The organism is Marinobacter sp. F4218 (assembly GCF_019443085.1).
GTDB lineage: Bacteria > Pseudomonadota > Gammaproteobacteria > Pseudomonadales > Oleiphilaceae > Marinobacter > Marinobacter albus.
The window spans coordinates 1988986-2046656 of sequence record NZ_JAHZIL010000003.1 but is presented as its reverse complement, the minus strand read 5'-3'; the positions used below and the strand labels follow the sequence as shown (position 1 = coordinate 2046656).

At 61.9% G+C, this 57671-nt stretch carries 54 protein-coding genes (2 of these 54 only partly in view); 26 read left to right on the top strand and 28 right to left on the bottom strand.

Annotated elements, in window-relative coordinates; translation table 11 throughout:
• The 12 genes from K0B93_RS13355 to K0B93_RS13300 form a co-directional block, all read right to left on the bottom strand.
• Positions 1–289: the beginning of an ABC transporter substrate-binding protein gene (locus K0B93_RS13355; RefSeq protein ID WP_219867674.1), read on the bottom strand. 860 nt of this gene lie to the left of the window's left edge; only the first 289 of its 1149 coding nucleotides appear in the window; it begins with the start codon at positions 287–289; its stop codon lies off the left edge, out of view.
• 49 nt (positions 290–338) lie between these two features.
• A complete protein-coding gene (locus K0B93_RS13350) occupies positions 339–1046 on the bottom strand; it encodes an ABC transporter ATP-binding protein (protein ID WP_219867673.1) in 708 nt (235 codons plus the stop codon).
• Positions 1033–1800, bottom strand: coding sequence for an ABC transporter ATP-binding protein (locus tag K0B93_RS13345; protein WP_219867672.1), 768 nt, complete (start codon positions 1798–1800; stop codon positions 1033–1035). The genes K0B93_RS13350 and K0B93_RS13345 overlap by 14 nt, the downstream gene beginning before the upstream one ends.
• Positions 1793–2827: a branched-chain amino acid ABC transporter permease gene (locus K0B93_RS13340; protein ID WP_219867671.1), complete on the bottom strand. Its 1035-nt coding sequence runs from the start codon at positions 2825–2827 to the stop codon at positions 1793–1795. The genes K0B93_RS13345 and K0B93_RS13340 overlap by 8 nt, the downstream gene beginning before the upstream one ends.
• Positions 2828–2829: 2 nt before the next feature.
• Positions 2830–3693 carry a branched-chain amino acid ABC transporter permease gene (locus K0B93_RS13335; RefSeq protein WP_219867670.1) on the bottom strand — a complete coding sequence of 288 codons (864 nt, stop codon included), beginning with the start codon at positions 3691–3693 and terminating at the stop codon, positions 2830–2832.
• A 166-nt stretch (positions 3694–3859) separates the two neighbouring features.
• Positions 3860–5524, bottom strand: a complete 1665-nt coding sequence (locus K0B93_RS13330) for a long-chain fatty acid--CoA ligase (RefSeq protein WP_219868130.1) — start codon at positions 5522–5524, stop codon at positions 3860–3862.
• Between the two features lie 23 nt (positions 5525–5547).
• The gene (gene surE, locus K0B93_RS13325; protein ID WP_219867669.1) at positions 5548–6327 is read right to left on the bottom strand and encodes a 5'/3'-nucleotidase SurE; all 780 of its coding nucleotides are present in this window, start codon (positions 6325–6327) and stop codon (positions 5548–5550) included.
• Positions 6324–7388 (bottom strand): phosphotransferase, encoded by a 1065-nt coding sequence (locus K0B93_RS13320; RefSeq protein ID WP_219867668.1) that lies wholly within the window; start codon positions 7386–7388, stop codon positions 6324–6326. Before K0B93_RS13320 ends, surE begins: the two co-directional genes overlap by 4 nt.
• A gap of 169 nt (positions 7389–7557) precedes the next feature.
• Entirely contained in the window at positions 7558–8325 is a 768-nt protein-coding gene (locus K0B93_RS13315) for an SDR family NAD(P)-dependent oxidoreductase (RefSeq protein ID WP_219867667.1), read from the bottom strand.
• Between the two features lie 57 nt (positions 8326–8382).
• Positions 8383–9585, bottom strand: a complete 1203-nt coding sequence (locus tag K0B93_RS13310) for an acyl-CoA dehydrogenase family protein (RefSeq protein ID WP_219867666.1) — start codon at positions 9583–9585, stop codon at positions 8383–8385.
• Positions 9586–9617: 32 nt separating this feature from the next.
• On the bottom strand, positions 9618–10058 hold the full coding sequence (locus K0B93_RS13305; protein ID WP_219867665.1) for a PaaI family thioesterase: 441 nt from the start codon (positions 10056–10058) through the stop codon (positions 9618–9620).
• Entirely contained in the window at positions 10058–10852 is a 795-nt protein-coding gene (locus tag K0B93_RS13300) for an SDR family NAD(P)-dependent oxidoreductase (RefSeq protein WP_219867664.1), read from the bottom strand. Before K0B93_RS13300 ends, K0B93_RS13305 begins: the two co-directional genes overlap by 1 nt.
• Positions 10853–10997: 145 nt before the next feature.
• On the opposite strand from K0B93_RS13300, the gene K0B93_RS13295 reads away from it, so the two are divergent.
• The gene (locus K0B93_RS13295) at positions 10998–12599 is read left to right on the top strand and encodes a class I adenylate-forming enzyme family protein (protein WP_219867663.1); all 1602 of its coding nucleotides are present in this window, start codon (positions 10998–11000) and stop codon (positions 12597–12599) included.
• 3 nt (positions 12600–12602) lie between these two features.
• Here the strand turns inward: K0B93_RS13295 and K0B93_RS13290 are convergent, their stop codons facing one another.
• On the bottom strand, positions 12603–13343 hold the full coding sequence (locus tag K0B93_RS13290; protein WP_219867662.1) for an enoyl-CoA hydratase/isomerase family protein: 741 nt from the start codon (positions 13341–13343) through the stop codon (positions 12603–12605).
• A 163-nt stretch (positions 13344–13506) separates the two neighbouring features.
• On the opposite strand from K0B93_RS13290, the gene dctP reads away from it, so the two are divergent.
• The 4 genes from dctP (at position 13507) to K0B93_RS13270 (ending at position 17209) form a co-directional block, all read left to right on the top strand.
• Complete coding sequence (gene dctP / locus K0B93_RS13285; RefSeq protein WP_219867661.1) at positions 13507–14553, top strand: TRAP transporter substrate-binding protein DctP; 1047 nt, start codon at positions 13507–13509, stop codon at positions 14551–14553.
• 90 nt (positions 14554–14643) lie between these two features.
• The gene (locus K0B93_RS13280) at positions 14644–15189 is read left to right on the top strand and encodes a TRAP transporter small permease subunit (RefSeq protein WP_219867660.1); all 546 of its coding nucleotides are present in this window, start codon (positions 14644–14646) and stop codon (positions 15187–15189) included.
• Positions 15186–16496 carry a TRAP transporter large permease gene (locus K0B93_RS13275; protein WP_219867659.1) on the top strand — a complete coding sequence of 437 codons (1311 nt, stop codon included), beginning with the start codon at positions 15186–15188 and terminating at the stop codon, positions 16494–16496. Before K0B93_RS13280 ends, K0B93_RS13275 begins: the two co-directional genes overlap by 4 nt.
• 116 nt (positions 16497–16612) lie before the next feature.
• Entirely contained in the window at positions 16613–17209 is a 597-nt protein-coding gene (locus tag K0B93_RS13270; protein ID WP_219867658.1) for a hypothetical protein, read from the top strand.
• A 69-nt stretch (positions 17210–17278) separates the two neighbouring features.
• On the opposite strand, the gene K0B93_RS13265 is transcribed toward K0B93_RS13270, so the two are convergent.
• Entirely contained in the window at positions 17279–18676 is a 1398-nt protein-coding gene (locus K0B93_RS13265; RefSeq protein ID WP_219867657.1) for a sodium-dependent transporter, read from the bottom strand.
• A gap of 377 nt (positions 18677–19053) precedes the next feature.
• A complete protein-coding gene (locus K0B93_RS13260) occupies positions 19054–19926 on the bottom strand; it encodes a carboxylate/amino acid/amine transporter (RefSeq protein WP_219867656.1) in 873 nt (290 codons plus the stop codon).
• 188 nt (positions 19927–20114) lie between these two features.
• Between K0B93_RS13260 and K0B93_RS13255 the strand changes: the two genes are divergently transcribed.
• Positions 20115–21512: an MATE family efflux transporter gene (locus K0B93_RS13255; protein ID WP_219867655.1), complete on the top strand. Its 1398-nt coding sequence runs from the start codon at positions 20115–20117 to the stop codon at positions 21510–21512.
• Here the strand turns inward: K0B93_RS13255 and K0B93_RS13250 are convergent.
• Positions 21442–22470 (bottom strand): GGDEF domain-containing protein, encoded by a 1029-nt coding sequence (locus tag K0B93_RS13250; protein WP_219867654.1) that lies wholly within the window; start codon positions 22468–22470, stop codon positions 21442–21444. The genes K0B93_RS13255 and K0B93_RS13250 overlap by 71 nt on opposite strands.
• A gap of 265 nt (positions 22471–22735) precedes the next feature.
• On the opposite strand from K0B93_RS13250, the gene K0B93_RS13245 reads away from it, so the two are divergent.
• A complete protein-coding gene (locus K0B93_RS13245; protein WP_219867653.1) occupies positions 22736–23860 on the top strand; it encodes an HD-GYP domain-containing protein in 1125 nt (374 codons plus the stop codon).
• 18 nt (positions 23861–23878) lie between these two features.
• Here the strand turns inward: K0B93_RS13245 and fghA are convergent, their stop codons facing one another.
• Positions 23879–24724, bottom strand: a complete 846-nt coding sequence (fghA, locus tag K0B93_RS13240; protein WP_219867652.1) for an S-formylglutathione hydrolase — start codon at positions 24722–24724, stop codon at positions 23879–23881.
• A 28-nt stretch (positions 24725–24752) separates the two neighbouring features.
• The gene (locus K0B93_RS13235; protein ID WP_218636300.1) at positions 24753–25184 is read right to left on the bottom strand and encodes a CBS domain-containing protein; all 432 of its coding nucleotides are present in this window, start codon (positions 25182–25184) and stop codon (positions 24753–24755) included.
• Between the two features lie 189 nt (positions 25185–25373).
• Here K0B93_RS13235 and K0B93_RS13230 point away from each other — a divergent pair, with 189 nt between their 5' ends.
• On the top strand, positions 25374–26738 hold the full coding sequence (locus K0B93_RS13230; RefSeq protein WP_219867651.1) for an alanine/glycine:cation symporter family protein: 1365 nt from the start codon (positions 25374–25376) through the stop codon (positions 26736–26738).
• Positions 26739–26857: 119 nt separating this feature from the next.
• Positions 26858–27511, top strand: coding sequence for a peroxiredoxin (locus K0B93_RS13225; RefSeq protein ID WP_219867650.1), 654 nt, complete (start codon positions 26858–26860; stop codon positions 27509–27511).
• A 101-nt stretch (positions 27512–27612) separates the two neighbouring features.
• On the opposite strand, the gene K0B93_RS13220 is transcribed toward K0B93_RS13225, so the two are convergent.
• Genes K0B93_RS13220 through K0B93_RS13210 form a run of 3 tightly spaced genes read right to left on the bottom strand, consistent with a single transcriptional unit; the run spans position 27613 to position 30100 of the window.
• On the bottom strand, positions 27613–28395 hold the full coding sequence (locus K0B93_RS13220; RefSeq protein ID WP_219867649.1) for a MetQ/NlpA family ABC transporter substrate-binding protein: 783 nt from the start codon (positions 28393–28395) through the stop codon (positions 27613–27615).
• A gap of 20 nt (positions 28396–28415) precedes the next feature.
• Complete coding sequence (locus K0B93_RS13215; protein ID WP_219867648.1) at positions 28416–29093, bottom strand: methionine ABC transporter permease; 678 nt, start codon at positions 29091–29093, stop codon at positions 28416–28418.
• Entirely contained in the window at positions 29093–30100 is a 1008-nt protein-coding gene (locus K0B93_RS13210) for a methionine ABC transporter ATP-binding protein (RefSeq protein ID WP_219867647.1), read from the bottom strand. The genes K0B93_RS13215 and K0B93_RS13210 overlap by 1 nt, the downstream gene beginning before the upstream one ends.
• A gap of 201 nt (positions 30101–30301) precedes the next feature.
• Here K0B93_RS13210 and K0B93_RS13205 point away from each other — a divergent pair, with 201 nt between their 5' ends.
• The gene (locus tag K0B93_RS13205) at positions 30302–31723 is read left to right on the top strand and encodes an HDOD domain-containing protein (protein ID WP_324125086.1); all 1422 of its coding nucleotides are present in this window, start codon (positions 30302–30304) and stop codon (positions 31721–31723) included.
• A gap of 7 nt (positions 31724–31730) precedes the next feature.
• On the opposite strand, the gene K0B93_RS13200 is transcribed toward K0B93_RS13205, so the two are convergent.
• A complete protein-coding gene (locus K0B93_RS13200; RefSeq protein WP_219867646.1) occupies positions 31731–32423 on the bottom strand; it encodes an anti-sigma factor in 693 nt (230 codons plus the stop codon).
• Entirely contained in the window at positions 32420–32977 is a 558-nt protein-coding gene (locus K0B93_RS13195) for a sigma-70 family RNA polymerase sigma factor (protein ID WP_219867645.1), read from the bottom strand. The genes K0B93_RS13200 and K0B93_RS13195 overlap by 4 nt, the downstream gene beginning before the upstream one ends.
• Positions 32978–33136: 159 nt before the next feature.
• Here K0B93_RS13195 and K0B93_RS13190 point away from each other — a divergent pair, with 159 nt between their 5' ends.
• The 4 genes from K0B93_RS13190 (at position 33137) to K0B93_RS13175 (ending at position 37183) form a co-directional block, all read left to right on the top strand.
• Positions 33137–34612 (top strand): DUF4331 domain-containing protein, encoded by a 1476-nt coding sequence (locus K0B93_RS13190; RefSeq protein WP_219867644.1) that lies wholly within the window; start codon positions 33137–33139, stop codon positions 34610–34612.
• A 12-nt stretch (positions 34613–34624) separates the two neighbouring features.
• Positions 34625–34861, top strand: coding sequence for a hypothetical protein (locus K0B93_RS13185; RefSeq protein ID WP_219867643.1), 237 nt, complete (start codon positions 34625–34627; stop codon positions 34859–34861).
• 100 nt (positions 34862–34961) lie between these two features.
• Positions 34962–36059 carry a hypothetical protein gene (locus K0B93_RS13180; protein WP_219868128.1) on the top strand — a complete coding sequence of 366 codons (1098 nt, stop codon included), beginning with the start codon at positions 34962–34964 and terminating at the stop codon, positions 36057–36059.
• A complete protein-coding gene (locus K0B93_RS13175) occupies positions 36056–37183 on the top strand; it encodes a HupE/UreJ family protein (protein ID WP_228743371.1) in 1128 nt (375 codons plus the stop codon). The genes K0B93_RS13180 and K0B93_RS13175 overlap by 4 nt, the downstream gene beginning before the upstream one ends.
• Positions 37184–37242: 59 nt before the next feature.
• Here the strand turns inward: K0B93_RS13175 and K0B93_RS13170 are convergent, their stop codons facing one another.
• Positions 37243–37854, bottom strand: a complete 612-nt coding sequence (locus K0B93_RS13170; RefSeq protein WP_219867642.1) for a hypothetical protein — start codon at positions 37852–37854, stop codon at positions 37243–37245.
• A 123-nt stretch (positions 37855–37977) separates the two neighbouring features.
• A complete protein-coding gene (locus tag K0B93_RS13165) occupies positions 37978–39471 on the bottom strand; it encodes an amidase (RefSeq protein ID WP_219867641.1) in 1494 nt (497 codons plus the stop codon).
• Positions 39472–39538: 67 nt separating this feature from the next.
• Between K0B93_RS13165 and K0B93_RS13160 the strand changes: the two genes are divergently transcribed.
• Both K0B93_RS13160 and K0B93_RS13155 read left to right on the top strand, forming a co-directional pair.
• Complete coding sequence (locus tag K0B93_RS13160) at positions 39539–40651, top strand: hypothetical protein (RefSeq protein ID WP_324125078.1); 1113 nt, start codon at positions 39539–39541, stop codon at positions 40649–40651.
• Positions 40642–41409 carry a sulfite exporter TauE/SafE family protein gene (locus K0B93_RS13155; RefSeq protein WP_219867639.1) on the top strand — a complete coding sequence of 256 codons (768 nt, stop codon included), beginning with the start codon at positions 40642–40644 and terminating at the stop codon, positions 41407–41409. The genes K0B93_RS13160 and K0B93_RS13155 overlap by 10 nt, the downstream gene beginning before the upstream one ends.
• Positions 41410–41413: 4 nt before the next feature.
• On the opposite strand, the gene K0B93_RS13150 is transcribed toward K0B93_RS13155, so the two are convergent.
• Positions 41414–43777, bottom strand: coding sequence for a diguanylate cyclase domain-containing protein (locus K0B93_RS13150; protein WP_219867638.1), 2364 nt, complete (start codon positions 43775–43777; stop codon positions 41414–41416).
• A 221-nt stretch (positions 43778–43998) separates the two neighbouring features.
• On the opposite strand from K0B93_RS13150, the gene K0B93_RS13145 reads away from it, so the two are divergent.
• The 7 genes from K0B93_RS13145 to K0B93_RS13115 all read left to right on the top strand — a co-directional run bounded on the left by K0B93_RS13145 (position 43999) and on the right by K0B93_RS13115 (position 50046).
• Positions 43999–44790 carry a MotA/TolQ/ExbB proton channel family protein gene (locus K0B93_RS13145; protein ID WP_219867637.1) on the top strand — a complete coding sequence of 264 codons (792 nt, stop codon included), beginning with the start codon at positions 43999–44001 and terminating at the stop codon, positions 44788–44790.
• Positions 44756–45172 (top strand): ExbD/TolR family protein, encoded by a 417-nt coding sequence (locus K0B93_RS13140; protein ID WP_324125074.1) that lies wholly within the window; start codon positions 44756–44758, stop codon positions 45170–45172. The genes K0B93_RS13145 and K0B93_RS13140 overlap by 35 nt, the downstream gene beginning before the upstream one ends.
• Positions 45169–45576, top strand: coding sequence for an ExbD/TolR family protein (locus K0B93_RS13135; protein WP_219867636.1), 408 nt, complete (start codon positions 45169–45171; stop codon positions 45574–45576). Before K0B93_RS13140 ends, K0B93_RS13135 begins: the two co-directional genes overlap by 4 nt.
• Positions 45573–46280: an energy transducer TonB gene (locus tag K0B93_RS13130; RefSeq protein ID WP_219867635.1), complete on the top strand. Its 708-nt coding sequence runs from the start codon at positions 45573–45575 to the stop codon at positions 46278–46280. Before K0B93_RS13135 ends, K0B93_RS13130 begins: the two co-directional genes overlap by 4 nt.
• A 306-nt stretch (positions 46281–46586) precedes the next feature.
• Positions 46587–47435 (top strand): formate/nitrite transporter family protein, encoded by an 849-nt coding sequence (locus tag K0B93_RS13125; RefSeq protein ID WP_219867634.1) that lies wholly within the window; start codon positions 46587–46589, stop codon positions 47433–47435.
• Positions 47436–47508: 73 nt separating this feature from the next.
• A complete protein-coding gene (locus tag K0B93_RS13120) occupies positions 47509–49239 on the top strand; it encodes a bifunctional protein-serine/threonine kinase/phosphatase (protein ID WP_219867633.1) in 1731 nt (576 codons plus the stop codon).
• A 114-nt stretch (positions 49240–49353) separates the two neighbouring features.
• Entirely contained in the window at positions 49354–50046 is a 693-nt protein-coding gene (locus K0B93_RS13115; protein WP_228743370.1) for a hypothetical protein, read from the top strand.
• An 8-nt stretch (positions 50047–50054) separates the two neighbouring features.
• Here K0B93_RS13115 and K0B93_RS13110 read toward each other — a convergent pair whose 3' ends face one another.
• The gene (locus tag K0B93_RS13110) at positions 50055–52751 is read right to left on the bottom strand and encodes a molybdopterin-dependent oxidoreductase (RefSeq protein WP_324125066.1); all 2697 of its coding nucleotides are present in this window, start codon (positions 52749–52751) and stop codon (positions 50055–50057) included.
• A 590-nt stretch (positions 52752–53341) separates the two neighbouring features.
• On the opposite strand from K0B93_RS13110, the gene K0B93_RS13105 reads away from it, so the two are divergent.
• The 3 genes from K0B93_RS13105 to K0B93_RS13095 are packed head-to-tail and all read left to right on the top strand — an operon-like array spanning position 53342 to position 56540.
• Positions 53342–54643, top strand: coding sequence for a CmpA/NrtA family ABC transporter substrate-binding protein (locus K0B93_RS13105; RefSeq protein ID WP_228743527.1), 1302 nt, complete (start codon positions 53342–53344; stop codon positions 54641–54643).
• 23 nt (positions 54644–54666) lie between these two features.
• Entirely contained in the window at positions 54667–55662 is a 996-nt protein-coding gene (locus tag K0B93_RS13100; RefSeq protein WP_219867631.1) for an ABC transporter permease, read from the top strand.
• A gap of 11 nt (positions 55663–55673) precedes the next feature.
• The gene (locus K0B93_RS13095; RefSeq protein ID WP_219867630.1) at positions 55674–56540 is read left to right on the top strand and encodes an ABC transporter ATP-binding protein; all 867 of its coding nucleotides are present in this window, start codon (positions 55674–55676) and stop codon (positions 56538–56540) included.
• Between the two features lie 11 nt (positions 56541–56551).
• Here K0B93_RS13095 and K0B93_RS13090 read toward each other — a convergent pair whose 3' ends face one another.
• On the bottom strand, positions 56552–57671 hold the 3' portion of the coding sequence (locus K0B93_RS13090; protein WP_219867629.1) for a nitrate- and nitrite sensing domain-containing protein. 179 nt of this gene lie beyond the right edge of the window; 1120 of the gene's 1299 nt are visible here — the last part of the coding sequence; the start codon falls outside the window, past its right edge — the gene reads right to left on this strand; the stop codon is at positions 56552–56554.

The window sequence follows — 57671 nt, the reverse complement described above, 5'->3', positions numbered from 1 at the left end:
GCTTCAGGCGCTTGGCGTTGGTGGCCGCCTGGGCCGGGGAATAGCGGTCGTCCAGGGAGACCAGATTGATGGTGGTTTTTTCCCCGTTGAGGTCGAAACCGCCGGCGGCGTTGATTTCTTCCGCGGCCATACGCAGACCGGACAGGGTGTTCTCACCGTACAGGGCGGCGCCACCGCTCAGCGGGCCGGTGAATCCAATGTTGACTTCACCCGCCATGGCGCCGGCGGTGAGGCTCATACCAAGGGTCGCCGCTGCAACCGTTTTCCCCAGTGTCTTTGCTGTTTTCATTGTTGTCTCCTGGTTGATTGTGCTCGTCGAAATTCACTTGCCGGAGCCGTCAGGCCCCGATATATGCCTTACGGACCTGCTCGTTGCCTAGCATGGCCTCGCGGTCACCCTCCATGACGAGGTGCCCGTTCTCCATGACGTAGGCCCGGTGGGCGATCTTGAGGGCCGCAAAGGCGTTCTGTTCAGCCAGCAGCACCGTAGTACCCAGGCTGTTGATCTGCCGGATGGTCTCGAACATCTGCTTGACCACCAGCGGCGCCAGACCGAGCGAGGGCTCGTCCAGCATCAAAAGCCGCGGACGACTCATCATGGCGCGGCCAATGGCGACCATCTGTTGCTGCCCCCCGGACAGGGAGCCGGCCGGCTGCTGGGCCTTGTCCTCGAGGATCGGGAACAGCTCAAGCACCTCATTCAGACGCTTCCGGTTGCCCTGCCGGTCACCCCGATGGACATAGGCGCCCATCATCAGGTTCTGCTGGACGGTCATCTGTGGAAACAGCTTGCGACCTTCGGCGCACTGCACCACCCCGCTGGACACAATGGCGCTGGCCTTCATGCCGTTGAGTTTCTTGTCCTCGAACCTGATCTCGCCGGCGGCGGGCTTGACCAGTCCGCTGATGCCGTTGAACAGGGTGGTCTTGCCGGCCCCGTTGGCGCCCAGCAGAACCACCAACTCGCCGGTTTCCACAGTCATGGAGATGTCGGTCAGGGCCTTGAAGCTGCCGTAGCAGACATCCACGTGATTAAGCTGCAGCATCTTCATCCCCTCCCAGGTAGGCCTCGATCACCACCGGATTATTACGGACCTCCTCGGCTGTGCCCTCGGCAATCTTCTCGCCGTGGTCCAGCACCATGATCTTGTCCGCAAGGCTCATGATCATGTCCATCTTGTGTTCGATCAGGCACACGGTCAGGCCGTTATCCACCATCTTGCGCATGAGCGTGGCAAAACCTTCGGTCTCCTCCGGGTTGATCCCGGCGGCCGGCTCATCCAGAAGCACAATCTTCGGGTCGGTAGCCAACGCCAGGGCGAAGGCCACCCGCTTGCGCTCTTCCTGGGTGATGTCCGCGATGAACTTGCCGGCTACGTTGGTCAGCCCGACGAAGTCCAGCGCTTCCATGGCCTTGTCCCGGGCCGCCTTCTCTTCGCGCTGCAGCCGCTGGCTGTTGATCAGCACGTCCCAGAGCCCGGATTTCGTCCGCAGGCGATGGCCAACAATGAGGTTGTCCAGAACAGTTGCCTGTTCGAACAGGTTGGTGGTCTGGAAGGTCCGGCCGACACCGAGCCGCGCGACCTGGTCGCAGGGCATGCGGGTCACATCCTCGCCATCCAGCAGAATCCGGCCGGACGTGGGTTGATGCAGCCCGGAGATCAGATTGAAGAACGTGCTCTTGCCGGCGCCGTTGGGCCCGATGATCGCGTTGATCTTGCCCGCCTCGAATTCCACGGACACATCGTTTACCGCGGCCAGGCCGCCAAACATCTTGGTCAGGTGCTCTACCTTAAGCATTGTTCTCGGCCTCCCGGGTCCGGGTTGTGGTCACCTTGCTCTCGGTGCGCTTCTTCTCCGGCGCAACGCTCTGGGCCTTGCGATGCATCCAGGTCAGGAACGAGCCGGTGATGCCCCGCGGGAAGAAGATCACCAGCAGCACCAGCAGCGGACCGAAGATAATCATCCGGTACTCTTCCAGGAACTGCAGCGACTGGGTGATCCAGACGATACCGACGGTCCCCAGCAGTGGCCCGGTGATGGTGCCGATACCGCCAACCAGCAGGTAGGTGATCATGTCGAAGGTGTGCACGATGTTGGCCTCTTCCGGCCCGATGAACCGGACCATCCCGGCGTAGAGTGCACCGGCCAGACCGGCGTAGGTGGTGGACAACACGAATGCCAGCACCTTGTTGCGCATCAGGTTGATACCCAGGGACTGGGCCAGCTCATCGCCGTTACGGATGGCGATGAAGGTACGCCCCAACAGGGAACGGGAAAGCCGCCCCATGAACCAGATCGCGAACACCAGAAACGCCAGCACCAGGTAATAGAAGGGGGTGGTTTCGGTGAAGTCCACCAAGCCAAAGCCATAGGGTTCGGCAATGTCACGTACCCCGATAGGCCCATGGGTCAACTCCTCCCACTTGTCGATCAGCAGGTAGATGATGAACCCCACACACAGCGTGAAAATGGCGAAGTAATGCTCTTTCAGACGCAGGGACACGATGCCCACGAAAAATCCCAGGACGGCGGTCACCACCAGGGCGGCCACAAAGGCAGGCCAGAAACTCCAGCCGGCATCCGCGGTCAGCAGGCCCAGGGTGTAGGCACCGATGGCGAAGAAGCCACCGTGGGCCAGGTTCAGCTGACCGCAGAAACCGGTAATGATGTTCAGGCCGTATACCGCAATAGCCCAGACGAAGGCCGACGCCATCACATAGACCTGGTACTCGTTACTGGCGAGAAATGGAAACACGATCGCAAAAACCAGCAGTGCCAGTTTCGCGCCCGGTGTCATTAACATGGCTCCAAGCTTGAACAACATGGTCAGTGCGCCCCCTTTGCGAACAGGCCCTGTGGGCGTATGGAGAGAATCAGTACCAGCAGGCCGAAGGCGATAATGTCCTTGTAGGCGGTGGAGATGTAGAAGCCGCCAAACGCCTCGGCAAAACCGATGATCATGCCGCCGACAATGGCGCCGGGAATGCTGCCCATGCCGCCAAGGATGATGATCACGAAGGCTTTCATGATCACCAGATGCCCCATGGCCGGGTACACCAGGTTGATGGGGGCATACAGGGTGGCTGCCACCGCGGCCAGGGCACCGGATATCGCGAACGTCATCATCGCCACCCGGTTGGCGTCGATACCGACCAGGAATGCGCCTTCCCGGCTCTGGGCCATGGCGATAATGGTGGCGCCGGTCATGGTCTTGCGCAGGAACATCTGCAGCGCAAACACCAGCACAAAGGCAGCGACGATGATGAGCAGGCGCTGCTCCGGAATGATCAGACCGTCAAAATTCATGATGCCGGTGAAGGGCGAGCTCATGCGGCGGAAATCGGCGCCCCAGAACATCTGCACCAGCGCCTCCAGGAACAACAGAATGCCGATCGCGGCGATCTTGTCGTGGATTGGTGGCGAGTGCCTCAGGGGGTGGAACACCAGTCGCTCACAGACAATGCCCAGCAAGGCGATGACGGCCGCAGACCCTGCCATGGCAAGCCAGTAATGGACACCGAGGTCGACCATGAAGAAGTAGGACATGAATGCACCGACCATGTAGAGCGCGCCGTGTGCAAAGTTCGGAATGTGGAGTATTCCGTAGACCAGGGTCAGCCCCAGGGCTACGAGACCGTAGATGCTCCCCAGGGTTAACCCGTTGATGACTTGCTGCAGGAAAAGGTTCAATTCTGCCCCTCCGTTGGTTGTTTTTATCGGAAATCTTTGAGGCTAAAGTCTGCAGGGCATGGCGGCCCTGCGGCTTGATTGAAACAATTACATTGATCGTCTCAATTGTCAATTATTTAAAATCATGTTTCGCAGTGCGAATCTTAGGTATCGATTTTAAATATTTCTAGGCATTTTTCTTCCACTCTTCTTCCTGAAGGGCGCGCCACATCAATTTACCGGTGGGCGACTTTGGGAGCGTCTCCACGAACTCGACCAGCGTGGGCACCTTGTAGGCGGCCATCTGCTCCTTGCACCAGCCGGTGATGTCCTCGACCGTGGTCTTGCCGTCCGCTTCCGGGGTCAGCACGATGCAGGCCTTCACGGTCTCGCCCCGCTTGGGATCGGGCGAGGAAATGATGCAGACCTCGTGGATGGCCGGGTGCCGGTACATGAGACCTTCCACCTCGGACGGCCAGACCTTGAAGCCCGAGGCGTTGATCATGCGCTTGACGCGATCGACCATGAAGAAATAGCCATCCTCGTCGTAGTAACCCAGATCTCCGGTGCGGAAGAAGCGTTTGCCGTCGATTTCCACAAAGGCCGCCTCGGTCTCCGCCGGCCGGTTCCAGTAGCCGATCGTGACCTGGGGGCCACAGGAGACAATCTCGCCGGTCTCGCCCGGGGCCTTTTCTTCCAGGGTTTCCACATCGATGATGCGGCTGTCCACGTCGAACACCGGGATTCCCAGACACTGGGGTTTGGGATTGGCGTTCGGATTGATGTGGGTAGCCGCCATGGTCTCGGACAGGCCATAGCCTTCGATGTAGTCCAGCCCGGTCATCGCTTTCAGCTTTTCAGCCACTGCAACCGGCATGGCGGCGCCACCGCCCCCGATCATGTTGAGGCTGGAAAGGTCGTACTTGCCGATGTCCGGATTGGACAGGAAGTCCACCGCCATGGTCACAATGTTGGTCCAGCCAGTGACGCTGTACCGCTCAATGAGTCGCGCCGCCGTGGTGCGCTCCCAGCGGGTCATGATCACGGACGTCGAACCGCTGTAAATGGGACCGTTCATGGAGCCGGTCATGCCCGTCACGTGGAAGAACGGCAGGGTCGCCAGCTGCACGCTGTCCGGGGTGCTCAGATTCCAGAACACCCGATGTACGGCCGTGGCCATCACCGACCGGTGGGTGTGCATGCAGCCCTTGGGCGCACCGGTGGTTCCGGAGCTGTAGGGAATGACCGCCAGGTCATCCGGCGTCGCCGTATGGGGCGCCGGCGTGTGGTGGGCGGCCATGGCCGTTTCCCAGCTCACCATGCCGGGAAGATCTTTGGACCACACCGGCGCCGCCACTTCCGCCGGCAGGTCCAGATCGGTATCCGGCTTGATGTAGGCGCTGTAGGACGCCACCACCACCTGTTCAAGATCGGTTTCCGACAGCAACGGCGAAATAAATCCGGCCAGCTCCTGGCCGGCGAGGCACACGGAAGCCCCCGTATCGGCGATGTAATGCTCCAGTTCAGCAGCCCGGTTCATCGGGTTGACCGGAATCACCACGGCATCCGCACGGAGAATGGCGTAGTAGGAAATGACGTACTGGGGCGAGTTCTGCATGTACAGCAGCACCCGGTCACCCTTCTTGACGCCCTGGGCCTGCAGGTAGCCCGCCATGGCCTCGACCTCATCCAGCAGCCGACGGTAGGTGATCGGTGCATCGTAGAAAATGATCGCCGTGTGGTCCGGAAACCGTTGGGCCGAGATCTCCAGATTGGTGAACACACTGGTCTTCGGAAGGGTCATGGTCTTGGGCAGTTCGTGGGGCCAGACCTTGTAATGGCGCGTGAACATCATTGTTGTTCTCCAGGTTTTAATCAGTCAGCCGCCAATGCGGACAGATCGAATTCGTTGACGCCCCCGGGCAGGGGGTCTTCGTGTCGTAGGGGGGTAATGGCGATGGCCTGGTTCCGCAGCACGGTCACGTCGGCGTCCGGCGCAACGATGTGGCGGGAGTTGCGATCAAAGCCGAGCCACCAGTAGGGCAGGCTCCGGGCGTCCCGTCCGGCCATGAGCCGGGCGCGCTGAATGGAGCCGGTGGACTGGCGGCACCAGTGAGCCCGGGTAATAGCCGTGGCCTCGCAGGCGGGGAAATTGACGTTCCAGGCCCGCACCTGGTCCGGCTGAAAGAGTTTGCGGACAACGGCCTCGCCAAAACGCCGGACCGGGTCCCACTGGATACCCTCGCGGGACAGAAACGCCTGACTCAGGGCGATGGCCGGAATGTCCATGTGCACGGCACTGAGCACCGCACCGACCGTGCCGGAGTACTGCACCGAATCACTGATATTGGCCCCGCAGTTGACGCCGGAAAGCACCAGGTCCGGTGGACTCTCCTCGAACCACTTGGCCAGGGAATAGAGCACACAATCCGCCGGGGTGCCGGACACCGCAAAGCGCCTCGGACCGGTTTCGTAAACCCGCAGCGGATCGTGGATGGAGATGCTCTGGCCGGCGCCACTGCGATCATGCTCCGGCGCCACCACCCAGACCTCTTCGGCCAGGTTGTTGGCAATGGCCTCCAACACCGCCAGCCCGGGGGCGTTGATGCCGTCGTCGTTGGTGATCAGGATGCGTTGAACGATGGGACCCGTCATGACTTTGCTCCTTCGCTGGCGATCTTCCAGCCCACCTGAGCGAGCAGGCTGGCGCGTTTACCGACGTCCAGGGCGTTGGCATTGGCGGCGTTACCATCCAGGGCACGCTTGTAGACACCTTGCAGGATGGCGGCCAGACGGAACAGCGAGAACGCCAGATACACATGCCAGTCATCAATGCCGTCACGTCCGGTCCGGGCGCAGTATCGGGCGATGGTTTCCTGTTCGTTGGGAATCCCCAGCGCCTCCAGGTCCTCCCCTTGCAGCCCTCGCATGCCTTCCAAATCCGATGGCAGGTAATAAGGCAGGCAGTAATAGGCCAGATCCGCCAGTGGATGCCCCAGGGTGGACAGTTCCCAGTCCAGGATCGCGATCACCTCGGGCTTATCCGGCGCCAGCATCAGGTTGCCAAACCGGTAATCCCCATGGGCGATGGCGCACTCGTCGCTGGACGGCAGGTTCTCCGGCAGCCACGCCATCAGTTTGTCCATGGCTGGCATGTCATCGGTCTTGGAGGCCAGGTATTGCTTGGTCCAGCGCGACACCTGCCGGGCCACGTAACCCTCGGGCCGGCCAAAATCACCGAGGCCGACGGCGTTGACATCCACCGAATGCAGCTTTGCCAGAGTGTCGATGGCGGAGAGGTGGGCCGGCAGTCGTTCATGACGGTCCAGCGCCCGAAGGGCCGAATGGCTGACAATCCGGCCTTCCATGTAGTCCATGACGTAGAACGGGGTACCAATGACATCGCTGTTCTCACACAGCACCCGAACCTTTGGCACTGGCACGGTGGTATGCTCCGACAGAGCACGCATTACCTTGTACTCGCGCTCGACCATGTGGGCGGAGGGCAAGGTTTTCCCGGGCGGTTTCTTGCGCAGGACATAACGGCCACTGTCGGTGTCCAGCAGGAACGTGGGGTTGGACTGACCGCCCTGAAATTGTTTGACGTCCAGTCGGTTACCAATCTCTGGCAACTCTTTTTGCAGCCAAACCAACAGCCTGGACTCGTCGAACTTGTGTGCTGGCAGAACGTCCACCAACTCCGGCTCAATACTCATCGTCTCAGCCTTCTTTAACTCTTTGTGTACCGCAGCCCGCAACGGTTTCAGCGGACGACGGGTGGGTTGCCTTTCTGCAGGGAACAAAGGTGTCTGAGCGCAGCGAGTTCTTTTTTCCGGAAGAAAGGCAACCCACTCGCCGGCCCACCGCCACTCACAAGGACCTGCCTCAACAAATGGTTTCCCCACCATCGGCGACGATCACCTGACCAGTGATATAGGCACTGGCCTTGGTGGACAAAAACACCGCCAGCCCGGCGATGTCGACCGGATCGCCGATTCTTCGAAGCGGAGTCTTGTCTTCCGCGCGCTTAACCCGGACAGGGTCTTCCCAGAGCGCCTTGGCGAAGTCGGTCTTGATCAGGCCGGGGGCGATGCTGTTGATGCGGACGCCTTTCGGGCCCCACTCAACCGCAAGGTTCCGGGCCAGCGCCGCTTCCGCGGCCTTGGACACGCCGTAGGTACCGATGGTGGTGTTGCCCCGGATACCGGCGATACTGGACAGCAGTACCACGGCGCCTTCGCCTTTCTCAGCCATCTGCGGCAGCACCATGTTGGTGAGCCAGAAGGTCCCCTTGACGTTGGTGTCCATGATCTTGTCCCAGGCCTCGTCGGTCATTTCGGACGTCGGGCCGTAGACCGGGTTGGTGGCTGCGTTGCACACCAGTACGTCGATGGCACCCCAGGTTGCGTTGGTTTTCTCGACCAGGTTCTGAAGGTCTTCTTTCTTACCGACATGGCAGGGAATGGCGAGAGCCTCGAAGCCCTGCTCCTTCAGCTCGTTGGCCACCTGCTCGCAGGCGTCGGCCTTGCGGCTGGAGATGACGACTTTCGCGCCCAGGCGCGCCATTTCTTCCGCAATGGAACGGCCAATACCCTTGGTGGAGCCGGTAATCAGGGCAACCTTGCCGGTCATGTCAAAAAGCGGGTTGTTCATAACAAGATCCTCATACTCAAAACTCGCGACACACGTGAACAGCGGCCATGATTCAAATCAGCGGTACTGGCGAAGTTCCAGCTTGGCCACCGAATCCAGGTGTACCTCGTCCGGCCCGTCCGCCAGCCGCAACGTCCGCACCTTGGCCCAGGCCGCTGCCAGGAAGGTGTCCTGACTGACACCGGCACCGCCGTGCACCTGGATGGCCCGGTCGATTACCTTCAGCGCCATGCTCGGGGCAATCACCTTGATCATGGCAATCTCCTGGCGGGCCACCTTGTTGCCCACGGTGTCCATCATGTGGGCCGCCTTCAGGGTCATCAGGCGGGCCTGTTCAATCTCGATGCGGCTGCGGGCGATGTCCTTGCGAATGGAATCAAAGCTCGACAGCGGCTTGCCGAAAGCTTCGCGTTCGTTGGCGCGCTTGCACATCAGCTCCAGCGCCCGCTCGGCCACGCCGATGGTGCGCATGCAATGGTGGATGCGGCCCGGCCCGAGACGGCCCTGGGCGATCTCGAAACCCCGCCCTTCTCCCAGCAACATGTTGCTGGCCGGCACGCGGACGTTCTCATAATGGATCTCGGCATGGCCGTGAGGCGCGTGGTCGTAGCCGAACACCGTCAGCGGCCGGATCATCTTCACGCCAGGCGCGTCCAGCGGCACCAGGATCATCGACTGCTGCTTGTGCTTTTCCGCCGTCGGGTCGGTCTTGCCCATGACAATGGCGATCTTGCTGGTGGTCGTCATGGCACCGGAGGACCACCATTTCTTGCCGTTGATCACGTACTCATCGCCCTCGCGGCGGATCTCGCAGGCAACGTTGGTGGCGTCGGAGGACGCGACATCCGGCTCGGTCATGGAGAAACAGGAGCGGATCTCGCCGGCCAGCAGGGGTTTCAGCCACTGTTCCTGCTGCTCGGCGTTGCCATAGCGGGCGATGGTTTCCATGTTGCCGGTGTCCGGCGCTGAGCAGTTGAATACTTCCGGTGCCATTTCCGAACGCCCCATGATTTCGCACAGGTGGGCGTATTCGAAGTTGGTCAGGCCGGCGCCGTACTCGCTCTCCGGCAGGAACAGGTTCCACAGGCCCTCGGCCCTGGCCTTGACCTTCAGTTCCTCGATGATCGGCACCGGCGCCCAGCGGTTCTCGGCCTGCTCGACCTGTTCATGGTGCTTGTGCTCGTTCGGATAGATGTGCGCATCCATGAACTCGTTCAACTGCGCCTGCAGTTTTTTTGCCTTGTCAGACAGCTCAAACATGTCCGCTTCCTCTTGTTGGTCTTGTCAAAAATTCAGATCGGGACGCCTTCCGGCTTGTCGCTGCCAGACCGGATCCGGAAGGTGCCTTCGGCAATGGCCAGCAGGTTGCCCTGGTCATCGTGGACTTCACCGGTGCTGTTGAAAATCCGGGAACCACCGGCACGCTTGCGGCCAGTCACGCGGATGGTTCCGCCCGAACACTGGCCGGTGAACGTGGTGGTCAGAGACAGGGTGATGGCCTTGCGCATTCGACCGGGATAGGGGCAATAGGTGCCGGCCTGTGCCATGGCGATGTCCAGCAGCGAGGTCAGCACGCCACCGTGAATCACACCGGCGAGGTTCAGGTGCCTGGGCTGGAGTTCCAGCGCAATGACCGCCTCGCCCTCGACCCATTCCGCCTGTTGATAACCCAGCAGGCTGTGGAAGCCCGACAGCTCGGCGCCATGGAGGAACTCGGAATCTTGATCGCCCATCAGACTTTCATCCCCGGCAGGTTAAGTGAAGCGGTGTTGCCACCATCCACCGCCAATGCCTGGCCGGTGATGTAACTGGCATCGTCACTGGCCAGAAACAGGATGGCGGCCGCAATTTCCTCGGGGTCGCCGTAGCGACGCAGTTCGCAGCGGGAGCCCAGCTTGTGGGCTTTCTCGTTGGCGCGAGCGTAATCGAATACCGCCCGGGTCATGCCACTTTCGACCAGGCCCGGGCAGACCGCGTTCACCCGGACATTGTCGCTGCCCAAATCGCAGGCCGCGGTCATGGTGAGGTTGATCACACCTGCCTTGGAGGCACTGTAGGCGTTGCCGCCGGCGCCGGAACGAATACCTGCCACCGACGCCGTATTGACGATCGAACCCAGCTTGCGGGCCTGCATGTGCGGCGCCACGTGCTTGATCAGGAGCATGGTACCCACCAGGTTTACCGACAGGACCTTGTCCCACTCCTCGCGCAGGTTACCGGTGACCGGCGGATGCTTGCCTGTGGTGCTGGCGATGCCGGCGATGTTGCACAGGACATCAATCTTGCCGAAGCTCGCCAGGGTTTCCTCGACCAGGGCTTCCACTTCGGCTTCGTTGGCCACGTCCACCACACGGCGCAGGTGCTTCGAGCCCTCGGGCATACTGTTTTCCGTTTCAACCAGTCCCGATTCGGAGGTATCCGCCATCACCACCCGGGCCCCCTCACGGGCCAGGCGCAGGGCCGTCGCCCGGCCGATACCGCTGCCGGCACCGGTTACGATGGCAGTCCGGTTTTCAAAACGCGCCATGCCACTTGCTCCTCATATTTCTGGATTCTTGTTGTCCCGGCGGCTATTACTGTCGCAATAATTTGTCACGCCTTCCGGTTTTGAGTCAATATATTCGAAAGATAGTTTCACTAGTCAAAACACCATAGCACCGGAGCGTCGCAAAATGAAAAACAACATGCAATCGATGCCCGTCTTCGCACCCGTGGAGGCCGGCGAACCCCTGAACCCCATCGGACACCAGATCCAGCAGCACGCCAGTCAACGGGCAGACCAGCCGGCACTCATCGACGAGGAGGGGACCGTCAGCTGGGGCGCCCTGATTGACCGGGTCAACCGGATTGCCAACCGCCTCCGGGAGGCCGGCCTGGAACCGGGCGAGGCCGTCGCTGCCGTGTCCGAAAACAGTGCAGACTACGTCGCGCTGTACCTGGGCACCCTGGTTGCCGGTGGGTGCATGGTGCCGCTGTCCGGCATGGCCAGTGCAAACGCGCTGGCCCTGATGCTGGAGGACTGTGAAGCGCGCTTCCTGTTTGTGTCGCCGAAAAATGCCGAGCTGCTGTCAACGTTGCGGTCGCAACTGACAACCCTGGACGACAGCCGCATCCTCGCGCTCCGGGGAAACGGGGACGGAATCGGTGCCTGTCTGCCGGACTGGCTTGACGGCGTTTCTGCCACCCCCGCACCAGCCGCCGTCACCCTCGATGCCCCCTTCAACATTATTTACAGCTCCGGCACCACCGGCACGCCCAAGGGGATCCTGCACGACTACCGTTTTCGCCAGCGCCAGATCCTGCGCATGAGCCGGTTCGGTCTGGACGGCGATGCCATCAACCTGGTTTCCACCCCGCTGTACTCGAACACCACCCTGGTGTCGGTTTTGCCGACCCTCTTCTACGGCGGCACCCTGGTCCTGATGGCGAAATTCAACGCGCATCGGTTCCTGGAGCTGTCGGAGCAGCACCGGGTCACCCACGCCATGCTGGTCCCGGTCCAGTATCAGCGCATCCTGGCGGAACCGGATTTCGACCGGTTTGACCTGTCCAGCTACAGCTTGAAGCTCTGCACCAGTGCGCCCTTACGGGCCGAGGTAATCGCCGACGCCATGGCGCGCTGGCCCGGTAACATCCGGGAAGTCTATGGCCTGACCGAGGGCGGCATTTCCACCTGTCTGGACTGTGCCGCCCATCCGGACAAGTGGGAGTCGGTAGGAACGCCCACCGAAGGCGCCGAGGTACGAGTGATTGACGAGGCCGGCCGGGAACTGGGGCAGGGCGAGATTGGCGAGATTGTCGGGCGCGCCATCTCGATGATGCGCGGCTATATCAACCGGCCCGAACAGACGGAGGAGATGCTGTGGACCAGCCCGAAAGGCGAGATTTTCTACCGCAGCGGCGACATGGGACGCATTGACGAGGACGGCTTCGTCTACATTCTTGACCGTCGCAAGGACATGATCATTTCCGGGGGGTTCAACATCTACGCGGTGGATCTGGAGAAAGTGCTCCTGGCCCATCCGGCCGTGGCTGATGCCGCAGTAATCGGGATTCCCAGCGAGCACTGGGGCGAGACACCGCTGGGGCTGGTGGTAAGGCGCCCCGGGTACACCGACAGCGTGGCCGACATTCTCGACTGGGCCAATGAACGGCTGGGCAAGTCCCAGCGCCTGGCCACCCTTGAATTCCGGAACGACCTGCCGCGTTCAACCATCGGCAAAGTGCTCAAGCGGGAGCTGCGCGCGCCCTACTGGGACAGGCACGCACACTGACAGTCAGCGCCGGCCCAGTCGGGCCAGTGCCGCCCGGCAGTCGTCCGACCGGAGCCGCTCGGTAAACACCGTCCGCTCCCGCTCCAGCGCTTCCTTGATCTGTTCCCGCCAGGGCGCGCGCATCAGTTGCTTGCTGGCCCGCAAGGCGTCCCGCGGCTTGCCGGCCAGCCGCCGGGCCAGCGCGAGCGCCTCGTGCACGGCGCAGCCATCATCCACCACCTTGCTGACCAGTCCGCACTCCCGGGCCTCGTCACCGTTGAGCACCTCACCGAGCAATAACAGGTCCGCCGCCCGTCGGGCCCCCAGGTGCAGCGGCATGGTCACCGTCGAGGCCGCCTCCGGCACCAGGCCCAGATCGACGAATGCGGTCTTGAAGGTTGCACTCCGGGCCGAGATTACCGAATCGCAATGCAGCAGCATGGTGGTACCGATACCGATGGCCAGGCCTTCAACGGCGGCGATCACCGGGGTATCGCAATTCATCAGGGTTTCGATAAAGGCCAGTCCCGCCGAGGGCCTGGGGTTGTCATCGGTGGCGCGGGCGCGGAAATCATCCAGATCGTTGCCGGCGGTAAACACCGCTCCGGCCCCGGAAACGACAATGGCACTGACCTGCTCATCCTCGTTGGCAACGCTCACCGCGCGGGCCAGGGCCTCGTACATGCTCCGGGTCAGCGCGTTTTTCTTTTCCGGACGGTTAATCACGAGGTGGAGAACACCGTCGGCCTGCTGAACGTCGATCATTGGGCTATCCTTCTGACACAGTTTTCGGTTGTGGTGCCCAAACATCCTATTGCAAACGACCGATCTTGTGATAGATTCAGAGAACACAAATTCACCATGCAGTTAACAGTTCTGCACAGTGAAACACCAAGAGACATCATTACAACAACGAATGAGGCCCCTCATGACTCTTTTTGCACATGCCCGCAAAACCCTGACCGTTTACGCGTCGGCCCTGACCCTGGGGATTTCGGCCGCCCTGAGTGCCGGCCCGGCCGCTGCCCAGGAAACCTACACCTGGAAGGTCCAGTCACACTGGCCGGGTTCCAGCAGCTCCTATACCGACAGCCTCGAACGACTGCAGCGGGTTCTGGACGAGCGCACCGATGGACGTCTGCAGCTGAAGCTCTATGAGGCCGGCGCCCTGTTCAAGGCCAAGGAGACCTTCAACGCCGTCAGCCGTGGCATTCTCGAAATGGGCACCATCTCCCCGGCCTACGCCCAGGACAAGATATCGCTCGCCGGCATTGCCTCCGGCCTGCCGTTCGCATTCCGCAATGTCTGGGAAGCCGCTTACTTCCACCAGAACCTGGGCTTCGAGCAAATGCTTCGGGACGAAGCTGCCGAGCATGGTGTCTACTGGGCCACCGACAAGGTATACCCGACCGAGATGGTGGTGAAGAAGCCGATCACCAGCTGGGACGATTTCACCAGCCTGAAGATCCGTTCTTCCGGCGCACTGCAGACCTTCCTGACCGAAGCAGGTGCGGCCGCTTCCTATATACCGGGCGGTGAGCTCTACACCGCGCTGGATTCCGGCATTGTCGACGGCGCCCATTGGGGTGCGTCCCAGGGTGCCTTCAGCATGGGTCTTTACGAAGTCGCCAAGTACCACGTGCAGCCCGCCCTCAACATCGCCGGCACCGACGCGATCATTGTCAGCCAGAAAGCGCTCGACAAGCTGCCGGAAGACATGCAGAAAATCGTCAAGGACACACTGCAGGAGCAGTTCTGGATCCGCACCAACGAGTACCAGTATAAGGAACGCATCACCCTGGCCAAGGCGATTGCCGAGCAGGGTGTCGAGGTGAATGTCCTGCCGGACGAGGTCCAGAACAAGCTGGTGCAAACCGCCCAGAAAATGTGGGACGAGGAAGCCAAACGCAGCGACAACGCCAAGAAGGCGCTGGCCATGCTGAAAGACTACCTGGCCGAGCTGGGTTACCTGTAAGCCCCGCATACCAGGCACAAACCAGGCCGGAGCATCGCGTCTCCGGCTTTTTTGCCTCCGATAAAAATCACCGTCCTTCTGGAGAAAGCCATGGGTGTGTTGACCGCATTCATGAGAGGGGTCACCCGTCTCAATGATTTCGTCGGGCGATGGATAGCCCTCCTCATTTTCGCCATGTTCGCGTTTCTGTTGCTGGAGGTTGGCTTTCGCTACCTGCTCAACTCGCCCACGGTCTGGACCAACGAGCTGACCCAGATGCTGTTCGGAATCTACGCGGTGATGTCCGGCGGTTACATCATGGCCCATCGCGGGCACGTGAACGTCGACCTGCTGCATTCCCACCTGGCGCCGCGCAAACGGGCGCTCATGGATATGTTCACATCACTGGTGTTCTTCATTTTTACCCTGGCCCTGCTGTGGTTCGGGGTCGACATGGCCCAGGAATCCATGTCCAGCTGGGAAACCTCCTACTCGGCCTGGAATCCGCCGATCTGGCCGGTGAAGCTCGCCATCCCCCTGGGCACCGGCCTGCTGGTCCTGCAGGGGCTGGTCAAGCTGCTGGAAGACATAGCCGTAGCGTTCGACCTGGATTACTACACGCCGGACGCGGGTGATTCCGAAGGAGAACAGCTGTGAGCATTGAAGTCCTAACCCTGCTGTTCTTTGGCGCCCTGCTGTTTTTCCTGCTGCTGGGACTGCCACTGGCATTCGTGCTTGGTGGCGTCTCCGTGGTGTTCCTGTATTTCACCTGGGGCTTTGACTCCTTCTATATGGTGGCCTCCCAGATCTGGGGCACCATGGGCAGCTTTACGCTGGTGGCAATCCCGCTGTTCGTGTTCATGGCCATGGTGCTGGAACGCACTGGGGTAGCCCGGGACCTGTATCGCATGATGCACCTCTGGTGCGGCGGCCTCCGGGGCGGATTGGCGCTGGGTACCCTGATTATCTGCGCGGTGTTTGCCGCCATGGTGGGCATCAGTGGCGCGGCCGTGGTGGCCATGGGCACGATCGCCCTGCCATCGATGCTGGAGCGCGGCTATGACCGCAGCATGGCCCTGGGCGTGATCAACACCGGCGGTGGCTGGGGCATCCTGATACCGCCCAGCATCCTGATGATCCTGTACGCCCTGATCACCGGTGTGTCGGTCGGCCAGATGTTCGCCGCCGGCATCATGCCCGGAATACTGCTGATGGTGCTCACCGCCATCTATATCCTGGTCCGCTGCCACCTGCAGCCGGAACTGGCACCCGCACTGCCGGAAGAGGAACGCGCGAGCTGGCCGGAGAAATTGCGCGCCCTGCGGGCCGTTCTCCTGCCAATCGGCGTGGTGATCATGGTCCTTGGCTCCATCATCGGCGGCATCACCACACCGACCGAAGCGGCTGCCATGGGCGTACTCGGGGCGCTGATTTCCGCCGCGGTTTACCGCCAGTTCAAGTGGAGCGTGATGCAGGAAGCGGCCATCCGCACCTTCAAGCTCACCGGCATGATCATGTGGATTCTGTTCGCCGCCCATGCGTTCAGTGCGGCCTATCAGAGCATGGGCGCGCAGGAACTGATTGAAAGCCTGATGAACATGATTCCTGGCGGGCCCTGGGGGATCATTATCGCGATGATGGTGATCGTGTTCCTGCTGGCCATGGTTCTGGATCCGGTCGGCATCATGCTGATCACCCTGCCGGTGTTCATGCCCATCGTGGAGAACCTGGGCTTCGATCCGATCTGGTTCGGCATCCTGTTCGTGATCAACATGGAAATCGGCTACATGACACCGCCGTTCGGATTCAACCTGTTTTACCTGAAAGGCATCGTGCCGCCCGGCATCACCATGACCGACATCTACAAGTCGATCATTCCGTTCGTCATCGTGGAAATCGTCGGGCTTGGACTGATCATGGTGTTCCCGGAGATCGCGACTTGGTTACCAGATCTGTTCTTCTGACGGTCTGAATCTGCCACCCCGGCCCCCTGTGGGTGGCAGATTTCCGAACTACGCATTACTCTCAGATCACGGCCCCGGACTCAAGGAACCGGGGCCGATCAACAAGGAGAGTACCCATGATTCAACCCTACCCCGACCACCAGAACCCGCTGGCCCACCTGCTGACCCCGTTACTGATTGCTGTTCTGGCCCTGGCTTCCCTGCCTGCCCAGGCCCGCGACCTGACAGAACAGACCATCCGCTCGTTCGTTGACACCATGAAAGCCGCGGAGTCCCTGGAACCCGAGTTCGAAGCACTCGCCGATGAGATGGCCACCGACCAGGAATCCGAGATGCCGGATTTCGCCCACATCTTTTCCGACACCCTGTCCTCGATGGAAGGCCAGCCGGCCTATGGACGCCTGGAAGATATTGCCCAGGACCACGGCTTCAGCGATCTTGAGGAATGGGGCGCCACGGGTGACCGGATCTACCGCGCGTGGATGGCGATTGAACTGGAACGGCAAAACCCGGAGGCCCGGCAGGAAATGGCTTCGGCCCTGGCGGAGATCGAGAACAGCCCCCACCTGACCGAGGCCCAGAAAGCGCAGATGCGGGCCATGATGGAGAACGCCATGAGAGCCATGGAGAGCGCCAAGGATGCGCCTCAGGAAGACGTTGAAGCGGTCCGCCCGCACCTCGATATCCTGAGGTCGTTCTCGCAGCCCGAGTAGGCCTCCCGGCACAAAAAAACCCGGCTCACGAGGAGCCGGGTTTTCGGTCTGACGACAATTGCCGCCGGATCAGGCCATCAGGTTATAGGCAAACACGATGACGACCGCAACCGGGGTGACGAAGCGGATCAGGTTGTACCAGAGGGTGAACGCGCCTCCTTCCAGAGCCAGGTCCAGCTTCAGGGACTCCCTGGCCACAAACCAGCCGACAAAGACCGCGGTCAGCAAGCCTGACAGTGGCAGCATGATATTGGCAGTCACATAGTCGAGCAGATCGAAGATGGTCTTGCCGTCAAACCGCTCAAACATACCCAGCGGTGCAAAGTCCGACCAGACGTTCAGCGAAAGGATCGAGGCGATGCCCAGCGCCCAGCACAACACCCCCACCAGAATGGCACTAGCGGAACGACCCAGGCTGCTTCTCTCTTCCACCCACTCGACCACGGGTTCCAGCAGGGAAATGCCGGACGTCCAGGCGGCGAACAGCAGCAGAACAAAGAACAGGGTGCCGAAGAGACCGCCCAGGGGCATGTTGCCGAATGCCAGCGGCAGGGTCTGGAAAATCAGTCCAGGACCCGCACCGGCTTCCAGGCCGTTGGCAAACACCACCGGGAAAATCGCCAGCCCGGCCAGCAATGCCACCACCGTGTCCATGATCGCCACGCTGATCGCGGTACGGGCGATGGAAACATCCCGGCCCAGGTAGGACCCGTAGGCCATCATGATCGCCATGCCCAGACTCAGGGTGAAAAAGGCATGTCCCAGGGCAATCAGCACACCACTGATCGACAGGGCACCGAAGTCCGGGGTGAACAGGAAGCTGACGGCTTCACCGAAATGGCCGGTGGTGGTGGCGTAACCTACCGCAGCCAGCAGCAGAATGAACAGGGCCGGCATCAGGATCGTGGCGGCTCGTTCCAGGCCACCCTTGAGGCCTCGGGAAACCACCAGAACCACCAGAGCCATGAAGATGGTGTGCCAGATCAGTAACTGGACGGGGCTCGCCAGCAAACCGCCGAACAGATCACCGATGGATTCCGCGGTACCCCCGGTGAAGTCGCCCATGGCCGCGTGCTCAATGTAGGACGCCGACCAGCCACCGATCACCGAATAGAACGACAGAATGACGAACGCGGCGATCATGCCGACAATCGCCGAGGCCCGCCACAGAGGCGATTTCAGGTTGCGCTCGGCCACCAGACGCATGCTGGTGATCGGGTTGTGCCGGCCGTTACGACCAATGAAGACTTCCGCCATCATGATCGGAATACCGATCACGGCGATACACAGCAGGTACACCAGTACGAAGGCACCGCCACCGTTCTCACCGGTTACGTAGGGGAACTTCCAGATATTGCCGAGGCCGACGGCAGAACCGGTCGCGGCCAGGATGAAGGCCAACCGGGATGACCAGAGACCGCGAGAAGCCGCTGCGCCATTGCCCGAAGCCGAAGTGGACTGAGTCATGATTGCTTCCTGTGCGTGTGGCTGAGGAATAGAAAACGACGACGAACGCCCGGGCCATGCCCGGACTGTTGGAGCGCGATTCTGCCAGCACTGGCGGCGCGATTCCAGCGTCGGCACGGCATCGGACGGAAGGTGCCCGACGCCGTGCCGGAGCACGAAAAGCTAACTAGCCGTTTTTGCTGATAAAGCGTGCCACCAGATCTTTCAGGCCCCGGGACATGTCACTGAGGTGGTCGCTGCTCTTTGATTCGGATCTGAAAACGAAACGACGGACCGCAGGTAACCATGCCCATGCTACCCATTGTAGTTATCAGGCACGATCCTGTAATCCGGTCGATATCGGCAAGACCGTCAAAGACCTTAGTACGAGCAAATACCTACGCTGTCGCCACGAGGCGGGCGCGGGGATGGAAGCGGGCGTTGACCCACAGCGAAAAGGCGATCACGCCGCCTCCGATGGCCAGGCGCATCAGATCGGCATCCCGGTTCCAGATCAGCAGGTTGACGAGCAAACCGGCGGGCACCAGCGCGTTGTTCATGATCGCCAGGGTACCGGCGTCCACATAGCAGGCACCCCGGTTCCACAGGAACAGGCCAAGCCCCGAAGCGGCCAGGCCCAGCCAGGCCAGAATGCCCCATTGCAGGGAGGTGGACGGCAGGCGCTCGGCATTGCCGAAAATCAGGAACGACGGCAGCGCAATGAGCAACGCACCGATAAAGAAATAGCCAAAGGTGCGGAACGCGGGCAGCTCCAGGGGATAGTGCCGCATGATGTGCTTGTACCCCACCTGACCGGCAGCAAAGGTGAAGTTCGCGACCTGCAACAACAGGAAACCGGTGATGAAATCCTCGCTGAGCCCGTCGTAACGAATGATGCCCGCGCCCAGGGTCGCGATGCCCGCGGCCACCAGTGCGACCGGTGAAAAGCGCCGGAACAGGGCATCATCAATCAGCGTCACGTAAAGCGGTGTGAAGATGGTAAACAGCAGGACTTCCGGCACCGTCAGATAACCGAACGACCGGTACAGGCAGAGGTAGGTGATTCCGAACTGCAGCATGCCGGTCACCAGGATGCCCAGTTTCATGCCGGAGGGTACACCCCGCCAACGGGTAAATGGCAGGAACACCAAGGCACCCAGCAGGACCCGGCTGAGTACCGCGAAATCACTGTCCACCTGGCCGGCCAGAAACTCGCCGATCAGGCTGAACGAGAATGCCCACAGAACCGTAACAAAAACCAGTAATCCCATCGTGACAGCCACCCTTGAAAACCGAGGCGCGTACTTTACCCGTTTTGCGCGGAATTTTCAGGCGGGGACAGGGCCAGACGCAGAAACCCCGATGCCCGCACCCGGCACGAATGGGTTACCATGCCTGCCCTGCCTGCTCGTGGCAGGGAACGCCAATATCATGAACGGACACCCGGACCTGCCACGCTATGGACGAAACCCACCAGCCCCTACCGGAACCCCGCCAGCCGCTGGTGCACCAGACCTTGGGCGAATGGCGAACCCTGGCGATGCTCGGCGGCCCCATCCTGATTGCCCAGGTTGCGCAGATGGCCAACGGCGTGATCGATACTGTTATGGCCGGCCATGCCAGCGCCGAGGACCTGGCGGCCGTGGGCATTGGCAGCAGCCTGTGGATGCCACTGTTCCTGTTCTTCATGGGGCTGCTCGGAGCCCTGCAGCCGATCATCTCCGGCTACAACGGCGCCCGAACGCTGGACCGGATCATGCCGGCCACCTGGCAGGGGTTGTACCTGGCGGCCGCCGGGTCGGTGGTAATGATCCTCTTGCTGACCCACGTGCACCCGGTGCTGGCCCTGCTGAACCTGGAAGTCCACACCGCCGGCATTACCCAGGGCTACCTGGATGCCTTTGCCTGGGGCGTGCCCGCCATGCTGATGATGACCGCCCTGCGGGGGCTGACCGACGGACTTGGCCATACCCGGGTGATCATGGCCTTCTCCGTCCTGAGCACCCTGATCAACCTGCCGCTCAACTACATTTTCATCTACGGCAAGCTGGGGCTACCGGCAATGGGCGGCATTGGCTGCGGCTGGGCCACCTCCCTGTCCAACGGCGTCGCCGCCGTTGCACTGCTGGTGTACCTCAATCGCAGCGCCGCCTATCGCCGGTTCCACCTGCTCGCCGATTGGGTAAAACCGGAGCTGGCCGGCCTGGTCTATATCCTGAAGCTCGGTGTGCCCATCGGCTTCACGATTTTTGTCGAAGCCAGCATGTTTTCGGTCATTGCCCTGTTTCTGGCACCTCTGGGACCGGTCGTCGTCGCCGGCCACCAGATCGCCCTGAACGTGGTGTCGCTGCTGTTCATGCTGCCCCTGAGCATTGGCATGGCGCTGACCTTGCGAGTGAGTTTTCTCATGGGCGCCGGCACACCCGACACCGCCCGGCTGATTTCCCGCAGCTCTTTGATCCTGGCGGCAGCCACCGCACTGGTCTTCGCCGTGCTGCTCTGGGTATTTACCGAGGGCATCGCGGCGCTATACACCAGCGAAGTCGAGGTGCAACAGGTCACCATCCGGCTGCTCCTGTTTGCCGCCCTGTTCCAGATTGCGGACGTAATCCAGGTGACCTGCATCAGTGCCCTTCGGGGTTACAAGGACACCCGGACCCCCATGTTCATCATGCTGTTTTCGTTCTGGGGCCTGGGGCTGCCGCTGGGCTATCTGCTCACCTTTACCGACGTGATCCGGCCAGCAATGGGAGCTGCCGGCTTCTGGGTGGGGCTGACCGGAGGGCTTACGTCAGCGAGCATTCTTCTTGGCTGGAGGCTGTTTCGCTTTGCTCCGGGTCCGGATCCGCATAAATGATGCAATCGCGACCGGAGGCTTTTGCCTGGTACAGGGCGGCGTCGGCGCGGGCCAGCCAACTATCGACACTCTCTCCGTGCGCGAGCTGGGCGACACCGAACGACGCGGTGACCGGGCCGCCGGGGTGTTTGAGGTGTTTCCGGAGAATCTGTTGCAGATTGTTCAATGCCGTTTTCAGCCCGGCGCCATGGGTACCCGGTAACAACAGCACGAACTCTTCACCGCCGTAGCGAAACAGGTGATCCGTTCGCCGGGTGTTCTGCCGGGTCAGGGCGACCATATCCACAAGCACTTCATCACCGACGCTGTGACCGTACTCGTCGTTGATTTTCTTGAAGTGATCGAGATCCAGCAGGGCCACCGCGTAGGGCAGGCCAGTGCGGTCGGCGCTGGCGACCGCGAGAGCCAGTTCCTGATCCATGGAACGCCGGTTGCGGACACCGGTCAGCGGGTCAATGGTGGCCAGGTGCTCCAGTCGTTCACGCTGGCTTTCATTCCGGTGGGCAAAAACGTAGGCACAGGCACTGACGACCACCGCGCCCGCCGCGAACGACCACATCTGAACCGCCGACCGGAAGATATCGACCTGGACCATCAGGGCAAGGATGGCGCCGATGTTGATGATGATGGCCAGACGCGGACGCGCCAGAAAGAAACTGGTGACCAGACAGGGAAATACCCAGAACAGACCTGGCTCGCCGGTTACTGCCCCCACCACCACAGCACTGGAGGAGGTCATCACCGCCAGGAACAGCCCACTGCGTTCAGTTCGGCCGGTCAGCCAGGCGTAGGTTACGCTGACGATAATCCCCGCCAGGATAGTGACGTCGACCAGCGCGGCCAGAAGATTGCCCTGCACGAATCGAAATACCGCAAACGGTGTGATGCCCAGAATGGCACTGGCACCGAGCAGCGTGATAATCGAGAGGCGGAAATCCGTCTTGAGGCGGTAAAACATCAGGTATGAGAACCGATGATAGGGTTGTTTAGCTCGGTAGCTTAGCTCAAGGCTCGGGAAGGTTCCCTATGCCAGCACGAGATTTTACAAATCGGTGACGCACCGTCACAAAACGTGAACCACTGCTCAGTCCTTAAACCCGCTGCCGCCCTTTGCACTGGCAAATCGGGCAAAAGAAGCCTCCTGCATCAAGGAGATATAGAGGCCGAAGCCCGTTCGGGGGTACACTCGTACACTGTTAACTCTGTCAACAGGACACTCGATCTTGCGCAATCTTGTCCGAATCGCACCCGGCGCTCTTGAGCTGGGCCGCCCCCTGCCGTGGAACGTCTACGACGCCGACGGCAACGTATTGCTGCGCCAGGGCTACGTGATTCAGACCAATTCCCAGCTGGAACAACTGTTCGAGCGAGGCCGGTTCGAGCCGAGGAAGATCGAACGTCCCCACGAGGAGATCTTCGAGGATGCTCGCGAACGAAATCCGTTTGCCGATTATCCCGACCTGCTTCATGCGCTGGAAACCACGCTCAACGCCATAACAGAAGGCGATCCCTCAGCCCAGAAGCAGCTGATGGGACTTTCGCGGATGATTGAACAGACCTGCTCCGAGGCGCCCGATGCCAGCCTTGCACTGGTTCACCTCTATTCCATCGGCCCGAACATCCTCGAACAAACGCTGTTCTATGCCATCCTCAGCCAGTTCGTCGCGCGCCAGTTCGGACTGGAGGAAAAACGCATCAGCGTGCTCACCGCCGCTGCTCTTACCGCCAACCTCGCGCTGGTGCCGGTTGCCGATCAACTGAATGCCTCCAACAAGTTGTTGACCGACGATCAACGCAACGTGATTCAGAAACATCCGCAACGCAGCATCCAGGCCCTCCAGGCTGCCGGCATCAATAACAAGCTGATGAATACCATTATTGCCCAGCATCACGAACAGGCGGATGGCTCCGGCTATCCGCAGGGATTGAGCGGCAGCGACATACGCCCGGAAGCGGAAATTCTGGCACTGTCCGAGCGTTACGTGGCCATGATTACCAAACGGGCCTATCGCGCCCGCATGAACGTGGCGGACGCCCGCCGGCTCATCGCCACGCTCGGCGACGGCAAGTTCCGCCCAGCCATTCCCAGGGCGCTGCTTCAGGTATTGGGGGACTATCCGCCCGGCATCCTGGTGAGGCTCGACAACAATGAAGTGGGAGTGGTTACCAGCCGACCGCTCCGCGCCCGCGGCCCGTTCGTGCAGGCCATCTTCGGCCCCCGTGGCAATCGCTACAACGGCACCTTTGAACGGGACACCAGCCTTCTGGAGTTCAATATTCGGGCTCTCGAAGAGCCCGAAATCATGCCCTCGATGGATTTCAGTCGAATCTGGGGCTTCCGGACCTGAATCCGCGCCGCCCCCCGATCAGCGAAGCCCCAGAGCCTCGGCGTGGTAGACGAGATGATCGTCGATAAACGAGGCGATGAAGAAATAGCTGTGGTCGTAGCCGCGATGCATACGGAGATTGATGTGATGATGGAAGGTCTCGCAGGCCTCCGCGAGGGCATCCGGGTTGAGCTGGGTGTCCAGAAAGTCATCCGCGGTTCCCTGGTCAATCAGCAGCGGTAACCGTTCCCGCGCCGTTGGAATCAGCAGGGTGGCGTCCCACTCCTCCCAGGCTTTCACATCCTCTCCAAGGTACCCCGAAAACGCTTTCCTGCCCCAGGGGCACTCGGTTGGATTGGCAATCGGCGCGAAGGCTGAGACCGAGGCGTAGCGACCCGGGTTTTTCAGGGCCGCAATCAAGGCACCATGCCCGCCCATGGAGTGGCCGCTGACGGATCGCTGGTCGGTCACCGGCAGCTCGTTCTCAACCAGCTGTGGCAGTTCCTTGACCACGTAATCGTACATCCGGTAATGGGGCGCCCAGGGTTGTTGCGTGGCGTTGATGTAAAACCCGGCGCCGGTGCCGAAGTCGTATTCGTCATCCTCTCCGGGGAGATTGAGGCCGCGAGGGCTGGTGTCGGGGCAGACGATGGCAAGGCCCAGCTCCGCCGCCCGTTTCATGGCCCCGGCCTTCTGCATGAAGTTCTGGTCGGTGCAGGTCAGACCTGAAAGCCAGTACAGCACTGGTACTTTGCGCGTTTCCCGAGCCACCGCCCGCGGCGGCAGGAACACCGCAAATTCCATGTCGCATTCCAGCGTCGCTGAGTGGTGCCGGTAACGACGGTGCTCGCCGTCGAAACAGAGATTGGTGGATAGGAGTTCCATAGCATCCTCGGCTTGGAGAAAGTTGGTATCAGTCGTCAGCACTGACGAACTTGGGCAGCTCGATTCCGCAACCCGCCCGCGCCAGTTCCGCCAGAATAGCCGTACGCGTCACAATACCAATCAGTTTGCCATGATCCACAACCGGGAAAACTTTGGGTTTGCCGGCCCCGAGGTTCTGGGCGAGATCCACAACGGCCATCTCCGGCGAGATCGTGACCGGCTCGCGGAACATCACGTCGTCAACAATGGGATCCCCCTCACAGTGGTAACTGCTGACCAACAGGGAATGGATGCAATCCTGTTCCGACACAAAGCCCAGTACGTGCCGCTGATCGTCGACGACGGGCAATCCAGTCACATGGTTCTGGAGAAGGGTTTTCACCACTCGAGTCAACGGCGTGCCACACCGAACGGGTTCAATGTGATTCCACATGACATCAGAGACTTTCAGTGAGCGCATGGACAGGTCTCCTCCCGCTGAATCTGATTGCAGTGGCTCCCAGATGGAGCCCCTTTCTATAACCATAGGCAATGCAACACAGAAAGGAAAACAGAAAAAGCCCTCAACCGTTTACAGATCAAAATTATCACTTAAACTCATTCGGTTAAGCCCCACAAGGGCACCCATTGCTAACTACGGGAGATCCCCATGGAAGCCATATCCTCGCTCGTCGGACAAATCAATTCACTGGTGTGGGGTCCGCCCATGCTGGTTCTCATCCTCGGGGTCGGACTGTTTCTGAGTCTCGGCCTGAAGTTGATGCCCATCCTGAAACTGGGTGCCGGCTTCCGGCTGATGTGGCAGGGCCGCAAAGCCGCCGGTGCCGAAACCGAGGGCGAGATACCGCCGTTTCAGGCATTGATGACTGCCCTCTCAGCCACGGTGGGCACCGGTAACATCGCCGGCGTGGCCACTGCTGTATTCCTGGGCGGTCCCGGCGCCCTGTTCTGGATGTGGCTGACGGCCCTGGTCGGGATGGCGACCAAATACTCGGAGGCCGTCTTGGCCGTGCGTTTCCGTGAGGTGGACGAGCGCGGCGCCCACGTCGGTGGCCCGATGTACTATATCCGCAACGGGTTGGGCGCCAAATGGGCCTGGCTGGGTGTGCTGTTTGCCGTATTCGCGGCCATCGCGGCTTTCGGGATCGGCAATACCGTCCAGGCGAACTCGGTGGCCGACGTGATGGAAGCGAGCTTCGACATACCCCACTGGGTGACCGGTCTGATTCTGATGGTTCTGGTGGGCGCGGTGCTGATCGGCGGTATCCGCCGGATCGGGCACGTTGCCAGTGCCCTGGTGCCGCTGATGGCGCTGTCCTACCTGATCGCCGGGCTGCTGGTGCTGGCCATCAACGCCGCCGACATCCCGGCGGCCCTGGGGCTGATATTTGAACACGCCTTCAGCCCCATCGCAGCCGAAGGCGGCTTTGCCGGCGCCGCCGTCTGGGCCGCCATCCGATTTGGTGTGGCGCGCGGTATTTTCTCCAACGAAGCCGGTCTCGGGTCGGCCCCCATCGCCCACGCGGCCGCCCAGACCAAGAACCCCATCAACCAGGGCATGGTGGCCATGCTGGGCACCTTCATCGATACCATTGTCATCTGCACCATCACCGGGCTGGTGATCATTACCTCCGGCACCTGGACCGCCGGCGTGTCCGGCGCCGAGCTGACCTCCATGGCCTTTGCCGAGGCACTGCCAGGCGTCGGTAACTACCTGGTGGCCATCGCCCTGGCGGTCTTCGCGTTCACCACCATTCTGGGCTGGTCCTTCTATGGTGAACGCTGCATCGAGTTCCTGTTTGGGGTAAAAGCCATTGTCCCGTACCGGGTCGCCTGGATCGCTGCCATACCCGTCGGCGCGACCCTGAAACTGGGCTTTGTCTGGCTGGTCGCGGACACCCTGAATGCCATGATGGCCCTGCCCAACCTGATCGCGCTGCTGTTGCTCAGCCCGGTGGTGTTCAGGCTGACCCGGGAGCACTTTGACCAGCAGAAAACCGTGGGCAACGTCTAGGGCCTTGTTTTCCGGCCCTACACGACCCACGTTTGTTGTATAGACTGAGTAAACATTCCGGCGGATACGCGGCCGGTCAACGAAAACTGCCGAAGCTTGCAGGAAAAGGAGAGTAGCTTATGAGTTTACGTCTTGGAGATACCGCACCGGATTTCGAGCAGGATTCAAGTGAAGGGAAAATCTCGTTCTACGACTGGCTTGGCGATAGCTGGGGCATCCTGTTCTCGCACCCGGCCGACTTCACACCGGTGTGCACCACCGAGCTGGGGCTGACTGCCAAGCTCAAGGACGAATTCGCCAAGCGCAACGTCAAGGCCATTGCCCTGAGCGTGGACCCGGTCGAATCCCACAAGGAGTGGATCCAGGATATCAATGAAACCCAGGGCTGCTCGGTCAACTTTCCGATCATTGCCGACCAGGACCGGAAGGTGTCCGAACTGTACGACATGATCCATCCCAATGCCGACAGCAGCATGACGGTTCGCTCCCTGTTTGTGATTGATCCCAACAAGAAGGTGCGCCTGATCATCACGTACCCGGCCAGCACCGGTCGCAACTTCAATGAGGTTCTGCGGGTAGTCGATTCCCTGCAACTCACCGACGATCACAAGGTTGCCACCCCCGGAAACTGGGAGCGCGGCGGCGATGTGGTGATTGTTCCGTCCCTGCAGGACGAAGACGAAATCAAACAGAGATTCCCGCAGGGCTACAAGGCGGTGAAGTCCTACCTGCGGATGACACCGGATCCCAAGGCCAACTGGAGTGGCGACTGATCACCGCACTCCATCACACCGATGGCCCAAAATAAAAAGGCCGGGCAGTTTCGCTGCCCGGCCTTTTTTTATCCGTCGTTCCGGCCGTGGGCCGGCGCACTTCAGAACGCAGGAACCACAGCGCCCTCGTAATTTTCCTTGATGAACGCCCTGACCGAATCGGACGTCAGGGCGGCAGCCAGCTTCTGCATGGCTTCGCTGTCCTTGTTATCGGGACGGGCAACCAGAATGTTCACGTACGGGGAATCGGACCCTTCAATCACCAGCGCGTCCTCGGTCGGATTCAGACCGGCCTCAAGGGCATAGTTGGTGTTGATCAGCGCAACATCGACCTGGTTCAGGATCCGCGGCAGGGTCGCCGCTTCCAGTTCCTTGAAGTCCAGATTCTTCGGGTTCTCGGCAATGTCACGGGGCGTTGCCGTGATCTTGCTGGCATCATTCAACGTGATCAGGCCGGCTTTCTGGAGCAGCAACAGGGCACGTCCGCCATTGGTGGGATCGTTCGGAATGGCGACAACCGCACCGTCTTCCAGTGCTTCCAGGGAATCGATCTTGCTGGAGTAGGCGCCGAACGGCTCTACGTGAACACCGGTTACTGTCACCAGATTGGTGCCACGCCCGGCATTGAACTCATCCAGATAGGGCTTGTGCTGGAAGAAGTTGGCGTCCATCCGTTTCTGGTCCACCTGGATGTTGGGCTGGATGTAGTCGGTGAATACCTTCACATCCAGTTCCACACCCTGTTCCGCCAGGGTCGGCTTCACAAATTCCAGGATTTCCGCGTGGGGAACCGGCGTCGCCGCTACCGAGAGCTCCTCGGCGGAGGCGGCGGCAGAAACAGTTACAGCGGCAGCCAGCGCCACCAGGGATTTCTTGAGATTCATTCTACGTTCTCCTGTTTGAATTATTTACGGCTGAAATAGAGCACCAGACGGTCACCGGCCATCTGCAGCACCTGAACGAAAATCACCAGCAAGGCCACGGTAATGACCATGACATCGGTCTGGAATCGTTGATATCCGAAGCGGATCGCCAGGTCACCCAGACCGCCACCGCCGATCACACCGGACATGGCGGCGTAGGAAACCAGGGTGATTGCGGTAACGGTAATACCGGCAATGATGCCCGGGAGGGCCTCTGGCAGCAGCGCGCCGAAGATGATCTGCTTGACGCTCGCGCCCATGGCCTGGGTCGCTTCGATGATGCCGCGATCCACCTCACGCAGCGAGGTTTCCACCAGCCGGGCAAAGAACGGCGCGCCGCCCGCCACCAGCGGTGGAATCGCGCCGGCAACGCCGAGGGAGGTGCCGATCAGCATCACCGTGAACGGAATCATCACGATCAGCAGGATGATAAAGGGCACCGACCGCAGCACGTTCACCACAAACGACAACACGGCATAGGCTACCGGCTGCTCCAGCAACTGGCGCTTGCCGAAAAGGAACAGCAACACGCCGACGGGCAGGCCGATCAACACACTGAACAGCAGGGACATGCCCACCATGACCAGAGTGTCCCAGCTGGCCCAGCCGATTTCCGACCAGTCAACGTTGCTCAGTAAACCATCCATCAGGGCGTCCATCAGCGCAGCACCTCCACGTGAACGTCGGCGGCCTTAAGGGCGTTCATGGCGACCTCCAGATCGCCACCGACCAGCGACAGAGTCAGCTGCCCGTAGGGCGTATCCTTGATGTGATCGATCCGGCCGGACAGGATACTGAAATCCACGCCGGACTCCCGGGCCACGCTGCCCAGCAGCGGCTTGTAGGTAGCATCACCCTTGAAGGTGAGGCGCATGATACGGCCATCGGCCTTCTGCAGATCTTCCTGAAGCTCCTCACTGTCGATGCTTTCGCTTTCGAACACGAAATCCCGGGTGGTCGGATGCTGCGGATGCAGAAACACCTCACTGACCGGCCCCATTTCCACCACACGACCGGCGTCCATCACCGCTACCCGGTCGCATACCCGGCGCACCACATCCATTTCATGGGTAATCAGAACAATGGTCAGGCCCAGCTCACGGTTGATGTCCGCCAGCAGTTTCAGCACGGACTGGGTGGTTTGCGGGTCAAGAGCACTGGTGGCCTCGTCGCACAGCAGAATGGTCGGCCGGCAGGCCAGGGCTCGGGCAATCCCGACCCGCTGCTTCTGCCCGCCGGACAGCTGGGACGGGTACTTGTTGGCATGGTCAGTCAGGCTCACCCGGGCGAGCAGCTCCTCTACCCGGTCACGGATCTCGGATTTCGAGTAGATGCCGGCCAGTTTCATGGGAAAGGCGATGTTGTCCGCGACGGTCTTGGACGACAGCAGATTGAAGTGCTGGAAGATCATCCCGACCTTGCGCCGGAAGGCCCGCAACTCGGCGGCGTTATAATGGGTAATGTTTTCGTCGTCGATCAGAATCCGGCCATCGGTGGGCGGTTCCAGCAGGTTGATCAGACGCACCAGCGTGGATTTACCTGCGCCGGAGTGACCGACGATGCCAAACACCTCGCCGGTTTCAATGGTCATATCGGTGGGATGCAGCGCGGGGATCGCCCGGCCGCCTACCTGATACGACTTCTGTACCTGGTCAAATACAATCACGGTAGCGCCTTGTGGGTGCAGCGTTAAAACCGGCGATTATAGCCCATTCACTCGCCAAACCCGAATCCGCAGGCACCGATACCCGTGGGTAAATGCCCTTACACAAACGGTTACCTGACACCGCATCGGGCGGTGAACTAAACTGGAGACCAAACAATAACCTCCGTGTTCCCTGAAGCGCTCTGCCCTGAGACCACCCAAGTGACCAACCAAACCGATACGATGCCCTCACGGATGACCTCGACCCGGGCCTGGGTCACCTACCTGAGCAAAGTGGAGCTGCCGGTACTGGCCAACACCCTCCGGCGCATCAACGAGCTGACCGACAGCCGCAACAGCACCGTCAACGAGCTGGCCAACGTGATTCTCAACGATGCCCAGCTCACCTCCCAGGTGCTGCGGCTGTCCAACACAGTGTTCTACAACCAGACCCGCACCCAGGTCAGCACCGTCAGCCGGGCCATCACCCTGATTGGCTTCGATGCCGTGAAATCCATGGCCATTTCCTCGCTGATTGTCGACGCTCTGCTTCAACTCAATGACCGGCCCCACCTGTTGCGGTGCCTGGCCCGAGCCATCCATGCCGCTGTCCAGGCCCGCTGCCTGATGCCGAAACGGAATGAAACCGCGCTGGAGGAAGTCTTTATTGGCGCCCTGCTGATGAACATCGGGGAACTCGCGTTCTGGTCCTGCGAGACCGAACAGGCCACCGAACTGGAACAGCGGTTGCGCCTGGAAGAACCACCGGTGGAAGCCCAGAAGACCGTGCTGCACACCACCTTTACCGAGATTACCCGGGGCCTGGTGGAGGCCTGGTCGCTGGGCCCGTTCATCAAGGACGTGGTAGCGCCCGGGGAGGCCAATTCCCCCAATGCCAGCCTGGTACGGCATTCGGTGGAGATGGCGCGATTGTCGGAGCAGGGCTGGCGCGGCGCCGAAATGGACAAGGTGCTGGAACAGCTGGGCAAGGATATCGGCGAAAATCCGGCGACGGTTCGTGACCAGGTCAAGGTCAATGCCACCGAGGCTGCCCGCGTGGCTGTCTCCCTCGGCATTCCGCAAATCACTGCCCTGATGCCCGGCAACCAGCAGGATGGCGACAAGGCGGCGGCGAAGGCACCCGAGATGGATCCGGAACTGCAGCTTCAAATTCTGCGCGACCTGACCGAGAGTCTGGCCGAAAAGCCGGACATCAATGAAGTCTGCCAGCTGGTGATCGAAGGCATTCACCGGGCCATCGGCATGCAGCGGGTCGCACTGTTAATGGGCGATCGCACTGGCCGGGAACTGGTGCCCCGGAAACTGAGCGGCCGGGGAACCGATGACTGGCGTGACCAGCTCACCGTCCCAAGGGATGGCTCTGGCCCGCTGGGTAAGCTGGTGCCGGACGCCGGCTGTTTTATCTACCGTCCTGACGCCGATGCCGGCCAGACCGGTTACGACCGCTGGCTTGGCCGGGTGCCGGCGCTGGTGGGCCCACTCCGGGCCAACGGCCGTCTGGTGGGCCTGTTCTACGCCGACAATGCCGCCGGCGGTTACACCCCTTCCGAGCAACAGCTGTCGGCGTTCGGTCACTTCATCCAGAACGCCCAGCTGTGCCTGGCGCTGATCGCCGCCAGATGAGCCTGTATTAAAGCTCGTAGAGTTTGGTCACGTGCAGAATCGGGCCCGTGGGCGCGCCGGTCGGTGATCCGCCCAGGGGCTCAAGGCTGATCGCCAGGGTTCGACTCTGCGACAATGCCGTCCGGGCCTCATCGGTCAGGGTCACCTGATGCACGCCACCGGCGGGAATCACCCCGAGCGACAGCGGCTGCCCGTCTTCAGGCACGATCCAGAGCTCATAGTCCTTGCCGGCATCGGCGGCGCTCGCGGCGACCGATCGCAATTTCAGCAAATTGTTCTGCCCGGACTCGCTGACCAGCCAGAGCGGGTCACTGATATCGGCCTGCACAATCGCGCCGGATAACTGCGGCGTTGGCGTTGGCTGCTGGACCAGCAACACTGCCAGCACGACGGCAGCCGCCGTTGCCGTCAGGCTCCACCCCGGCCAAATCCAGCGCAAGCCGATGCCGGAGCGGGCCTTGACCCGGGCCGTCTGCGGCCAGAGCCGACGTTCGATGGATTTCCAGGCGGACCGGGGTGGAGTTACCGGCGGCACTTCTGAGGAAAGCTGGCCCAGCTTCTCCTCCCAGAACCAGACCTCCTGGCGAACCCGGGCCGACTCCATCATCCAGCGCTCGAACCTGACCCGGGCCTGGCCCCTCAATGAACCCAGCACATACTCGGCGGCCAGGCTTTCGATACGTTCCGGTGTCTTTTTCATTGTTCCAGGCACCTCTTCAACGCCAGCAAACCGCGCCGGATCCAGCTTTTCACCGTACCGATCGGCGAACTCAGGGCCTGAGCCAGTTCCTCGTGGGTGAACCCGCGATAGTATGACAGCAGGATGCTGTCCCGCTGTACGTCCGTAAGCTCTTCCAGACAGCCCGTCAGTTGGGCCGAGCCGGCGTTGCGCAGGGAATCGTCCAGGGGACCGGCTCGCTGGTCTTCCACGTGTTCAAGGTGATCATCACCAGCCGTCTGCCTGACTTTCCGGGACCGGATCAGATCCAGGGTCCGGTAACGGGCAATGGTCATCATCCAGCCCATCGGCGTTCCACGCCCTTCATGGTATTCACCTGCGTGGTGCCAGATCTGGATAAAAGCCTCCTGCAGAGCTTCCTCCGCCAGCTCCCGCTGGCCTGCCAGTTTCATGCACAACCCGAACATCCGCGATGCGATGGCTTCATACAGCCGCGCAAAGGCCTTCCGGTCCTGGTGCGCCACCGAGAACAGCAAGCGCATCAGGTCCTCCTGATCAGTCTGGCCTGGATTCATAACATCTCCGCTTATTATTGGCTCTGGTTCCAATACGCTCAAAGTAGGCATAGGGATGCGAAGCCTGCCCAAAAGATTATTTTTGTTCGGTCCTGCATCTTTCTTCCGAAGGCTCCCGTTTCCTCCTGTGAACCAACCGCACAAGAAGAGGAAAAAGGAATGAAAACGATTCTGAAACGCTCCGGCCTGGCAATCGCCGTTGCCGGGTTTTGCCTGAGTGCCACGAGCGGCCACGCGTCCAGCCACCGGGAAGCACCCTTCATCACCGAAATCCCGAAAGTTGACGGCACCGATTTTTACATGTTTCGCAGCTACGAATCCGGGCGCGCGGATTATGTGACCCTGATTGCCAATTATTTGCCCCTGCAGGACGCCTACGGTGGCCCGAACTACTTTGATCTGGATGAAGACGCGGTCTACGAGATCCACGTCGACAATGATGGTGACGCCCGGGAAGACATCACCTTCCAGTTCAACCTCCGGGACCAGTTGAACGATATCCAACTGCCCGTGGGCGACGAAGGCAGCCAGGAAATGGTCTCCGTGCCGTTGAAGAACATCGGCGACGCCTCTGCCGACGGCAACGTCCAGTTGCAGCAGCAGTACACCGTGACGGTGATCCGTGGCGACCGCCGGAACGGGCTGTCCTATGCCTCGACCAACGTCACCAACGGAACCGAAACTTTCAGCAAGCCCCTGGATAACATCGGCGGCAAATCCTTTGCGGACTACGCCAGCTACGCCGACCAGCATATCTTCGGCATGACCATTCCGGGCTGCAGCACAGACGGCCGTGTGTTTGTCGGCCAACGAAAGGAAGCGTTCGCGGTCAACCTCGGCGAGATCTTCGACCTGGTCAACACCAACCCGCTGGGCATGCGCAATGCGGAAGGACCTGGCGATCTGGCCAACAAGAACGTGACGTCGTTTGCCCTGGAAATCCCCACCGAGTGCCTGACCGGCACCGCCACCAACACAAACAGCCAGCCGGTTATCGGCGCATGGACGACCGCAAGTGTTCGCCAGGCGCAGATCATCAACCCGGGCCCCTCTGCGAATGGCAAGGGTGCCACCGTGGAAGGCGGTGCCTACACCCAGGTGTCCCGTCTCGGTATGCCGCTGGTCAACGAGGTGGTGATCGGCCTGAAAGACAAGGATCAGTTTAACGCCAGTGAGCCCAAGGACGACGGCCAGTTCGCGACCTACGTAACGCATCCGACACTGCCGGAACTCCTGGAAATTCTCTTCGGGGATGCCGGTGCGGTCGCGCCGAACAACTTCCCGCGGACCGATCTCGTCACCGCCTTCCTGACGGGCGTGCCAGGCGTGAACATGCCGGTGGGCGTGACCGCCTCGGAAATGCTGCGACTCAATCCATCCGTCCCGGCGACACCGGCGGGCTCCCAGAATGACCTTGGTGTACTCGGCGGAGACAACGCCGGTTTCCCCAATGGCAGACGCCCGGTCGATGATGTTGTCGATGCGGCGCTTCGTGTCGCAATGGGCGCGCTCACCGACGATGCACCAAACAAGGACGTTCCGTTCACCGATGGTGTCCAGCTGGATCCGGCGGAGCTGAGAACCACCTTCCCGTACCTGGCGACCCCGATCCCGGGTTCACCGAACGGCCTGTAGGAGGGAGCGCGTATGTTTTCCATCGTGAAAATCGGATTGGCGGTCACCATGGCTGTTGCCCTGTCAGGCTGTTTCAGTGACTCCGGCAACTCCGGCCAAGGCCCCAACCTGACCCTTGATTTCACCACGTTCGTGAAGGCGCAGGTCAAGGCCACATCTAATACCGGGGCTCCCGAGAGCCTTGACCGAATCAACTTCAGCTTCAACGACCAGAACAACCCTCAGGCCTACGATGACCTGCTGCGGTAATGCATCGCTTCGCCGGATCCACACTGGCCTGTCTCCGGCGTTGTTTTTCCCTGCCCTTCGGGGCAGGGCTTTTTCGTTCTGGATCGGTCTTGTGAGCCTGATGGCCTGGCCGATTCCGGTCGCCGCGGCGCCGGCCCCGATCCAAACCAATTTCGCAGACGAAGCGATCCTCGCCCGTCTGCCTGATGCGGTACCCCGGAGCACCCGGCTACCGCCGAGCGCGGCGGCCATGGCGGAGGAGGTCCAGGCCCTGATCGACCAGGCGCGGGGAAGCGGCGACCCGAGATTTCTGGGTTATGCCGAAAGACGCTTCCAGCAGTGGCCGGACGACGCCATGACCGACCGCCTGCGCGTTCTCAGGGCTACCCTGGCGCAGAGCCTCCACCGTTTCGACGAGGCTCGGCAGGATCTGGCGGAGGTGCTCAACCGGAGTGCCGATCGCCGGCAACGCATCCAGGCCCGTCTGACCCTGGCCAACCTCGAAACTGTCCAGGGTCGCTACCACCAGGCCCGTGCCCATTGCCAGCGGTTGTCCACGGAATTCCCTGGCCTGATTGCCGCCAGTTGCCTGGCACAGGTGGACGCCCGATCCGGTGCGACACGGGCCGCCTACGACCGTCTCGCGAACCAACTGGCCGCCGCTGGTAACACCGGATCCGCGGGCTACCTCTGGGCCAGGGGCACCCTGGGGGATATCGCAGCACAACTGGGACTGGCTTCCGCCGAGGCGCACTGGCAGGCCGTTCTCGCCAGTAGCCCGACGGATCTGTATACCCGTACCCAGCTGGCAGATTGGTACCTGAGAAACGGGCAGGTCCAGTCGGTCATGGCGCTGACCCTGGGATACGAGCAGGTCGACGCGCTCGCAGTCCTGCGGGTGATTGCCATGCGCCGAACCGGGCATCCGGACCAGGACGGGCTGGCCAACCGGATTCGGGAGCGTTTCGAGGAAGCACAGTGGCGCGGGGCCCTGCTGCACAAGCGGGACTTTGCCCGCTTCCAGCTGGCCATCGAGGAACGGCCTGATATTGCGCTGCGCCACGCCATGGCGAACTGGGAGACCCAGCGCGAACCCCTCGATACGGCACTGGCACTCCGGGCGGCCATCGCCGCTGATGACCAGGCGGCGGTCAGGACGCTGCGAAACTGGCTGGAGCAAACCGGCCAATCCGATGCCCGATATCCGGAGCTACCATGAGCCGATCAGCCCCCTGCATGCGGCTGATCGCGGCCGTGCTACTGATGTTTCCCCTCGCCACTCCCGCGCTGGCACACAAGGCCAGCGACAGCTTCCTGTACGTCGACACCGGCCAGTCGGAGCTGAGGATTGATGTTGCCCTGCGCGACCTCGCCCTGCTCATGCCGCTGGATCGGAACGGCGATCAGCAACTATCCGGTCGGGAGGTCCGCGCCCAGCGCGCCGTTATCACCCGAACCCTGGAAGAAGCCGTCACGGTTGCCAGCGCCTCCGGCTCCTGCTCCCTGACCGGAACGGACTGGGGCATCAGCACTCACAGCGATGGGCATTATTCTGCCGCCCGCTACCGACTGGGCTGCCCGAACGGCGAGGCGCCCCAGACCTTGAGTTACACCCTGCTGTTCGATCGCGACAGCCTGCATCGTGGCCTGGTCCGCATCGACTCGGGCGATCGACATACCCTGGCGGTGCTGTCACCGGCGGAGCGTACCGTCAACCTCCTTCCCGGGACCGCGCCGGGGGCGTGGGGCATCTTCACGACCTTTCTCTACGAAGGGGTGATTCACCTGCTGATCGGGTTGGACCACATCCTGTTTCTGCTGGTCCTGGTGTTGCCCGCGAGCCTGATGTCCGCATCACCGGGCAGCACCGGACCGCCCGGCCTGCGGCCGCGACTGATTCAGCTTGCCGGCATAGTCACCGCGTTTACCCTGGCCCACTCCGTCACCCTGGCCCTGGCAGCGCTGGGAATCGTCCGGCTCCCCGTTGCCTGGATCGAGACCGTGATCGCGCTTTCCATCGCATTGGCGGCGTTGAATGTGGTCTGGCCGGTCTTTGGCCGGAAAACCTGGCGGCTGGCCTTTGCCTTCGGGCTGGTTCACGGCTTTGGGTTTGCCAGTGTCCTGGGAGATCTGACCGGCGGCGAGGCTAATCTGGCCGTTGCCCTGGCTGGCTTTAACCTGGGGGTCGAAGTGGGACAACTGGGCTTACTCGTACTCGGTTTCCCGATGCTCTACCTGCTGGCGCGTTTCCGGCTTTACCAGCGGGCGCTGGTTCCCGCCGTGCTGGCCGGCGTGGGCGGTATCAGTCTGCTCTGGGTGATAGAACGGGCGGCCTCGATCTGAGGCCGGAAGGGAGGTGTTCAGTGCCGCCGGCGCCCTCGGCCCCGGCGGCTGTGGGCAGATCAGTGCAGGGCGCGCATCTGACGCGGGTAGAGCGCCGCAGTTACCTCCGGCTCTTCCAGCAGATCGGCCAGTTCCCGGTCGACGGCAGTTTCCTCACCCTCATCCGGTAACGGTTCGAACAGCGTGCTGAGCCAGGCAGTGACGGAAGGTGCCTCGTCGCGCTTGTAGTCGGTCGACAACGCCTTGATCCGGCGGAAGCCGATGATGCGCTGATGCTTTGGATCCCGGATCTGCTCGAAGCCCCGCCAGTACACGTGATCACGGGTGTGCAACTGGACGAACAGGGTGTCGATCGGGCTGTTATCGCCATCGTCGGACTGCTCGACAGGATCCTCAGTAAGTTGTTCCGCCTCCGGTTCGGGTTTCTTCTGACGAATGGTGGTCCAGGCCGGGTACAGCACCGCCACCGCATCCGCTTCCACATGCTCGCGGGCTGCACGGAGGATCAACCCCCAGCGGGCCTTGTCGGCATCGGTTTCAAGGGAATTAATGGGCAAGTCGTAGCTTTGTTCGCTGGACAGGACGATTGCCATCATCGGGGCATCCAGCTCCCCCATGGCTTCGGCCTGTGCTACTGATACCAGATCATCGATTGCCATCGGTTGGTTCATAATACGCTCGCCTCCTCGATGCCATCAGGGTCTATCAGGAAGAAAAGGGTCTTCCTGATAAACAGCATAGCCTGTTCCGCATACAAAGATAAACGTGGAGTTTTGGCAAGCGGATCACAACCCCTAACTGTCGAAGGCGTTCTCAAGGCGTTCATACTGGCCAAACCAGGGGCTTGCCTCCTCCAGCTGGGCCGCCAGCTGTAACAGGCGTACCTCGTCTCCATGACGCCCTCCGAACTGGACGCCGACGGGCAGGCCTGACGCGGTCCAGTGCATGGGGACCGACATCGCCGGCGTACCGGTCAGGTTGGCAAGCTGGGTGAAGGGGGTGCGGGCGAGGCTCTCCAGAACCATCTGATCGACCTGGCCGGTGCGGTGCACCAGCTTGCCCGCCTTCAGCGCCAGCATCAGTCTGGCGACAATCTTCAGGTGGGCCGGTGTCTCCAGCTCCCCGATGCGAGCCGGAAGCTGGCCGGTGGTGGGGCACAGATACAGATCGTAGCTGCCAAAAAACGCGCCGAGAGCGCGGGCAAAGTCGTTCCACTGCTGCCGGCGCCGAACGTAATCGGACAGGGGCATGGAATTGCCCAGCATTCCGATCAGCCGGGTATCCAGCTCGAAGTCTTCGTTCCGGGCCCCGAAGCGTTCCCGGGCCTGCGCCATCAACGCCGATACTTCACCGAAATACAGCCCCAGGTAACAACGGGCCAGCGCCATACCGTCAAATTCAGGCCGGGCGTATTCCACCTTGTGGCCCAGGTTTTCCAGCACCCGGGCCGTCGCCTCGACCGCGGCAACACAGTCTGGCGCAACCTCGGTATCGTAGGGCGAGGAGGTGAACACACCGATTTTCAGGGTACCCGGCGACTGCTGGCTCAACTGGGAAAAAGGCGCCGGCGGCGCGGGAATGGCGAACGGATCGCCGGCGGCCGGGCCACTGAGGATATCCAGCATGGCCGCGCTGTCCCGCACGGTCCGGCTGACCACGTGGTCGGTGGAGGCGCCGGTCCAGGCCTCACCAACCAGTGGGCCGCTGGAGATGCGCCCGCGCGAGGGCTTCAGGCCGAACAGGCCGTTGTAGGCGGCCGGGATCCGAATGGATCCGCCACCATCATTGGCCCCGGCCATGGGGACAATACCGGCCGCCACAGCCGCCCCGGAGCCGCCACTGGACCCCCCGGGCGTGAGGTCGGTATTCCAGGGGTTCCGGGACGCGCCCCAGAGTTCGGATTCCGTGACCGCTTTCAGGCCGAACTCGGGCGTTGCCGTCCGACCCAGAAACACCAGACCACCATCGCGGGCACGTCGGACAAACTCGGAATCCTGGGTCGCCACGTTTCGGGTGAAGCCCCGACTGCCATAGGTACAGGGGTGACCGGCCTGTTCCTGAGCCAGGTCCTTGAGCAGCAGGGGAACGCCGGCAAAGGGTGCCTGTTTCGGAAAGTCCTGGGCGGGTGCTTCGGAAAACTGTGGGTAACAGATGGCATTCAGGGTACCGTTTACACGGGTGGCCCGCTCCGTGGCAGCCTCGCAGATTTCTCGTGAGGTAACGTCGCCACGCCGGATCAGATCGGCCAATGCCGTGGCGTCGTACCTCAGATATTCTGATTGCTTCATTATCGGTTCCGTTTGTTATTGTGTTATCGGGAAGGTCACGGATGTTACGTGTATGAACTGGAGACTCATGAGCTTACGACAGCTCTGCCTATTTTTCATCCTGGCGTGCATTGCCTTGAATCAAGCCAGCGCCGAAGCAGACCCACCAACGGCCCCGGCCGACTGGACCCGGGTGGTGCGGGATACTCCCTACTGGGCCAGCCAGGGTGTTTACAGCAACATCCTGACCATTCGCGGCTGGGTACTCCGGGAATCCGGCTACTGCAGCGACATTGATCGCCATATCCTGTTCGACATGCGGGGCCAGTTCCTGGCCTGGATTTCCGACGGCGCAGACCGTGAAGAAACCCAGTCACGCCTGAACGACACCCGACGTTCCCTGCACAACAACCAGCGCACCGACACCTGGCTCCCGGGGGAAGCAGGCCAGACCGGCTACCCGTTTGCACTGGCCTGCAACCAGCCCCACGTCAACCTGGATGAAGCACTGGCCCGATATCTCGGCACTCTGCCCGCGGACCGCATCTGGGGCGCCTGGGACGATCTCTCGTTCGCTTCCGGTGACCAGCCGGGCTCGCTGCACGACGCCTTGATGTATGTGTATCGGACCCGCATGGATCAGGACCGGCTGGACCTGCCACAGGCTCTGCCGCGCTACCTGGCCGGGCAAATCCTGATCGAGAGCGGAGGCCAGGTCCGGGCTCATTCCGGGGCCAATGCCCGCGGCATCCTGCAACTGTCACCCTCGGCACTGTCGGACTGCCAGATCAAACCCCGGAACTACTGGCACCGGCTGGCGCAGATTGACTGTGCACTGCGCCTGATGGACCAGAATGCCAGTAATCTCCGGCCGGTCTTCCAGCAACGTTTTGGCGATCTGCCCGAGACCAAGCAGCAACGCCTGTTCACGCTCCTGCTGGTGCAGGCCTACCATGGTGGCGCCGGCCGCGTTGAGGCCCTGCTGATTGATGAGGAGCTGTCCAGACCCGCCGCCTATTTTGCCGAGCACCACGAGCGCTTCACGGCGGGTGATATTGCCTTCGGTATGGTGTTTCACAATCTGGGCCGTGATCGCCTGGGGCTGGCCTCACTTTACTACGTGGCCGACGTGCAATTGGCCACGGAGGCCCTGTGCCGGTCGCCCCGGCTGGCCACCACGGAATTCTGCGAATGGAACTGACCCTGCTGCCCGACAGCCTGAGCGGGCCTGTCGCGGCATTCCTGCTGGCTTGCTCGGTTCTCACGTCGATGATCACCGCCAGCCTGGGCGCCGGTGGCGGCGTGCTGTTGCTGGTGTTGATGGCCACCTGGATGCCGCCCGCCGCCATCATCCCGGTGCACGGCATGATCCAGCTCGGTTCGAACGGCGGGCGGGCCCTGCTGACCCGTAACCAGGTGGACTGGCAAGTAATCGCCGCGTTTGCCCCGGGTGTGGTGGTGGGTGCGGGCCTGGGTGCCTGGCTGCTGGTCGACCTGCCCGCGCCGGTATGGCAACTGACCATCGGCGTGTTTGTGCTTTACCTGTGCTGGGGGCCGCCCCTGCCCAGGGCGTCCTTTGGCAAACCCGGCATATTTCTGGCTTCCGGGCTCACCAGCTTTGTCAGTCTCTTTGTTGGCGCCACCGGCCCCCTGGTGGCGGCGTTCATCAAGCAGATCCATGTCGACCGGTTTGCCACGGTGGCCACTTTCGCCACGGCAATGACTCTGCAGCACGCGCCCAAGGCGCTGGTGTTCAGTGTGGCGGGATTTGTCTTTCCGGAATGGCTGGCGTTCATACTGGCCATGATTGCCTGCGGCTTCGCCGGGACCTGGCTGGGCCTGCACCTGCTCAGGTCACTGAGCAATCGGTGGTTTCATCGCACGTTCAACCTGATTCTAACCCTGTTGGCACTGCGACTCCTGTGGCAGGCCGGCAGTGCGACGGGCTGGTGGGCCTGACCCGTCAGGACCGGGCCGGCCCCGAATCGTCCGAGGGCGCCGGAACCACAACCACGGCGTTTCGACCCCGGGATTTGGCGATGTAAGAGCCTTCGTCGGCGCGCGAAACCACTTCCCTGGGACCACTGTCACCCGGGGTCAGTTCGGTCAGGCCGATGCTGGCGGTCACCCCGAAGCTGCGGCCGTCCTGTTCAATCCGAAGGTCCTGCACGCGGGCACGGATGCGTTCCGCCAGCGCTTCGGCCCGTTCGAGGCCGCAGGCGGGAAGAATGATCCCGAATTCGTCGCCCCCCAGCCGGGCAACGATGTCAGACTTCCGCACCGCCTCCTTGAACAGATCCGCCAGTCGCTTCAGCAGGTCGTCACCCACCAGGTGACCGCCCTCGTCGTTGACCGGCTTGAAATGGTCCAGGTCGATCAGCATCAACACCGAGCGCACGGTCTGATGCGGTACCTCCGCCATGCACTTGACCAGCGAGGCGCTGAACGCCCGGCGATTGAGCAGCTGGGTGAGGCTGTCGTGGGTCGCCTCCCAGGACAGCCGCTCTTCCTCGCGCCGGCGCTCACTGTCGTCCCTGATGACAAACACCATGCGTTCGTTGTGCTTGCCCTGGCGAACGTGGAGCATGGTCAGATCGATGTCGAAGACCTCATCCTTCTGGTTGCGCAGCGTCCCGTACAGACTGTCGACATTATCTCCGGTCAGGAAATCGGCATGAGCCAGAGGCCCGTCGTTCGCCTCAATAACCACCAGATCGAAGAAGTTGCGTTTGAGACACTTACCATCGGTACCCAGGAACACGCATGCGGCCTGGTTGGCGTAGCGAATCCGGCCCTGTACGTCCACCATCAGGACGCCCTCCTGGAGCACGCCGAGAATGTGCTCCGCCCGTTGCTGCTCCTCTCTGAGCGCCTCTTCAACCTCGAGCTCACGGGAAATATCCCGCACCACGGTTATGCTGCCCAGCGCCTTTTCGGGTGTCTCGATCACCGCCGTCATGACGTCGCCCCAGATCAGCTCGCGCTCGCCACGGCTCGGAATCCGGAACCGTCCCCGGAATATCTCCTTGTCCCTGAGGGCCTGCTGCCAACCGTTCCGGACCGCTTCACGATCGGCTTCGTAAACACCGTTGATGAGCTGAGTATGCTGGAGTTCGGAGGCAGGGCGACCGATGAGGCTCTCGAACGCGGGGTTCACGAAATCAATCCGGCCCAGGACATCGGTCTGGACGATGCCGATCGGTGCGCTCTGGGTCAGCGAGCGGAAGAAGGCTTCACGCTCTGCCAGCGACCCGAGGACTTCCTCGCGCTCGTCCATCACCGTGTTGAAGATCTCGGCAACCTGACGAATTTCACGGCCGCCGGAGACCTCCACCGGGTTGGTCCGAACCCCGAGATGACGCTCGTTGATCTGCCGGCCGAGGGCGCGAAGCGGCGCCATCAGGCGCTGAAACACCCACAGCGCCAACGGTCCGATGACGGCGATGACAGCAAGCAGGGTCCAGCCAAAGGCGTCGGCCATTCGCGTTATCGGGGCAAAGGCTTCGCGGGCCGGCCATACCACGGCAACGAACCAGGGCACCTGGGCCATCTGCTGCACCGACATGATGGCGCCTTCACCCTGGCCATTGCGGGTCTGACGGGTGCCTTCGAAGCCTCCCATGGCGTCTTTCAGCACCGGATCCTCGACCCGCACCGGAACCATGACCTCATCGGTTCGGCCATGGGCCAGGGTAATTCCGCTGCGGGTGCCAATCTCAAGATAACCGGTTTTGCCGATCCGGATTCCGGCGAACTCTGCCATGAAGTTGGAGCCCTTGAGGAGGATCGCCCCGCCAATCATGCCGAGGAACTTTTTCCGATGGTCAAAAATGGGCGCCGCGATCATGACCGCCGGCTTGTCCCGGTAGTTCGACACGTAGGGATCGCTGATCACCGGCGTCATGTGATGGGAAACGTCCTGAAAATACTCACGGGTGCTGACGTTCAGACCGGTCTGCTCGAACGCCTCGGGGTACTCGGCCAGGACCACGCCGCTGGCATCGATGAGATAAAGGCCATCAAACAGGTGCTGCAGCGCGGTTTGCTGGCGAATAAGGACCCGTGCACGGGCGTTGAGCACGGACTCGTCCATGGTGAAGCTTTCGGCGACGTGGCTGAGGGTTTCGAGTCTCAGGGCAAGCTTGTCGTCCAGTCCGCTCGCTACCAGACGCGCCATGGTTTCGACCTGGTTTTTCGCCTGTTGCTCAAGCTCACCCTGACTGAGCATGGCACCTACGATGGTGACCACCAGTGCGGACAGAAGAATGACCAGAATCACCAGGGCCACCGCGCGATTAACGAGGCTGCCGAACCAACGTTTGATCATCGCAGCGTTTCGACTCCGAATACAGGGGCGTTACGGTAAATAGAGACTCTCCACACCTGGCCGCCGCACAACGATGGCAGCATGCCTTGATCACTGATCATTATTCGAATCTTAACAGAGCCTTCGGGAATGTCAGGTTACACCTTGCAAACTTATTGATAATCGTTATTATTTAGATCACCAATTCCAGTACCGAGTCGAATGCCATGCCAGAGACTGCCATGCTCCCTGCAACCGAACCCTTCGGAAGCCTGCTTTCCCGTTTGTTCGACATGGGTGGACCGGTAATGATGGTGCTGGTGGCTATCGCCGTGGCCGGCGCCATTACCTTCCTCTATCTGATGCTCATGGGCACGTTATACGCCCCCCGACTGACCGCCAGACTTAAAAAGATTGTGACGATCTGGCAACAATCCCCGGCCACCGTGCGACCAGCAGATCTGCGCCGGCAGGTGGGCGCGGTCGGTCGCCTGAACCCGATGCTTCATCTTATCGCCGATACCATCGAAGCCTGCCAGCATCAACAAGACAGCGGGAGAGTTCGAAGCACAGCGGCCCGGGACGCCCAACAAGCCCTGGAACCCTTCGAGGCGCCGTTGAAAATCATTGAAGTGATCGCGGCTCTGGCCCCGCTTCTCGGGCTGTTGGGGACCGTCATGGGCATGATGGAAGCCTTCAGTGCCATGGCGGCAACGGAAGGCCGCGCCAATGCTGCCCAGCTGAGCGGCGGCATCTACGAGGCCCTGACCACAACCGCGGCTGGCCTGATCATCGCAATCCCTTTCGCGGCGCTGGCCGCCTGGATCGAATTCCGGCTGCGACGCATCCACAAGACCATCGACGGCACGCTGGTCACGGTGCTGAATGCCACCAACCACGTGGACGCAGACCGACCCGAGTTGCAGACACCCGCCGTTGACACCACAGCCGAGGTCCGTGCCCACCGGAATCCGGAAACGGCCCAGGACTATCCGGACCATGGCCGGCCGCGCTTCGCCCATGCAACTGGTTGAACCCCGTCCGCGACGGCCGATCCCGATTCGAATGACCCCACTCATTGACGTGGTGTTCATCCTGCTGGTGTTTTTCATGCTCACCAGCCGGTTGCTGCCGGTCGGGTTTCTGGAACTGGGCAATGCCACGCCGGAGCGACAGTCGGTGACCGGGCAATCGATCCCGGAGGTGACCGTCACCGGGACTGGCGAGGTACTGTGGCGGGCACAACCCCGCTCGATTGAGGAGCTGATGACCGAACTGACCGCGAACGGCATCTCGGAAGTAAATCTCAGCACCCGGCCGGACACCGGGCTCGGGGACTTTACCCGGATCCTCAGTCGTCTCGACAGCGCCGGCATCGACACTCACTGGAAACGGCTCCACACACAGACACCATGACCCATCTGGTTCCCCCGCCATCAACCTCTGGCAAGACGCTGATGGAGCGCGTGGAAGACGCGCTGCTGCCGCTGGTCAATCTAGTGTTCCTGCTGCTGATGTTCTTCATTGTCGCCGGACAGATCGCTGACGAACCCTTACCGGAATTGCCAGGCGCCTCGAATCTCAGCGAACAGTCGGCCCATGCCGATCTGCTGGTGACCGCCAGCGGCGACTGGCAGGTGACCGGTGAAATTCTCGGCTCCGAGAACCTGATCCACCGTCTGCCTCCGCCCGATCCTGACCGCCCCCTGAAAATCGCCGCCGCAGAGTCCGTCGCCATGGCCGACCTGGAAACCCTGTTCCGCGTGCTCGAAAAAGGCGGCTACACCGACCTCGTCCTGCTGACGGAGCCGGCATCATGACCACCGCTTCAAGGCGGGTGCGTGCAGCTTTGCTGCTGGTCGCGAGCCTGACCATCGTGCTGGCCAGTCTGCTGGCCGCCCCGGATCAGCCTATCCGACTGCCGGTCCTGGGCGATGCTGACATCAACACGGCGCCAGCCATCAGGATCAGCCTGGCTGCAGAACCCGCGCCCACCCCGGAGCCAAGCCCGGCACCCCAGCCCGCTCAACCGGCGCCGACCGCGGAGCCAGAGCCAGAGCCAGAGCCAGAGCCAGAGCCAGAGCCAGAAACGGTACCCGACCCCGCACCGGAGCCAACCCCCGATCCTGTCGAGGAAGCTCCCACCACGCCGACAACATCGGCGGGCACCACCAGCTCCGAACCCGCGCCCCAGCCTGCGAACCAGCAGGTTGAACTGGATGCCGGGCGTTCTGCCACGGTCGACAACTACCTGGCTCGCCTGGGCCGGCATCTCGGCCGTTTCTACAACTACCCCAGGCGAGCCCGCCGTCTGGGGCAGGAAGGCACGCCGGTGGTGGTTTTCAGCTTCCGGCGCGACGGCTCCCTGCTCACGCATCGCCTTGAAACCAGTTCCGGGCACCAACTGCTGGATGGCGCCGCGCTGGAGATGCTGGAACTGGCGGCCCCGCTGCCGGCCGTCCCACCGGACATGAAAGGCCGACGCTTCAGCTACGCCCTCCCGATCCGATTCCGGCTGCGCTAGACCGTTCAAACACCTGTTCCAGAGTGCAGCATGTCGCTGAAAAACGCACTGAACGGGTGCGGCCACGGACTGATCGCAACCTGCACCTCGCCCGGGCAGTGCTGACAAGACCCTGAAATAAAATACCTTTTATAGCTATCCAGACACTCTGGCACGGTCTCTGCAAATGCTTGGGCAACGGAGCCAACGTCGGCTCTGTTCACAGCGACAGAATATTTTCAGACGACGGCGTCTGCTCACCCCTGCACTCCTGAACGCGGCAGTGGGCGAGCAGCGCCGTTTTTTTGTGGGCTAGAGGAACGAGTTATGTCTTATATTTTACCTTCGGAGTTCGTCACCAAGATGGTGGACGCCGGCGAATCCAAGATCTACATGTCAACGCGGGACACCCTGATCCGGGCCTTTATGGCCGGTGCCATCCTGGCTCTGGCTGCCGCCTTTGCCATCACCGTTGCCGTCGAGACCGGCGTCTTCCTGATCGGCGCCGTGCTGTTCCCGATCGGCTTCTGCATGCTGTACCTCATGGGCTTCGACCTGCTGACCGGGGTGTTCATGCTAACGCCGCTGGCGCTGCTTGATAAACGCCCGGGCGTGACACCGAAGGCCATCCTGCGCAACTGGGGCTGGGTATTCCTCGGTAACCTGGGTGGTGCCCTGACCGTTGCGGTCATGATGGCGTTCATCTTCACCTACGGCTTCAACACCGACCCGGGCGCTGTCGGCGCCAAGATTGCCAGCGTCGGCGAAGCACGTACCCTGGGTTACGCCGAGTACGGCGCAGCTGGCTGGGCCACCATCTTCATCCGCGGCATGCTGTGCAACTGGATGGTCTCCATGGGCGTGGTTGGCGCCATGATCTCCACCAACGTCAGCGGTAAGGTACTGGCCATGTGGATGCCGATCATGCTGTTCTTCTTCATGGGCTTTGAGCATTCCATCGTGAACATGTTCCTGTTCCCGTCGGCCATCATCATGGGCGGTGAATTCTCGGTGATGGATTACCTCTGGTGGAATGAGATCCCGACCGTACTGGGCAACCTCGTGGGCGGCCTGGCCTTCACCGGCCTGACCCTGTACACCACCCACGTGCGCACGGCTCCGAAGCGTCCGGCTCCGGCGGCCTATAACGACTCTGCCCTGGCCAACCGTGCCTAAGAGTTGCGTTGTTCCGGCCGCCGCACAGGCCGGATTGCCCCCGTCGGCTTCGCGGCCGGGCGAGGGCTGATTTATGACGGGCACCCTCACCATCTCCGTCGGCCAGTATTCTGACAAGGGTCGCAAAGCCCTGAACCAGGACTTTCATGGCCTTTTGATGCCCGACAATCACCAGCGCGCCACCAAGGGCATTGCCGTCGCAATCGCCGACGGCATCAGTTCCAGCAACGTCAGCCAGGTCGCCAGCGAGTCCGCGGTCGCCGGCTTTCTGAGCGACTACTTCTCGACCCCTGAAACCTGGTCGGTCAAACAGTCTGCCCAACGTGTGCTTCGGGCCACCAATGCCTGGCTGCACGCCCAGACCCGGCAGAGTCAGTACCGATACGACCGCGACCGGGGCTACGTCTGCACCCTGAGCGTCATGGTGCTCAAGTCCACCACGGCGCACATCTTCAATGTCGGCGATTCCCGGGTGTACCGGGTTCACGGCCGCACGCTGGAACAGCTCACCACGGACCACCGGCTCTGGCTGTCCCGGACCGAGAGCTGCCTGACCCGGGCCATGGGCATGGAGCACCGGCTCGACATCGACTACCGCCAGACGCCATTGCGCGTGGGCGACAGGTTCCTGCTGGCCACCGACGGCGTATACGAGCATGTGCCGGAGCCCGAGGTTATCCGACTGCTCGACGAACACGCCAATGACCTGAACGCCGCCGCCGAGGCCATTGCCGGGGCGGCCCTGGCGGCGGGCAGCGACGACAACCTGACCGTTCAGGCGCTGCGCATTGACAGCCTGCCGGACGCGCGGGAGGCGGGTGAGCTCTACCAGGCGCTGGGCCAGTTGCCCTTTGCGCCGGACCTGGCACCGGGCCAGACTCTCGATGGCTATCGCATTGTCCGGCAACTTCACGCCAGCGGCCGCAGTCACGTCTTCCAGGCGGTGGACGAGGCCAGCCAGACACCGGTGGTCATCAAGACCCCTTCCATGGATTTGCGCGACGATCCGCAGTACCTGGAACAGTTTGTCGCCGAGGAATGGATCGCCCAGCGTATCAGCAACCCCCATGTGGTCAGGCCCTTCGCGCCGGACCGGCCGCGAAGCTGCGTGTACCTGGTGACGGAGTTTGTCGAAGGCCGGACCCTGAAACAATGGATGCACGACCACCCCGCGCCCGACCTGGAAACCGTGCGCCGCCTGATCGAACAGGTTGGCCGGGGGTTGCGCGCTTTCCACCGGCTGGAGATGGTGCACCAGGACCTGAAACCGGAGAACATCCTGGTCGACGCCGAGGGCACGGTTACCCTGATCGATTTTGGTGCCACCCGAGTCGCCGGGCTGCAGGAGCTGGCCGACAGCGACGAGGCCCACCACCCCAGGGGCGCGGCCCTGTACAGCGCGCCGGAAACCTTTCTGGGCGAACCGGGCAGCTGGTTCGCGGACCAGTTCTCACTCGGGGTCATCGCCTACCAGTTGCTCACCGGGCGACTGCCCTACGAAGCCGAAGTGCCGCGGATTCGCAGCCGCAGCCACCAACGCCGACTGACGTACCAGTCGGCCCGACCCTACCGGGAGGACGTTCCCGTCTGGGTCGACGACGCTCTGGCCCGGGCGGTCCACCCCGAACCGCACCGGCGCTATCCGGCGCTGTCCGAATTTCTCCACGACTTACGCCAGCCCGGCGCAGACTGGCAAAGCCGGCACCGCCCGCCGCTGATGGAGCGGCATCCGGTCACCTTCTGGCAGAGCGTGTCCGCGCTGCTGTTCCTGGCGCTGCTCGCCACACTCGCCTTTGACGGATAGATACCGGCCTCCAGGAATTCAGCCAGGACATTACGGCTGGCCGTTGTGGTTTTTACCCCTGCGCCGGCAACGGGTATCATGAGGTCTGATGTCACTGAATGAAGTATCCGCTTGATGATAAGTGCGCAGGCCCGGCAACTCGGCCAACTGATGTGCGACACCACCTATGACGTGCTCTGGCGACCCGCCGCGGGCTGGGTTCGGGACCGGTCTCCGGGCAGTTCGCTCGTTTGTCGGGTGGGCTCAGGCCAGGCCACCTACCACCGTTTTGATCCCCAGCATAAACAGCACCTGATTACCTACGGCGTTCGCATGGTTGAGGCCAAATACCGGCCGACCACCGCCCAGGGCTGGCTCTCAAGCCGGGAAATCCGTGAACGGGCGTATTTTGGCGGGCAGTTGAGCCCTCTCAACCTGTTGGCCCATACCTGCTGTCACGAGTTCGCTCACCTGCTGCAGCAGAGTGCCGGACAGCGATTTCGGGGCTCGGTGCACAACCGGCACTTCTACGGCATTCTCGATGAGCTCCACGAAAGCGGGGGCGCCGAGGCGACGCGACAGGCCCTGGCTGACCGTGCCGCCGAAACCGGCCTGGCGTTGTCCGATGCCGCCTTCGAACTACCGGATCCAGTGGTCGAGCGGTCTCACTGGGAGGTGGGCGAGGCCGTTGCCTTCGGCTCTGGCGCCCGGGAGGTTCACGGCAGCATTCTCCGGGTTAACCGCAAGACGTGCACCGTCAAGGCGACCGGGCGTACCCGGACTGTGCGCTACCGGGTGCCGATCCAGATGCTGCGCAAGCTCAACTGACGACCCCGTCAGGACGCCACCTGCGCCCGCTGCGGCAGAGTTTCCGTCAACAAACTGCGCAGTTCCGGGACACAGGAGCCGCAATTAGTACCACACTTCAGCGCCTCGCCCAGAGCTTCAACACTGTCCTGGCCCGAACGGATGGCACTCTCGATCTGTTTTTCACCGACCTGGAAACAGCTGCACACCATCGCACCGGCGTCTTCGGTCTCCACCGACCGGGCCGCGAGCAGACACTGGCGCTGTTCACGGCTTAGCCGCTCGGCTCCAAAACACTCATCCAGCCAGGCCAGATCCGGCAAGTCGGCGGCGGCTGTGTCGACCAGCAGAACCGCCTGCAACTGGCCATCCAGAATCCGGGCCGCACGGAAACGACCGCAGGCGGGGTCCCCCATCAGTACCTGGGGCGCACCCCCCAGCCAGGCTTCGACCTCGCGCGCCCAGTCCACCGGCTGGTAGCCCGCCAGCCACCAGCTCTGACTGTGGCCCAGCGGTTGCCGGCTCCAGTAACCGTCCGGACGGGCCTGATCCGGCTGCCAGTCGTGGCCCGGACGCCGCATTAATCTTGCGTGCCAACGGCTCGGCGCCGGCTGCAGCCTGGCCACCCCGTGTTTGCCCTCCGGTTGTCCAGAGAACGGGTCGGTCACTGGCTTCATCAGGCTGGTTGCTATGCCCTGCGAGGCAAACCGGTCGTTCCAGTGGATAGGCACAAACACCTCACCCGGCCTCTGATCCGGAGTGATCCGGATCCGGCCGACGTAAACACCAGCGTCCGGGCCGGTGAGCCGGCCCAGTTCACCCTCCCGAAGCTTCAACCGCTCGGCATCCGAAGGGTGCACCTCGATAAAGGGTTCCTGGCGATGCGCCAGCAGGCGCGGGGCCAGTGCGGTCCGGGTCATGGTGTGCCACTGATCGCGGATCCGGCCGGTGTTCACCACCAGCGGATGGCTCTGCGTCGGCGCCTGTCCCGGGGCAATCGTGGCCACCGGCACCAGACAGGCCCGCCCGTTCGCGGTTGAAAAGGCGCCATCGGAATACAGCCGGCGGGTACCAGACAGGTTCCCCGCCGCATCTACGGCCAGGGGCCATTGCACCGGCGCCAACCGGTCATAGTCGGCTTCCGTCAGCTCACCCAGGGCACCAATATCGAATTTTCGCTGCCCGTAGGCCTCGCGGGCTGCCAGACCGGACAGCGCCGCATGCTCCCGGAAGATCTCCGCCGGCGTCTGGTAATCAAAGGCCTGACCATGGCCCAGGGCCCGGCCCACGGCGCTCAGTATCCACCAGTCAGGCCGTACCTCTCCGGGCAACGGCAGGAACGAACGCTGGCGCGAGATACAACGCTCCGAGTTGGTCACCGTCCCGTTTTTCTCTCCCCAACCGGCTGCCGGCAGCAGAATGTCGGCAAATGCGGTGGTGTCCGTTTCCGCCATGCAGTCGGACACAATCACCGTGGGACAGCGGGCCAAAGCCTCGCGTACCCGCGCCGAGCGGGGCAGACTGACCGCAGGATTGGTGCCCATGATCCACAGTACCTTGATGTCGCCCCGATGCACCGCCTCAAACAGATCCACCGCCTTCAGGCCCGGGCTCTCGGGCACCGCGTCTGCGCCCCAGAATCGGGCCACGTTCCTCCGGGCACCCGGGCTGTCGTAATCCATGTGCGCCGCCAGGGTGTTGGCCAGGCCACCCACCTCTCGTCCGCCCATGGCATTGGGCTGCCCCGTGAGCGAAAATGGACCGGCACCGGGCAATCCGACCCGGCCGGTCGCCAGGTGGCAGTTAATGATGGCATTGCATTTATCGGTGCCGGCCAGCGCCTGGTTGATGCCCTGGGAAAACCCGGTCACCGTGCGCGGGGTCTCCGCGAACCAGCGATAGAAACTCTCGACATCGCCAACCGGCAGATCACACTGTTGGGCAACGGAACTCACCGAGGGCGCCGCCTCAAGGGCAGCCTCGAGGGATGCGTCATAACCCTGGCAGTGGCGGGCGACATAGTCATGGTCGACGGCCCTGTGCCTGGCCAGCCACACCAGCAGCCCGTTAAACAGGATGGTGTCGGTGCCCGGCTTCAGTTTCAGGTGCAGGTCCGCCAGCTCGGCGGTGGCGGTACGGCGGGGATCAATCACCACCACCCGCCGTCCGGTCCGGCCCGCCGCCTTCATCCGCTGATACAGCACCGGATGGGCCCAGGCCGCATTGCTGCCGGCCAGTACCAGCAGGTCCGCCAACTCGAAATCCTCGTAACAGCCCGGCACGCAGTCCTCGCCAAAGGCCCGCTTGTGGGCCGCCACCGCCGAGGACATGCAAAGCCGGGAGTTGGTATCCACATGGGGCGTGCCGATAAACCCCTTGGCCAGTTTGTTGGCCACGTAATAATCCTCGGTCAGCAACTGTCCGGAAAGGTAGAAGGCCACCGACCCGGGCCCGTGCGTGGCGACGGCCTCACGGATGGCCCCGGACACCGCCTCCAGCGCGTCTGGCCAGCTGCGGTCCTCACCCGCCACCCTGGGCGTCAGCAGCCGGCCGGCTGGCACCAAGGTTTCATGCAGTGCAGAGCCTTTGACACACAGGCGACCCTGGTTCGCCGGATGATCCTGATCGCCGGTGACTCCGTCGGGGCGCGCGGCAACACCGCAGCCAACGCCACAATAAGGGCAGGTGGTCTGAATCCCGGTTGCGGAGTGAAGCTTGGTATCCACGTCTCGTCCTCTTGGCTCACCAACAAAAAGCCCCTCGACTGCTCACGGGTGGTCCGGCGGGCAGTGGAGGGGCTTCTTTGCCTGGTTTCAATATTTGGTCAGTAGTGCTGGCAGTTCACGGTGCAATAACAGGGCCAGTGCTGCCCTGAGCGGGGTAATGATGCTCCAGGCCTGTGTCCATGCCGCCCCGGGGCCCGGGCTCGGCATGATCTCCGACTGGCGCTCGCATCGAAGCCCGCGCAGGCAGGGCCACAATGGTGCAGAAAACCATCAACATGCACTAAAACAACCCGGCGCGACCGTCGCCAGAACAGCCTCTGTACCCACATGGATTTTCTTACCTACTGTTTTCGCAGTCTTTTTGATCACTGGCACAGGCTGTGCAAACCCTATCCGTGAACATTCGAGAACATCACAGATTCGACAGGCATCGGCGCCTGCTTTCCGGCAACGGAGAGCAGGCGCTTTTTTTTGCCTGAAAGAACATCGCGAGGTAAGGAACCATGAAGACATCCCTGACAACCGTCACCGGAACACTCCGACAGCTGGCCGGGCTGGCCGCCGCGGTCTCGCTGCTGACCGGCGCCAGCATGGCCCAGGCAGAAATTGGCGCGCCGGAAAAGCCGGACCTGAAACTTGGCTTCATCAAACTGACGGACATGGCCCCGCTGGCCGTGGCCTGGGAGCAGGGCTTCTTTATGGACGAAGGCCTGTTCGTCGAACTGGAAGCCCAGGCCAACTGGAAGGTCCTGCTCGATCGTGTGATTACCGGTGAACTGGACGGCGCCCACATGCTGGCCGGCCAGCCTCTGGGTGCCTCCATCGGTTACGGTACCCAGGCCGACATCATCACCGCCTTCAGCATGGACCTGAACGGCAACGGCATTACCGTTTCCAACGACGTCTGGGAAACCATGAGCCAGCACATCCCCGAGCAGGATGGCAAACCCGTGCATCCCATCAGCGCCAGCGCGCTGAAACCGGTGGTGGAGGAATCCCGGGCCAAGGGCGAACGTTTCCGTATGGGCATGGTGTTCCCGGTCTCCACCCACAATTACGAGCTGCGTTACTGGCTCGCCGCCGGGGGCCTGAATCCGGGCTACTACGCGCCCCAGCGCGGCGACACCAGCGGCACCCTGGACGCCGACGTGCATCTGTCGGTCACGCCACCACCGCAAATGCCGGCTACCATGGAAGCTGGCACCATCCAGGGCTACTGCGTCGGCGAACCCTGGAACCAGCAGGCTGTGTTCAAGGGCATCGGGGTACCGGTCATTACCGACTACGAGATCTGGCCGAACAACCCGGAGAAGGTCTTCGGCGTCACCCAGACCTGGGCCGAGGAGAACCCCAATACCCACCTGCACCTGCTGCGTGCCCTGATCCGCGCCGCGCACTGGCTGGATGAGAACAACAACGCCAACCGGGAGGAAGCGGTCGAGATCCTGGCCCGTCCCAGTTACGTCGGCGCCGATGCCGAGGTCATCGCCAATTCCATGACCGGCACCTTCGAGTACGAGAAAGGCGATATCCGCGAGGTACCCGACTTCAACGTGTTCTTCCGCTACCACGCCACCTACCCGTACCCGTCTGACGCCATCTGGTACCTCTCGCAGATGCGTCGCTGGGGACAGATTCCGGAAGCCAAGTCGGACGACTGGTACATGAAGACCGCCGCCCAGGTCTACCGTGGCGACATCTATGCCGAAGCGGCCAAATCCCTGATCGAAGATGGCCTGATGAATGCGGAGGATTTCCCCGACTTCAGCCAGGAAAACTTCGCCCGCCCGGACCAGGGCGAGCTGATTGATGGCGTCGCGTTCACACCGCGCAAGCCCAACGCCTATATCGACAGCTTCGAGATTGGCCTGAAAGGCTCCGACACACCGTAACCGGGAGTACCCAGGAGAACGACATGAGTACGTTAACCACCCCCACTTCCAGAACCGGCGCATCCGGCTGGCTGAAACTACTGGCTGACCGGTTTACCGGCGCCGAGCTGGCCCAGGGCGGCAAACAGCTGCTGCTGCCGACCATAGGCATTCTGATTTTTCTCGGCTTCTGGCATCTGGCCGCGCCCCAGGTGGACACATCCCTGGGCACCTTCCCCGGGCCCGCGCAGGTCTGGGAGCAGGGTGGACAGCTGTGGCAGGAACACGCGAACCAGCGGGCACGGGCGGACCAGTTCGTGACCATGCAGGAGGAGCGCAACGCCCGGATCCTGGCCGACAACCCTGAAGCCGAGGTCAAAATCCGTGACTACCCCGGAGCTCCGACGTTTCTGGATCAAGTCGTCACCAGCCTCATTACCGTGCTGGCGGGCTTCATACTGGCCACGATCATTGCCGTACCCCTGGGCATCGTGTTCGGCCTGAACCGCTATTTCCAGGCTGCGGTCAATCCCCTGATCCAGATCTTCAAGCCGGTGTCGCCCCTGGCCTGGCTGCCGCTGGTCACCATGGTGGTATCCGCCACCTACGTCAGTGACGATCCGATGTTCGAAAAGTCGTTCCTGACCTCGATGATCACGGTGACCCTGTGCAGCCTGTGGCCCACCCTGATCAACACCAGCGTCGGCGTCGCGGCCGTGAATCCGGATCTGCTGAACGTATCCCGGGTGCTGCGGCTGTCGTTCTGGACCCACGTCCGGAGGGTCGTCCTGCCATCCTCGGTCCCGATGATCTTCACCGGCCTTCGGGTGTCCCTGGGCATTGCCTGGATGGTGTTGATTGCGGCCGAAATGCTGGCCCAGAGCCCGGGCCTGGGCAAATTCGTCTGGGACGAATTCCAGAATGGCAGCAGTCAGTCCCTGAGCCGGATCATGGTGGCGGTACTGGCCATCGGGTTTATCGGCTTCCTGCTGGATCGCATCATGCTGCTGATCCAGAAGAAAGTCGCCTGGAACGAATAACGGAGATGATCATGACTAAAGCGCATTTGGAACTGACCGGGGTCGAAATGGCCTTCGATACCCCGAAGGGCCCCTTCGTGGCCCTGGACAACGTCGGCCTGAAGATCAAGAAGGGCGAATTCGTGTCCCTGATTGGCCACTCGGGTTGCGGAAAATCCACGGTCCTGAACATCGTCGCCGGCCTGCTGCAGGCCACCAAGGGGGGCTGCGTGCTGGACGGCCATGAAGTCAATTCACCCGGCCCGGAACGGGCGGTGGTGTTCCAGAACCACGCACTGATGCCCTGGCTGACGGTGTACGAAAACGTGGAACTGGCGGTGCAGCAGGTGTTCCGAAAATCCATGGCGAAACAGGAACGCCGGGACTGGATCCATCACAACCTGGAACTGGTCAACATGGCCCACGCCGCCAACAAGCGGCCGGGGGAAATTTCCGGGGGTATGGCCCAGCGGGTGGGCATTGCCCGGGCCCTGGCCATGAAACCCAGCGTGTTGCTGATGGACGAGCCGTTCGGGGCGCTGGATGCCCTGACCCGGGCTCATCTGCAGGATTCGCTGATGGATATCCAGCAGGAGCTGAACAACACGGTGATCATGATTACCCACGACGTCGATGAGGCAGTACTGCTGTCTGATCGCATCATCATGATGACCAACGGCCCGGCGGCCACCGTTGGCGAGGATCTGCACATCGACCTGCCCCGACCCAGGAACCGTGTCACCCTGGCCGACGATCCGACCTACGTGCATTACCGGCAGGAGGTCCTGAAATTCCTTTACGAGAAGCAGCGCAAGCTGGAGCATATTGCGCCCCGACGAGGCAGCCAGCCTGCTGAGACAACCCCGGAGACGAACTCTGCCCAGGCCGCAAGGGCCTGAGCAGTTCCTCCTTACTTCAGAACATCGGCCATGGAGACCAGGGCCCGGGCTACCTCGGGCAGCTTCTTGCCCTGATCCATGGCCAGTTTCCGCAACACCCGGTGGGCCTCGTCGTTGTCGATCTTGCGATGATCCATCAGCAACAACACCGCCTTCTCCTGGGTTTTCCGGTCTTCCAGCGCTTCCTTGGCGCTCTGCAGTTCGTCATTCATCTGCTGAAGCCGGCGGGTCTGCTCCTGCACCAGGTCGAATATGGACCGACCAAACTGCTGACCCACCCCGTCACTGTTCCAGGATTCGCCCGCCCGGGCATCGTCGCCGGAATCGCACAACACCAGTAGCGGCTGGGAGGGCGTGTCCTGTTGGTCCAGTGAGGCGATCAGGGTTTCCTGATGCGCCAGGGAATTGCGCGCCTCGGCGAAACGTTCCACACAGCGGGTATGAAAGCTGCCTTCCACTGCATCTTCCACTGTCTTGAGCTCGTCCATACGCTCTGACATCAGCCTGAACCAGTGGTCCGCCAATTCCGGATCCAGCGACTTGTAACGCCCCACCGAACAGCCGAGCTGGCGCAACCGCTCGATCTCGACCTCGCGGTCATTCGCACGCAGGGTCTGCCACAATTCGCGACTCTGGCCGTCGGAGAAACTGACAAACACCTCAAAACAGCGCTCCTGCGCCTCAACAAGGTGCATCATGCGCTTCGATAGTGCGCCGTCAAAGCCGCCACTGGAAAATCCGGCGGACCCCACCGCCCGCTCCTGGCCACAGAATTCCTTACCGTTCATCAGATGCACCATCGCCACCAGCAAGCCGGCAATGGAGGGATCGACCGCGGTGTCCGCGGCCTCGAAAACCACGGTGATGAACTCGTGGATCAGACCGGAATAGGCTTCGGTGGCTTCCGCCGCGGACAAGCCCCGGCTTTCAACCCCCGCCCTCAGTGCCGGCAATTCCTCCAGCCCGTGCAGGGCGCTGGCGATGTGGTTCAGCAGGTGACTGCTGACCGGGTGGGCCGTCAGCTCCTCGTGCACTTCCGCCAGGGCCTGTTCGAAGATACCGGCCAGGCGCTCCGATTCGGCGATCGTTGCGCGCCGCTCGTTCACGAACTTCTCGCCCCCGGACCCGAGG

Coding starts and splice junctions, on each gene's coding strand:
- K0B93_RS13350 (WP_219867673.1), bottom strand. CDS start 1,046: ATGCTGCAGCTTAATCACGTGGATGTCTGCTACGGCAGCTTCAAGGCC.
- K0B93_RS13345 (WP_219867672.1), bottom strand. CDS start 1,800: ATGCTTAAGGTAGAGCACCTGACCAAGATGTTTGGCGGCCTGGCCGCG.
- K0B93_RS13340 (WP_219867671.1), bottom strand. CDS start 2,827: ATGTTGTTCAAGCTTGGAGCCATGTTAATGACACCGGGCGCGAAACTG.
- K0B93_RS13330 (WP_219868130.1), bottom strand. CDS start 5,524: ATGTTCACGCGCCATTACAAGGTCTGGCCCCACGAACTGCCCAAGACC.
- surE (WP_219867669.1), bottom strand. CDS start 6,327: ATGACGGGTCCCATCGTTCAACGCATCCTGATCACCAACGACGACGGC.
- K0B93_RS13320 (WP_219867668.1), bottom strand. CDS start 7,388: ATGAGTATTGAGCCGGAGTTGGTGGACGTTCTGCCAGCACACAAGTTC.
- K0B93_RS13315 (WP_219867667.1), bottom strand. CDS start 8,325: ATGAACAACCCGCTTTTTGACATGACCGGCAAGGTTGCCCTGATTACC.
- K0B93_RS13310 (WP_219867666.1), bottom strand. CDS start 9,585: ATGTTTGAGCTGTCTGACAAGGCAAAAAAACTGCAGGCGCAGTTGAAC.
- K0B93_RS13305 (WP_219867665.1), bottom strand. CDS start 10,058: ATGGGCGATCAAGATTCCGAGTTCCTCCATGGCGCCGAGCTGTCGGGC.
- K0B93_RS13300 (WP_219867664.1), bottom strand. CDS start 10,852: ATGGCGCGTTTTGAAAACCGGACTGCCATCGTAACCGGTGCCGGCAGC.
- K0B93_RS13295 (WP_219867663.1), top strand. CDS start 10,998: ATGAAAAACAACATGCAATCGATGCCCGTCTTCGCACCCGTGGAGGCC.
- K0B93_RS13290 (WP_219867662.1), bottom strand. CDS start 13,343: ATGATCGACGTTCAGCAGGCCGACGGTGTTCTCCACCTCGTGATTAAC.
- dctP (WP_219867661.1), top strand. CDS start 13,507: ATGACTCTTTTTGCACATGCCCGCAAAACCCTGACCGTTTACGCGTCG.
- K0B93_RS13280 (WP_219867660.1), top strand. CDS start 14,644: ATGGGTGTGTTGACCGCATTCATGAGAGGGGTCACCCGTCTCAATGAT.
- K0B93_RS13270 (WP_219867658.1), top strand. CDS start 16,613: ATGATTCAACCCTACCCCGACCACCAGAACCCGCTGGCCCACCTGCTG.
- K0B93_RS13265 (WP_219867657.1), bottom strand. CDS start 18,676: ATGACTCAGTCCACTTCGGCTTCGGGCAATGGCGCAGCGGCTTCTCGC.
- K0B93_RS13260 (WP_219867656.1), bottom strand. CDS start 19,926: ATGGGATTACTGGTTTTTGTTACGGTTCTGTGGGCATTCTCGTTCAGC.
- K0B93_RS13255 (WP_219867655.1), top strand. CDS start 20,115: ATGGACGAAACCCACCAGCCCCTACCGGAACCCCGCCAGCCGCTGGTG.
- K0B93_RS13250 (WP_219867654.1), bottom strand. CDS start 22,470: ATGTTTTACCGCCTCAAGACGGATTTCCGCCTCTCGATTATCACGCTG.
- fghA (WP_219867652.1), bottom strand. CDS start 24,724: ATGGAACTCCTATCCACCAATCTCTGTTTCGACGGCGAGCACCGTCGT.
- K0B93_RS13235 (WP_218636300.1), bottom strand. CDS start 25,184: ATGCGCTCACTGAAAGTCTCTGATGTCATGTGGAATCACATTGAACCC.
- K0B93_RS13230 (WP_219867651.1), top strand. CDS start 25,374: ATGGAAGCCATATCCTCGCTCGTCGGACAAATCAATTCACTGGTGTGG.
- K0B93_RS13225 (WP_219867650.1), top strand. CDS start 26,858: ATGAGTTTACGTCTTGGAGATACCGCACCGGATTTCGAGCAGGATTCA.
- K0B93_RS13220 (WP_219867649.1), bottom strand. CDS start 28,395: ATGAATCTCAAGAAATCCCTGGTGGCGCTGGCTGCCGCTGTAACTGTT.
- K0B93_RS13215 (WP_219867648.1), bottom strand. CDS start 29,093: ATGGACGCCCTGATGGATGGTTTACTGAGCAACGTTGACTGGTCGGAA.
- K0B93_RS13200 (WP_219867646.1), bottom strand. CDS start 32,423: ATGAAAAAGACACCGGAACGTATCGAAAGCCTGGCCGCCGAGTATGTG.
- K0B93_RS13195 (WP_219867645.1), bottom strand. CDS start 32,977: ATGAATCCAGGCCAGACTGATCAGGAGGACCTGATGCGCTTGCTGTTC.
- K0B93_RS13190 (WP_219867644.1), top strand. CDS start 33,137: ATGAAAACGATTCTGAAACGCTCCGGCCTGGCAATCGCCGTTGCCGGG.
- K0B93_RS13185 (WP_219867643.1), top strand. CDS start 34,625: ATGTTTTCCATCGTGAAAATCGGATTGGCGGTCACCATGGCTGTTGCC.
- K0B93_RS13180 (WP_219868128.1), top strand. CDS start 34,962: ATGGCCTGGCCGATTCCGGTCGCCGCGGCGCCGGCCCCGATCCAAACC.
- K0B93_RS13175 (WP_228743371.1), top strand. CDS start 36,056: ATGAGCCGATCAGCCCCCTGCATGCGGCTGATCGCGGCCGTGCTACTG.
- K0B93_RS13170 (WP_219867642.1), bottom strand. CDS start 37,854: ATGAACCAACCGATGGCAATCGATGATCTGGTATCAGTAGCACAGGCC.
- K0B93_RS13165 (WP_219867641.1), bottom strand. CDS start 39,471: ATGAAGCAATCAGAATATCTGAGGTACGACGCCACGGCATTGGCCGAT.
- K0B93_RS13160 (WP_324125078.1), top strand. CDS start 39,539: ATGAGCTTACGACAGCTCTGCCTATTTTTCATCCTGGCGTGCATTGCC.
- K0B93_RS13155 (WP_219867639.1), top strand. CDS start 40,642: ATGGAACTGACCCTGCTGCCCGACAGCCTGAGCGGGCCTGTCGCGGCA.
- K0B93_RS13150 (WP_219867638.1), bottom strand. CDS start 43,777: ATGATCAAACGTTGGTTCGGCAGCCTCGTTAATCGCGCGGTGGCCCTG.
- K0B93_RS13145 (WP_219867637.1), top strand. CDS start 43,999: ATGCTCCCTGCAACCGAACCCTTCGGAAGCCTGCTTTCCCGTTTGTTC.
- K0B93_RS13140 (WP_324125074.1), top strand. CDS start 44,756: ATGGCCGGCCGCGCTTCGCCCATGCAACTGGTTGAACCCCGTCCGCGA.
- K0B93_RS13135 (WP_219867636.1), top strand. CDS start 45,169: ATGACCCATCTGGTTCCCCCGCCATCAACCTCTGGCAAGACGCTGATG.
- K0B93_RS13130 (WP_219867635.1), top strand. CDS start 45,573: ATGACCACCGCTTCAAGGCGGGTGCGTGCAGCTTTGCTGCTGGTCGCG.
- K0B93_RS13125 (WP_219867634.1), top strand. CDS start 46,587: ATGTCTTATATTTTACCTTCGGAGTTCGTCACCAAGATGGTGGACGCC.
- K0B93_RS13120 (WP_219867633.1), top strand. CDS start 47,509: ATGACGGGCACCCTCACCATCTCCGTCGGCCAGTATTCTGACAAGGGT.
- K0B93_RS13115 (WP_228743370.1), top strand. CDS start 49,354: ATGATAAGTGCGCAGGCCCGGCAACTCGGCCAACTGATGTGCGACACC.
- K0B93_RS13105 (WP_228743527.1), top strand. CDS start 53,342: ATGGCCCAGGCAGAAATTGGCGCGCCGGAAAAGCCGGACCTGAAACTT.
- K0B93_RS13100 (WP_219867631.1), top strand. CDS start 54,667: ATGAGTACGTTAACCACCCCCACTTCCAGAACCGGCGCATCCGGCTGG.
- K0B93_RS13095 (WP_219867630.1), top strand. CDS start 55,674: ATGACTAAAGCGCATTTGGAACTGACCGGGGTCGAAATGGCCTTCGAT.